Source organism: Massilia sp. X63 (assembly GCF_041023745.1).
Classification (GTDB): Bacteria; Pseudomonadota; Gammaproteobacteria; order Burkholderiales; family Burkholderiaceae_D; genus Telluria.
On the sequence record NZ_JBFTEF010000003.1, the window covers coordinates 1 to 57,272 of the forward strand.

Below are 57,272 nucleotides of genomic sequence, written 5' to 3' on the forward strand. Positions count from 1 at the left end.
GGCAGGTTCAGGGCCGGCAGTCTGGCAAACCACTTCTTGAACTGAGGCGCACGCATGCTCGTTTCCCGGTGGTGGAGACCGGTGTTCGACCATGAAACAGCTCAGCAGTTCAAACCTCATCCATAGCAAAGGATGACAGCGCCAAAAAGAACGCGCGGCAAGCCGCGCGTTCCCGGATGAAGGCGGCGCAGGGGAGCGCGCCGCCTTTCCTGAGCTTACCCTTGCATTACCAGCTCATCTTCACGTTGTAGGTGCCGGCGGTGCCGGTGCCGCCGCTGTAGTACACGACGCGCACGTAACGCGAGGAGGTGGTGGTGCCGGTGTTGGCCGAGCTTGCGCTGTCGACCGAGCCGGCGCCGTTCTCGCTGCGGCTGAGCAGGGTACCCGAGCTGTTGTAGATGTACAGGTCGTAGTCCGACGTGCTGTTCGGCGTCATCGTGGCGCTCAGGGTCTTGCCTGCCGGCAGATCGACGCGGAAGTAATCCGTATCGCTCGCGCTCGACATGATGGCGTTCACCGTGGTGCCGCTGGTCGAGATCAGGTTGGCGGACGCCAGGGTGTTGTTCGACTCGGTCTCGTTGATGGTCGGCGCGGTCGGGGTGGTGCCGCCGATCGCTGCGTTCACCGCCGCGGTCGCGTCCACGATGCCGGTACCGCAACCCGAGCAGGTCGCCGGGAAGGCGCGCGCGGTCGACTTCAGCATGCTTTCCACCTGGTCCGGGGTCAGGGTCGACTTGGCTGCGAACATCAGCGCAGCGGTGCCGGCCACGTGCGGGGTCGCCATCGAGGTGCCCTGGTAGCCGGCGTAGTTGTCCGAACCCGGCGAGCTGGTGCCCGAGTTCAGGGTCGAGATCACGCTGTAGCTGCCGTCGCCGCCCGGAGCGGCGACGTCGACCAGGGTGCCGTAGTTCGAGTACGAGGCACGGCCGCCGGTCTTGCCGGTTGCCGCCACGGCGATCACGCCCGAGCAGTTCGCCGGGCTGGCGTTGCTGACGTTCATGTTGTCGTTGCCGGCCGCCACGACCACGACGGCGCCGCGCGAACGGGCGCCGTTGATGGCGGTCTGGGTGGTGGCGTCGCAGGCGCCGGTGCCGCCCAGCGACAGGTTCAGCACCTTGGCCTTGTTGGCGTTGGCCGGGACGTTGGTCACGCTGCCGCCCGAGGTCCAGGTGATGGCGTCGGCGATGTCCGAGGTGTAGCCGCCGCACTTGCCCAGCACGCGGGCCGGGACGATCTTGGCGTTGTATGCCACGCCGGCCACGCCCAGGCTGTTGTTGGTCTTGGCGGCGATGGTGCCGGCCACGTGGGTGCCGTGCCAGCTCGAGCCCGAGGCCGGCGAACCGGTGCCGCACTCGCCCGCGGCGACCCAGTCGCCCGGATCGCTGGCATCGGTGTCGCGGCCGTTGCCGTCGTTGCCGATGGCGGCGGTGCTGATGAAATCATAGCCCTGCAGGATCTGGCCGCTCAGGTCGGCGTGCGGACGGTAGCCGGTGTCGATCACGGCCACGACCACCCCTAGGCCGGTCGACTTGTCCCAGGCGGTCGGCAGGCGCAGGCCGCCGGTGGCGTCGGTGTAGTGCCACTGCTGGGCATAGTACGGATCGTTCGCAGTCGCCATGTGGGTCATGATGCGGTCCGGCTCGGCGTATTCGATGTTGGGGTCGCGCGCCATCATTTCGGCTGCCAGCTTCTGCACCTCGTCGAGGTGCTTGCGGCCGTTCAGCTTGAACACGTGGGCGCCGGTCGAGATCGAATGGCTTTCGCTGACGGTCATGCCGAATTCCTGGCCTGCGCGGTCCAGCTTGGCCTTGCGGTCGGCGGTGACGGCGGCGGCGCGGGCCAGGCCCTTGGCTGCTGGCGCCGAGTCCTTGTACTTCACGATGATGCGGTCGGTTTCAACAACGAATTTCTGCCCGGCTGCGCCGGCCGTCGCCGCCACGAAGGCGAGCGAGAGTGCGGCACACATCTTCAACATTGCAGGATGAATCGAATGCGATTGCTTCATGTTTCTTCCTTGTTAGTGTTTTCCGTCAAGCGAGGACCCTCGCCTGTGTCATTGATTTCCGGTCATTGCCGGTGCCGTCTGAACGCGGCGAAAAGCAGCGTAATACGAAAGGAAGAGCGCGTGAGCGACAATTCGATACAATTTCGGCGTATTAACAACACTGCAGAAACGAACGGCTGCAGAAACATGTTTTCTTCGGCGAAACGTTAAAAGTGACAAATAAAGTATGACACAATTGTGTTGACATATCTCAAAAAGCTTTCCCTTTAGATAAGGTAAAGAAGCACATATTGCTGAGGCTTAAAGCAAAGAAAAAGGCCGCGCAATGCGCGGCCTTTTCATGGCTGGCAGGGCAGTTTAGAAGTTGCCCTTGAACTGCACACCCCACTGGCGCGGCTCGTTGGTGAAGCCGGTCAGGTTGTTGAAATCGATGGCGCCGGTGATGCGACGCTGGTCGAGCACGTTGCGGCCGAAGGCGGCCACTTCATACTTGCCGCCACCGAAGACGTAGCCCAGGCGCACGCCGCCTTCCGTCAGCGGGGCGCCGACGAATTCGGTCGCCTCGTACAGGAAGAAGTTGATCTTGCTGCGGTAGGACCAGTCGGTGAAGAAGTACAGTTCGCCGTCCGCGAACGGCACGCCGTAGCGGGCCGTCGCATTGACGCTCCAGCGCGGCGCCTGCGGCAGCGGATTGCCGTTGATGACGACGCGGCCGGCGGCGTTCAGCGGATCGGTCACGGTGCACTGTGCGCACTTGTTTACCGACAGGCTGGCGTCGCGGATCTGGGTGTAGTTGTAGCTCGCGCCGGCGCTCACGCGCAGGGCGGTCGTCACAGCCGCTTCGAAGTCGAACTCGGCGCCCTTGCCCTTGGTGCGGTCGGCATTGATCAGGCGGTTGACGTTCGAGTTACCGCCCACCACGGTCAGCTGCTGGTCCTTGACGGTGTAGTCGTACACCGAGAACGAGGTACGGGCGCGACGCTCGAACAGATCGGCCTTCAGGCCCAGCTCATAGGAGGTGATGGTTTCCGAATTGGCGACCGTGATCGGCACCGCGGCCGATGCTGCCGCGATACTCGGGGCGCGGAAGCCGGTGGCGACGCGGCCGTACAGGTTCACGTTCGGGCTCAGCTTGTAGGTTGCCGACAGGTCCCAGTTGAACTTGTCCTGGTCGGTGGACACCGAGCGCGGGCCGATCTGCGCCACGTTCTCGTTCACCAGGGTACGGAAGTTCTTCTCGTCGTAGGTGTAGCGCACGCCGCCGCGGACGGTCCAGTCCGGGCTCAGGGTGTAGTTCACCGAGGCGAACGCGGCCCAGGCTTCGTTCTTCTGGTTGCTCACCAGGCGCGAGGTGCGCGCGCCGGTAGCGCTGTTGAAGTTGTCGCTGCCGCCGATCGCGTCTTCGTCGAAGAAGTACAGGCCGGTCTGCCAGTTCAGCGGGCCGGCGTTCTGCGACTCCAGGCGGAATTCCTGGGTGTACTGGTCCAGGTTGCTGATGTAGCCGCCGGTCTCGACCTGGAACGGGATGAAGCCCGGGCCGGTCGGGGTGCCGCCGTCGATGTCGCCGCGGCTGTAGTAGTCGCTGACGTGCTCGTAGCCGGTCACAGAGAACAGGCGCATGCTGCCCAGGTCCCAGCTCAGGCGCAGGTTGGCGCCGTTGGTCTTGAGGCGCTGCCAGTTGTCGGCATTGGTGACGATCTTGTCCAGGTCGTAGCCCGGCACGATCTTGTTCGTGCCCTTCTGGATCAGGTTCGCGCGGAACAGGCGGGCGCTGCCGTTGGTATTGCGCTGGTGCAGGTTCAGCAGGGCATTGAAGCTGCTGTCCGGCTGGTACAGGAACTGGACGCGCTCGGCGTGTTCGTTGTAGCCGTCGAGTTCATTGCGCTTCTGGCTCATGGCCACGTCGGCGAAGTTGTCGACGTAGTCGTCGCGGTGCTGGCCGACGGCCGACACGCGCATCGCCCACTTGTCCGCCAGCGGCACGTTGACCGCGGCTTCGCCGTTCATCGTGTAGTGGGTGGCGGCCGAGACGTTGTAGTAGCCCTCGAACTTGCCCAGCTTCGGCTTCTCGGACTCGAACTTGACCACGCCGGCCGGGGTGTTGCGGCCGAACAGGGTACCCTGCGGGCCGCGCAGCACTTCGACGCTGGCCAGGTCGAAGATCGGGAAGCCCTTCAGGATCGGGTTTTCCTGCACCACGTCGTCGTACACCAGCGACACCGGCTGCGAAGCGAAGGTGTTGAAATCGGTGTTGCCGTAACCGCGGATGTAGAAGCGCGGGAAGGTACGGCCGTTGGAGGATTCGACGTTCAGGCTCGGCACCTTGCCGGCCAGCAGGCGGATGTCGTCGCCGCCGGACACCAGCACGTCGAGCTTGTCGCCCTTGAGCGCGGTGACGGACACCGGTACTTCGCGAATGTTTTCGGTGCGGCGCTGCGCAGTCACGGTCACGGTCTGCAGTTCCGGTGCTTCGTTGGCGGCGGCAGTCTGCGCCTGGACAGGCATGGCGGCCGACAGCGCCAGCGCGCCGCTCAGCGAACCGAGTACGTGCGTGTAGACGACGCGCTTGTGCATCTTGGACATCTTCATCATGGAGTATTTCCTGTGGATTGATAAAAGAACCGATGTCCCCGTTCTCTCTCTGCGTCGCCGTCCCATCTCGTGAATGCCGCGGCGCGGGCGGTATCTTCCGCCTCCGGCAAGCGCATCTTGTCGATGTCTTAAAGTTGCCGGTTTTATACGGCGCGTATTGTCGAGTATGAATACGTGAGCGTGCAAGAAGAAAAGAAAAAGCGGATTCTTCCTGCAACGTCTTTACAACACATCGGTTTCGATGACGATGGCGCGCAGGTCGTTGACATTGGTGCGGGTCGGGCCGGTGACGACCAGCTGGCCGAGGGCGCCGAAGAAGCCGTAGCCGTCGTTGTCGGCCAGGCGCGCGCGCGCATCCAGGCCCTGGGTGCGCGCGCGCCAGCGTGCCGGGCGCCAGCCAGGCGCCGGCATTGTCCTCGGTGCCGTCGATACCGTCGGTGTCGACCGCGATCGCATGCACGCCCGGCAGGCCATCGAGCGCGACGGCCAGGGCCAGCAGGAACTCGGCATTGCGTCCGCCCCTGCCCTGCCCGCGCACAGTGACGGTGGTCTCGCCGCCCGACAGGATGACGCAGGGCGCGGGCAGCGGCTGGCCATGCTGGACGACCTGGCGCGCGATGCCGGCGTGCACCAGCGCGACTTCCCGCGCTTCGCCTTCCATGCTCGAGGACAGGATCAGCGGCGCATAGCCTGCCGCGCGGGCGGCGGCGGCGGCGGCATCGAGCGCCTGCTGGGCGGTGACGATGACGCGGGTGTCGTTGCGCGCCAGGCGCTGGTCGCCCGGCAGCGGCGCCGCCAGTGCCGGATCGGCCAGCACCGCGCGCACCGCTTCGGACACGGGAATCCCGTATTTCTCGAGGATGGCGAGTGCGTCGGCGCCGCTGCTGCCGTCGGGCACGGTCGGCCCGGAAGCCACCACGGCCGGGTCGTCTCCCGGCACGTCCGACACCACCAGCGTCAGCACCCGCGCCGGATAGCAGGCCAGCGCCAGGCGCCCGCCCTTGATCGCGGACAGGTGGCGCCGTACCCGGTTGATCTCGCCGATCGGCGCCCCGCAGCGCAGCAGTTCCCGGTTCAGGGCGCGCTTTTCCTCGGACGTGATGCCGGGCGCGGGCAGCGGCAGCAGTGCCGAGCCGCCGCCGGACATCAGGCACAGCACCAGGTCGTCCGGTCCCAGGCCGGCGGCAAGCGCGAGCATGCGCCGGGCGGCTTCCTCGCCGGCGGCGTCCGGCATCGGATGGCCGGCTTCGACGACCTCGATGTGGCGGGTCGGCGCGCCGTGGCCGTAGCGCGTGACCACCAGCCCTGCGAGCGGGGCGCGCCAGTGGCGTTCGACCGCCTCGGCCATGCGCGCGGCCGCCTTGCCGGCGCCGAGCACCAGGGTGCGCCCCTTGGGCGGCGGCGGCAGGTGCCGCGCGATCAGGCGGTAGGGATCGGCGGCGGCCATGGCGGCGTCGAACAGGTGCTGCAGCAGCGGGTGGGCGGTGGGCATGACGGTTCTCATCGGGAGCGAAGCATGATATTTACACAAAAGCGCCGAGGCCGTGAAAAGCCGCCCTGCTACGCCGGTTTGGTTTTTTTTCAAAAACCCTTGCATACCTTGAATTCCAGCCTCTATAATTCGGGCCTCTTCGGACGCAATGACAAGCGTCAGACAGAAACCTCTGAATAGAGTATCGGGCGCTTAGCTCAGTTGGTAGAGCGGATCCCTTACAAGGATTAGGTCGGGAGTTCGAGCCTCTCAGCGCCCACCAGCTAGATCAGAGGTCGATCGAAGTAATGATCAGAGTAAACGGAGCGGTAGTTCAGTTGGTTAGAATACCGGCCTGTCACGCCGGGGGTCGCGGGTTCGAGCCCCGTCCGCTCCGCCAGCATCACCGAGAAGGGTCTGATTCGTCGGACCCTTTTCTTTTACCGACCAAACCGCCTGGAGCGGTCTGGTCGAAGCAGTTCCAGAATAACGGAGCGGTAGTTCAGTTGGTTAGAATACCGGCCTGTCACGCCGGGGGTCGCGGGTTCGAGCCCCGTCCGCTCCGCCAGCTATAAAGGAAGGGTCCGAGAAGTCGGACCCTTTTTCTTTTCTATCAGAGTGTTCGTCCCTGCGGAGTAATCCTCCCCAGTGGGGAGGATTACGACGGCCCGTGGGCTCGAAGGGATTCGCTTGCAAGCGAATCCGCGGCCCGCGGCACGTGGGCGAGCCCCGTCCGCTTTGCACAGCTCAAAAGAAAAGGGTCCGCCAAAGCGGACCCTTTTCTTTTGCACTCTAGCGTTTGCAGCCTCAAGCCCGCCGCTGCAGCCTCCCCACCTCCACCCGATCCCTCCCACCGCGCTTCGCCTCATACAAGGCATGATCCGCCCGCGCCAGCGCCATCCCCAGCGTCTCGTTCGGATCGAGCACCACCACCCCGACACTCACCGTCATCGTGTACGGCGTGCCGCTGGTGATCACGATCGCCTCGCGCACCGCCCGGCGCAGGCGTTCGGCGGCCGCAAGCGCGCCCGCCAGGTCGGTGCCCGGCAGGACCATCGCGAACTCTTCGCCGCCGAGCCGGCCGACGGCCTCGTGCGCGCGCAGGGTCTCGCGCACGGTGCGCGCGAACACAATCAGCGCCTCGTCGCCGGTGGCATGGCCGAAGCGGTCGTTGATCTGCTTGAAGTGGTCGATGTCCATCATCGCCAGCGCCAGCGGCTGGCGCTGGCGCAGCGCCGCCTGGCGCGCGTACTCGGCACGCTCGAGGAAGGCGTGGCGGTTCGGCAGGCCGGTCAGGCTGTCGACGGTGGCCAGGCGCGCCATCTCGGCATCGTCCTTTTCCTTGCACAGCAAGAGGAAGCCGAAGCCGTTGACGATCATCAGGAGGTAACCGGCTATATATGCGTATTCGTGGGCGGCGCGCTGGCCCAGCACGGTCTCGCTGCCCAGGAAGCTGGCGCCCCACAAGGCCACCGATACCGCGAACACGGCATCGTTCACGCCGATGATCCGCTGCAGCAGCGAGGCACGGCGCTTCGGGCGCAGCAGGATCCAGGCCATCGCCGCCGCGAACAGGGCAACCACCATCGCCACCAGCGCGTTCAGGTAGGCGACCTTGGTGCCGGCGCTGCCGGCCGCCAGCACGATGGCCAGCGCCAGCGCCGAGACCGGCAGCAGCACGCGTTGCCAGCGCGCGAAGCCGAAGAAGATGCAATACGCCGCCACCTCCAGCGACACTGCCAGGATCCAGCCCGCGCCCTCGATGCCGTTCAGGGAGGGCACCCCCAGGTAGGGACGGGACCAGCCCAGCAGCTGGCACAGGCCGATGCCGAAGCGCGCCCACATCCACAGGCGCAGCCCGGGGCTGGGCGCGGCGCCATGCGTGTAGCCGGCCATCAGCACGGCAAACGCAATGTTGCCGATGCCGAGCGCCAGCAGGAAGGAATGGATGTCGATCACGGCCTGTTCCCATCGGTGCCAAACGTGGCCACCTGCATCATCATGTGAAAAAGTTAACGACTATTGCCGCAAAGAATTATCTTACACGGTTTTCCCCACTCAGGATGCACAATTGAACAGCCGCGCGGGCAACATCGGCAAAGCGCAACATTCGTGCTATGACACTTCCGCGACACAGTTTTTAATGCATGAGGGCAGCTGATAGAGGATAATCATCCGACAACATACCAACGCACCATGTCGGAGCAATCGTGATTTTCGGTTTCCTCAAGCCGCCCAAGATGTCGCCGCGCCTGCACCGCCTGAAGAATTCATCGCTGTTCTCGGCACTGACACCCCTGGAACTGAAAATCGTCGACGGCCTCCTGCACGAACGGCGCTACCTTACCGATGAAATCGTCTTCGACGAAGGCGAGGAAGGCCAGGCGCTGTACCTGATCATGAGCGGCCGGGTAGTGATCAACAAGCTGCACCAGGGCAGCAACCAGGTAGTGGCCGAGCTCGAGCCGGGCAGCTTCTTCGGCGACCTGGCCCTGCTCGACAACTCCCCGCGCAATGCGCAGGCGCGCGCCGTCGAACCCTGCGAGATGGCGGTGTTCTTTCGCGCAGACTTCCTCGGGCTGCTCGAGACCGATGCCGTGATCGGCTACAAGATCTCGCTGGCGCTGGCGCGCCACATCGGCCTGCGCCTGCGCGAATGGATGGGTACCGGACGTCCCCAGCTCGAAGCGCTATGAACCGCAACGAGCGCGCCGGACCGGTCGTCTGGACCGGGATCATCGCGGCCACCTGCGTGCTGCTGCTGGTGGTGCAGCAGATGCTGTGGCTGGCCCTGCCCTTCATCTTCGGCGGGGTGCTGCACTACATCCTGGTGGGGCCGATGCAGCGCCTGGTGCGCGCCGGCTATACCCGCAATGCGGCCACGATGCTGGTCTGCCTGCTGTTCTTCGCCTTCCTCACGCTGGCCCTGACCGCCGCCTTCTCATGGAGCCGTGGGCCGGAAGAAGACTCGTGGGAAAAGACGATCGGCCTCTACCTCGACGGCGGGATCGCCTTCGTGCACAACACGACCGCCCTGCTCGAGAAGAAATTCCCGCTGCTGGCCGAAATGCGCCTGACCTCGACCGTCAACGCGATCTTCCGCGCCCACACCGACAACTTCGCCGAAAAGCACCTGGGCGAGATCCTGATGGCGCTCGCCACCTGGGTGCCCTCGCTGCTGCTGGCGCCCTTCCTCACCTTCTTCTTCCTGCGCGACGGCCTGCGCTTCAAGCGCTTCCTGGCGCGCGCGGTGCCCAACGCCTACTTCGAGCGCGCGCTCTACCTGCTGCACGAGGTGGACCAGACCGCGCGCCGCTACTTCGAAGGCCTGCTCAAGCTCACCGTGCTCGACACCGCGGTGCTGGCGCTCGGCCTGTGGACGATCGGCGTGTCCTCGCCGCTGCTGCTCGGGCTGATGTCGGCGGTGCTGGCCTGGGTGCCTTTCGTGGGCTCGGTCGTCGGCTGCGTGCTGGTGGTGATCGTCGCCTCGACCGACGCGCCCAGCAATCCCTTCATCGCCTACGGCGCGATCGGCGTGTTCGTGCTGGTGCGCCTGCTGGACGACTTCGTGTTCATGCCGCTGACGCTGGGGCGCAGCATCCGCGTGCATCCGCTGGTGACGGTCCTGATGATTTTCATTGGCGGCGCGCTGGCCGGGGTGGTGGGGCTGATGCTGGTGCTGCCGCTGCTGGGCGTGGTGATGGTGGTGGGCGAGACCCTGGGCCGGCTGGTGACCAATCCGCGCCTGCGCGCGCGGCACCGCTATGCGCGGGCGCTGCGCACGCGCCAGGCCAGCGTCGATCTCGATATCGCACGCGAGCGGCGCGGGGCGCCGACGCCGAACGCGGGCCTGTGACGAAAAAAAACCGGCGCTGGCGCGCCGGTTCGTTTAACGTTTATTGCTGCCGCCCGCCTTGGGCTTGGTCTTGATGGTCGCCAGGATCGACGGCTTGACCTTCGACGGCGGCGCCATGAACGGCGTGCTTGCCGGCTTGCGCTCGCCACCGCGGGCCGCGCGCTTCGGCGCCACCTCGATCGTGCGTCCCTTCGGCACGCCGCCCGGCACCCGCCGGTCTTCGCGCACCATCGAGGCGCCCTCGTCGGTCGCCGGAATCAAGTGGCGCTCGCCGTTGCCGATCAGGTCGCCCCGGCCCATGCGGCGCAGGCCTTCGCGGATCACCGGCCAGTTCTCCGGATCGTAGTAGCGCAGGAAGGCCTTGTGCAGCTTGCGGGTCTTGCCGCTCTTCGCGGTCTCGACGACTTCGGAATCCTCGGTCACCTTCGCCAGCGGGTTCTTGCCGGAGTGGTACATGGTAGTGGCCATCGCCATCGGCGTCGGCGTGAAGGTCTGCACCTGGTCGAGTTTAAAATTGTTCTTCTTCAGCCACAGGGCCAGGTTCAGCATGTCCTCGTCGGTCGAACCCGGATGCGCTGCGATGAAGTACGGGATCAGGTACTGCTTCTTGCCGGCTTCGATCGAGTACTTGTCGAACAGGCGCTTGAACTCGTCGTAGGCGCCGATGCCCGGCTTCATCATCTTCGACAGCGTGCCCTGCTCGGTGTGCTCCGGCGCGATCTTCAGCAGGCCGCCCACGTGGTGGGTGACCAGTTCCTTCACATACTCGGGCGAACGCACGGCCAGGTCGTAGCGCAGGCCGGAACCGATCAGGATCTTCTTGATGCCGGGGATGGCGCGCGCCTTGCGGTACAAAGAGATTAATTTGCTGTGGTCGGTGCCCAGGTTGCTGCAGATGGTCGGGTACACGCAGGACAGGCGGCGGCAGGACTCTTCGATCTTCTTGTCCTTGCAGGCCAGGCGGTACATGTTGGCGGTAGGCCCACCCAGGTCGGTGATGGTGCCGGCAAAATTCTTGGTCGTGTCGCGGATCAGTTCGATCTCGCGCAGGATCGAGGGTTCCGAGCGGCTCTGGATGATGCGGCCTTCGTGCTCGGTGATCGAGCAGAAGGTGCAGCCGCCAAAGCAGCCGCGCATGATATTCACCGAATAGCGGATCATTTCCCAGGCCGGGATGTGGGCCTTGCCGTAGCTCGGGTGCGGTGCGCGCGCGTACGGCAGGTCGTAGACGTTGTCCATCTCGTCCATGGCCAGCGGCAGCGGCGGCGGGTTCAGCCAGACGTCGCGGTCGCCGTGCGCCTGCACCAAGGCGCGCGCATTGCCCGGGTTCGACTCGAGGTGGAACACGCGCGAGGCGTGCGCGTACATCACCGGGTCGGTTCTGACCGTTTCAAAAGACGGCAGGCGCACCACGGTTTTTCGCGCTTTTTCGCGCGCGGCGGCCTGGCGTTCTTCGCGGGTCATGATGATGACCGGCTTCGCCACGGGTTCCGGCGCGGCGTTGTCGAGCGCGCACTGCTTCGGATCTTCCAGCGCCATCGCATACGGGTTCGGCTGCTTGTCGATGCGGCCGGGCACGTCCACGCGGGTGGAGTTGTGCACGGTCCACTCGTCGTCCGGCAGCCAGCCCTGCGGCACCAGGAAGGCGGTGCCGCGCAGGTCGCGGATGTTCTTGATGTTCTCGCCGGCGGCGATGCGGCGGGTGACGTCGACCAGCGCACGTTCGGCGTTGCCGAAGATGAGCAGGTCGGCCTTCGACTCGAACAGCACCGAGCGGCGCACCTTGTCCGACCAGTAGTCGTAGTGGGCGATGCGGCGCAGCGAGGCCTCGATGCTGCCGGCGATCACCGGCACGCCCGGGAAGGCTTCGCGGGCGCGCTGGCAGTACACGGTGACGGCACGGTCCGGGCGCTTGTTCGGCTCGGCGTTCGGGGTGTAGGCGTCGTCGGAACGGATCTTGCGGTCGGCCGTGTAGCGGTTGACCATCGAGTCCATGTTGCCGGCGGTAATGCCCCAGTACAAATTCGGCTTGCCGAGCGCGCGGAAGGGCTCGACCGAGGTCCAGTCCGGCTGGCTGATGATGCCGACGCGGTAGCCCTGCGCTTCCAGCAGGCGGCCGACCAGCGCCATCCCGAAGCTCGGGTGGTCGATGTAGGCGTCGCCGGTGATCAGGATGATGTCGCACGAATCCCACCCGAGCTTGTCCATTTCGGCACGGGACATCGGGAGGAAAGGCGCGGCGGGGGCGCGGCTGGAGCGCTTCGGGACGCTCGAGAAAAGGTTCTGGGGGGCGTTCATTGGGCGGTATTGTACCGGAAAACCGTTTTCCAGTCGCCCTACCGCCCCAAAAATGGCTTACTTATCAATGACTTGCTGATCAGTTGTGGCTTAGACGCCCATGTTGGCGAGGATGTTGCCGAGCTGGCGCAGGCCGGCCGACATGGTCGGGTGATTCGCATCGAAGCGCGCCGCCAGTTCCTGGGTGCGCGAGGACAGCCCGTAGGTGTTCAGGTCGAGCTCGCTCTCGGCCTGGCGCGCCAGGGCCCGGTCGATGTCGCCATCGAGCTGGCGCAGCAGGGTTTCCAGTTCCGGATCGACGTTGTCGGTTTCCTGCAGCTGGCGGTGCAGGGCTTTCAGCTGCGCCTTCAGGTTCGCTTCGCGCTCGTTCAGGTGTTCGTTTTCGTTCGGCATGTCGCTCTCGTTAATTGGTGAAGCGGGTCTCGAGGTACAGCGCCTCGACCTGCTCGCGCGCCCAGGGGGTGCGGCGCAAAAACTTCAGGCTCGACTTGATGCTCGGATCTTTCTGAAAACAATTAATGTCGATCCGGCGGCCGAGCCCCTCCCAGCCGTAATGCTCGACGAGGCGGGTTAACAGGGATTCTAAGGTAATACCGTGGAGGGATTGAACACTCATCGCTTGGGCTTGTAAAAGGGATGAGGGGCAGTTTAGCAAACTTGGCGTCGACGGCGACAATGCCGGCCGCATTGCACGGCCGGCATACATGCAGCGATTACTCGCCGGTCAGTCCACGACGCTCCAGCAACGGACGCACCTGCGCGTCACGCCCGCTGAAGTTGCGGTACATCTGCATCGCGTCGATGGTGCCGCCGCGCGACAGCAGGGTCTTGCGGAAGTGGTCGCCGTTCTTGCGGGTCAGGCCGCCGTGTTCCTTGAACCAGTTCACGGTGTCCGCGTCCAGCTTCTCGGCCCACAGGTAGCCGTAGTAGCCGGCCGAGTAGCCGCCGGCGAAGGTGTGCGAGAAGTAGGTGCTGCGGTAGCGCGGCGGCACCAGGGCGAAGTCCACGCCCGCCTTCTTCAGCGCGTCGGCTTCGAACGCCAGCACGTCGGTCGGGATCTGGCCCGGCGACAGCTGGTGCCAGGCCTGGTCCAGCAGCGAGGCGGCCAGGTACTCGGTGGTGCGGAAGCCTTCGTTGAACTGCTGCGAGGCCTGCACCTTCTCCAGAAGTTCCTTCGGCATCGGTGCGCCGGTCTGGTAGTGCTTGGCGTAGTTGGCCAGCACTTCCGGCCAGGCCATCCACATCTCGTTCACCTGCGATGGGAACTCGACGTAGTCGCGCGGCACGCGCGAACCCGAGAAGCGCGGATACTTCACGTCCGAGAACATGCCGTGCAGCGCGTGGCCGAACTCGTGGAAGGTGGTGCGCACTTCGTCGTAGGTCAGCAGGGTCGGTTCGCCGGCGGCCGGCTTGGCGATGTTCAGGTTGTTGGCGATGACCGGCTTGGTGCCCATCAGCTTGGACTGCGGGACCCAGGCATTGGCCCAGGCGCCGCCGCGCTTGTTCGCGCGCGCGTACGGGTCGAAGGTGAAGATCGCCAGCTGCTTGCCGTCATGATCGAACACGTCGAACACGCGCACGTCCTCGTTATAGGTCGGCAGGTCCTTGCGCTCCTTGAAGCTGATGCCGAATTCCTTGTTGGCGGCGAAGAACACGCCGTCCTGCAGCACGCGGTTCAGTTCGAAGTAGGGACGCAGCTGGCCGGCATCGAAGGCATACTTGGCGGCGCGCACCTTGTCGCTGTAGAAGGCCCAGTCGTGGGCGGCGGCCTGGAAGCCGCCCTTCTCTGCGTCGATGACCTTCTGGATCTCGGCCGCTTCCTTGCGTGCGTTGCTCACCGCCGGCTTGGCGAATTCGGCCAGCAGCTGGTTCACGGCGGCCGGGGTCTTGGCGGTCTGGTCTTCCAGGTGGTAGGCCGCGTGGTTCGGGTAACCCAGCAGGGTCGCGCGCTCGGCACGCAGCTTGGCGATCTTCAGCACCACGTCGCGGTTGTCGTAGTCGCCGCCGCGCGAGCCGCGCGCCAGCGAGGCTGCCAGCAGCTTCTCGCGGGTGGCGCGGTTGGTCAGCACCGACAGGGCCGCCTGCTGGGTGGTGTTCACCACCGGGATCACGAACTTGCCGTCCAGGCCGCGCTTCTTCGCTTCGGCAGCGGCGGCATCGATCTGCTTGTCCGACATGCCGGCCAGCTCGGCGCGGCTGTCCACGACCAGGGCCGAGGCGTTGGCTTCCTTCAGCACGTTCTGGGCGAACTCGGTCGACAGCGCGGCCAGCTGGCCGTTCATCGCCTTCATCTTGGCCTTGTCGGCGTCGGACAGCTTGGCGCCGGCGCGCACGAAGTCGGTGTGGTAGCGGTCGATCAGGTATTGCGACTCGGCGTCCAGGCCCAGCTTGCTGCGCTTGTCGTACAGCGCCTTGATGCGGGCGTACAGCTTCGGGTTCAGGCGGATCGCGTCGTTATGGGCCGACAGCTTCGGCGCCAGTTCCTTGTCCAGGGCCTGCAGGGCATCGTTGGTGTAGGAGCCCTTCAGGGTGCCGAAGGCGGCGCTGACGCGGTTCATCAGCTGGCCCGAACGCTCCATCGCGACGATGGTGTTTTCGAACGTCGGGGCGGCCTTGTTGTTGGCGATCGCCTCGATCTCGGCGGCTTCCTGGCGCATCGCCTCGGCAAACGCGGGGGCGAAGTGCTCGTTGCGGATCTTGTCCCAGGCCGGGTACTGGAACGGCAGGGTGCTCGCCTTGGCGAAGGGGTTCGAAGCCTCGAGCATCGATGCGGAAGCCAGCGGGGCGGCAACGGCGGCCATGCTGGCGGCGGCGCCGGCGGCGGCGGCGACCAGCAGGATGTGTGGACGGATCATGGTGTCCTCCTTGTTGTGGTTGTGGTGGGTTGTAACAGCGGGTGGGCGGCAATCAAAAAGCCGGCGCGAACGCCGGCTTCGTCGACATCAGTTCAGGCCACGGCGTTCCAGCAGCGGCTCGATGACCGGGTCGCGGCCGCGGAAGGAGCGGTACATCTGCACCGCATCCATGGTGCCGCCCTTGGACAGCACCATGTTGCGGAAGCGGTCGCCGTTCTTGCGCAGCAGGCCGCCGTTTTCCTTGAACCATTCGCCGGCGTCGGCGTCCAGGCGCTCGGCCCACAGGTAGCTGTAGTAGCCGGCCGAGTAGCCGCCCGAGAAGGCGTGCGAGAAGTAGGTCGAGCTGTAGCGCGGCGGGACCGGTGCGAAATCGAGGCCCGCCTCGCGCAGCGCCTGTTCTTCGAACGACTTCACGTCCGCCGGGATCGCCTTCGAACCCAGCTGGTGCCAGCGCTGGTCGAGCACGGCCGCGGCCAGGTACTCGGTGGTGCGGTAGCCTTCGTTGAACTTCTGCGAGGCGCGCAGCTTGTCCAGCAGTTCTTTCGGCATCGGTTCGCCGGTCTGGTAGTGCTTGGCGTAGTTGCTCAGCACTTCCGGCCAGGCCATCCACATTTCGTAGACCTGCGACGGCAGCTCGACGTAGTCGCGCGGCACACTGGTGCCCGAGAAGCGCGGGTACTTCACCTTCGAGAACCAGCCGTGGGTGCCGTGGCCGAATTCGTGGAAGGTGGTGCGCACTTCGTCCCAGGTGAGCAGGGTCGGCTCGCCAGCCGCCGGCTTGGTCAGGTTCAGGTTGTTGGTGATGACCGGCTTGTTGCCCAGCAGGGTGCTCTGGCTGACCAGGGCGCTCATCCAGGCGCCGCCGCGCTTGTTCGGGCGCGCATACGGGTCGAGCACGAAGATCGCCAGGTGCTCGCCGTTCTCTTCGAACACGTCGTACACGCGCACGTCGGCGTCGTAGGTCGGCAGGTCCTTGCGCTGCTTGAAGGTGATGCCCCACAGCTTGTTGGCGGCGAAGAAGGCGCCGTCATTCAGGACGCGGTCGAGTTCGAAGTAGGGCTTGAGCTGGTTGGCGTCGAAGGCGTACTTGGCGGTGCGCACCTTGTCGCTGTAGTAGTTCCAGTCGTAGGCGGCGACCTTGAAGTTGCCCTTCTCGGCGTCGATCACTTCCTGGATCTCGGCCGCTTCCTTCTTGGCGTTGCGCACGGCCGGCACGGCCAGGTCGGACAGCAGCTTGTTAACGGCGGTGGTGTCCTTGGCGGTCTGGTCTTCCAGCGAGTAGGCGGCATGGCTGGCGTAGCCCAGCAGCTCGGCGCGCTCGGCGCGCAGCCTGGCCAACTGCAGCACGGCTTCGCGGTTGTCGAATTCGCCGCCGCGCGAACCGCGCACCAGCGACACCGACAGCAGCTTTTCGCGGGTCGCGCGGTTGGTCAGCTGCGACAGCGGGCCCTGCTGGGTGGTGTTCACGACCGGGATCACGAACTTGCCGTCCAGTCCGCGCTTCTTCGCCTCGAGCGCGGCGGCGTCGATGACGCGCGCCGGCAAGCCGGCCAGTTCCTCGCGGGTGTCGACCACGAAGGCCGAGGCATTCACTTCCTTCAGCACGTTCTGGCTGAACTGGGTCTGCAGGGCGGCCAGCTTGCTGTTGTAGTCGCGCAGCTTCTGCTTGTCCGCATCGGAGAGCTTGGCGCCGGCGCGCACGAAGTCCTTGTGATAGCGCTCGATCAGGTAGGTCGACTCGGCGTCCAGGCCCAGCTTGTCGCGCTTGGCGTACAGGGTCTGGATGCGCTGGAACAGCTTCGGGTTCAGGCGGATCGCGTCGCCGTGCGCGGCCAGCTTGGGCGCCAGGTCCTTGTCCAGCGCCTGCAGGGTGTCGTTGGTGTAGGAACCGACCAGGGCGGAGAACACCGAGGACACACGGTTCAGGAGACGGCCCGAACGCTCCATCGCGACGATGGTGTTCTCGAAGGTCGGCGCCGCCTTGTTGTTGGCGATGGCTTCCACTTCGAGCGCCTGCTCGCGCATGCCTGCGGCGAAGGCCGGGGCGAAGTGCTCGTTCCTGATCTTGTCGAAGGCCGGGTAGCCGTACTGGAGGGTGCTCGGCTTGGCGAACGGATTGGACGCATCGAGCTGCGCGGCGGGGGCGGCATAAGCCAGGTTGGCCATCGCAACGCTTGCTGCGATCAGGAGCATACGGGGACGATTCATGGTGTCTCGGATGTTGATTGAACTACGTTGATGCACGCCCGCCCTGGCGCCGCCGGGCTTGTGGCCCGGCAGCGCAGGAATGACGCAGGAAAAAAAGAACGACCGGCTCAGTTGCCGACCAGGCCGCGGCGTTCCAGCAGCGGCTCGATGACCGGGTCGCGGCCGCGGAAGCTGCGGAACAGGTCCATCGCCTCGGCGCTGCCGCCGCGCGACAGCAAGGTCTTGCGGAAGTGGTCGCCGTTCTTGCGCGACAGGCCGCCGCTCTGGGTGAACCACTGGACCGTATCGGCGTCGAGCTTCTCGCTCCACAGGTAGGCGTAGTAGCCGGCCGAATAGCCGCCATTCATCGAGTGCGAGAAGTAGGTCGTACGGTAGCGCGGCGGCACCGGGGCGAAATCGACGCCGGCATCCTTCAGCGCCTTGGCCTCGAAGGCCAGCACGTCGGTCGGGATCTCGCCCGGCTTGAGCTGGTGCCAGCGCTGGTCGAGCAGCGAGGCGGCCAGGTACTCGGTGGTGAGGTAGCCCTGGTTGAACTTCTTGGAGGCGACCACCTTGTCCAGCAGTTCCTTCGGCATCGGCGCGCCGGTCTGGTGGTGTTTCGCGTAATTGGATAACACCTCGGGCCAGATCGCCCACATCTCGTTGACCTGCGACGGGTATTCGACGAAGTCACGCGGCACGTTGGTGCCCGAGAAGTGCGGATATTTCACGTTCGAGAACATGCCATGCAGGGCGTGGCCGAACTCGTGGAAGGCGGTGCGCACTTCGTCGTAGGTCAGCAGCGTCGGCTGGCCTTTCGGCGGCTTCGGGATGTTCAGGTGGTTGCCGACCACCGGCTTCTTGCCCAGCAGGGCGGATTGCGACACGTATTCGTTCATCCAGGCGCCGCCCTGCTTGTTGCCACGGGCGTAAGGGTCGAAGATGAAGATCGCCAGCTGCTTGCCGTCGTGGTCGAACACGTCGAAGGTGCGCACGTCCGGGTCGTACACCGGCAGGTCCTTGCGCTCCTTGAAGGTGATGCCGTATTCCTTGGTGGCGGCGAAGAACACGCCGTCCACCAGCACGCGGTTCAGCTCGAAGTAGGGGCGCAGCTGGTTCTCGTCGAAGTTGTACTTGGCGGCGCGCACCTTGTCCTGGTACATCGGCCAGTCGTAGCTGGCGAGCTGGAAGCCGCCCTTCTCCTGGTCAATCACCTTCTGGATCTCGGCCGCTTCCTTGCGTGCGTTGTTCACGGCCGGCTTGGCCAGTTCGGCCAGCAGCTTGTTGACGGCGGCCGGGTTCTTGGCGGTTTCCAGCTCCTGCGAGTAGGCCGCGTAGTTCGGGTAGCCCAGCAGCGCGGCGCGTTCGGCGCGCAGCTTGACCAGCTTGAGCACCAGGTCGCGCGAATCGAACTGGCCGCCGCGGCTGCCGCGATTGAGCGACGCGGCCATCAGGCGTTCGCGGGTCTTGCGGCTCTTGAGCACGGCCAGCGCCGGCTGGCTGCTGGTGTTGACGATGGCGATCGCGTACTTGCCCTTCAGGCCGCGCTTCTCCGCTTCGGCGGCTGCGGCATTGATCTCGGCATCCGAGAAACCTGCCAGCTCGTCGCGGGAGTCGACGATCAGCGCCGAGGCGTTGGCTTCCTTCAGCACGCGCTGCGAGAAGTCCGACTGCAACGAGGCGATCTCGGCGTTGTATTTCTTGAGCTTGTCCTTGTCGGCGGCGGACAGGTTGGCGCCGGCGCGCACGAATTCCTTGTACACGCGCTCGAGCAGGTGCTTCGACTCGGCGTCCAGCCCCAGCGTGGCGCGCTTGGCGTGCAGGGTCTTGATGCGCTGGAACAGCGCCGGGTTCAGGTAGATCGCATCGTTGTGGGCCGCCAGTTTCGGCGACATCTCGCGATCGACTGCGTCCAGCACGTCGTTGGTGTTGGCGGTCTGCAGGTTCGAGAAAGTCGCGGCCACGCGCGCCAGCATCTGGCCGGCGCGCTCCATGGCGACGATGGTGTTGTCGAAGGTCGGTGCGGCCTTGTTGGCGGCGATGGCCTCGATCTCGCGCAGGTGCTCGGCCATGCCGGCGGCGTAGGCGGGCAGGAAGTGCTCGTTCTTGATCTTGTCGAAGGCCGGGTAGTTCAGCGGCAGGCTGCTGGGCTGGGCGAACGGATTGGATGCGTCCAGCGCCGGTGTGGCGGGCGCGGCAACTGCGGCGGCTTGCGACAAGGCGAGGCTGGCGGCAACGATGAACAGGTGTGGTCGGTTCATGGGATCTTTCTGGCACTTGGGAAGGAGCTGCCGGGCGTGCTCGACAGCCGTTGCGCGAAGATCATAGCAGGCTTATACGCACGACGTCACAATTAAAAAAGTATGTATCCGGCATGTATCCGCATGTATCAGCCATGTATCAATTTCGCGTGTTAGCATCGTTTTCCTGACCATGGAAAACCTCTTGTCCCGCTCCTTTGACGCCATCGTCGTCGGCACCGGCCCCGGCGGCGCCAGCACCGCGCGCGAGCTGGCGCGTGCCGGCGCCCGCGTGCTCATCCTCGAACAGGGCAGCGCCGCGCCCCTGAAGGGCACGCTGGGCCAGATGGCCACGATGGCCCTGCCCGGCCGCGGCGCCTGGCTGCACCGCGACGCCTCGCTGCTGGTGGCCGGCACGGGGCTCGGCGGCAGCTCGGCGCTGAATTTCGCCACCGCCGCCGCCCCGCCTGCCGCCATGTTCGCGGCCCACGGCATCGACCTGGGCCCAAGCCTGGCCGAACTGCGCCAGGAACTGCCGCTCGCGCCCCTGCCCGACAGCCTGGTCGGCCCGATGGCCGCACGCATCATGGGCGCGGCGCGCGCGGCCGGTTTTACCTGGGAAAAGCTCGACAAGATGATCCGCCCGCAGGCCTGCCGCAGCGGCTGCTGGCGCTGCGTATACGGCTGCCCGTACGGCGCGAAGTGGAGCGCGCGCGACTTCGTCGAAGAAGCCTGCCGGCATGGCGCCGTGCTGTTCGAGCGCAGCCGGGTGCGGCGCGTGCTGATGGAAGACGGCCGCGCCACCGGCGTGGAATTCAGGCGGGCGGGCGCCATCGGCACCGCGCATGCGCCGCTGGTGGTGCTGGCGGGTGGCGGCATCGGCAGCCCGCGCCTGCTGCACGCATCCGGCCTGGGGCCGCGCCTTGCCCCCTTCTTCAGCGATCCGGTGGTGGCGGTGATGGGCAGCGTCGACGACATGGACGAGTCCATCGGCGGCGCCGAGGTGCCGATGGTGGCCGGGGCCGGCCTTCCCGAAGAAGGCATCGCACTGGCCGACCTCACGCTGCCGGGCCCGATGTACGCGGCCTTCGCGCTGCAGGCCGGCCGCGTCGACCGAATGGGCGCGCACCGGCGCACGCTGAGCCTGATGGTGAAGATCCGCGACGACATCGGCGGGGCCGTCGGCCCGCGCTGGGTGGACAAGCGCCTCACGCCGGGCGACCGGGCGCGCTTCGACAAGGGCATCGGCATGGCCCGCGCGATCCTGGCCCAGGCCGGCGCCAGGCAGGTGTTCGCGACCCGCCATTTCGCTGCGCATCCGGGCGGCAGCATCCCGATCGGAGGAAAAGCGGGCGCGGGTGTGGACAGCGAGCTGCGCGCCGCCCCGGGACTCTACGTATGCGACGCTTCGGTGATCCCGCAGCCGTGGGGACTGCCGCCCACGCTCACCCTGCTATGCCTGGGCAAGCGGCTGGGCGCCATGCTGGCCGGGGCCGCCCTGGCCCCGCTCAGTAGTGAGGCGGTTTCTCGTTGACCGGTCCCTGGCGGGTGGACTGCAGGGTGCGGATGTGGTCCGCCAGCGCGGCGACCATGGCTTCGAGCTGGTCGATGCGGCGCCCCTGACGGTAGATGGTCTGATTCAGCGTCTCGACCAGGTCTTCCTGGTGCGAGAGCTTGATCTCGATATCGACAAGGCGATCCGAGAAGCGGTCTTCCTGGCTCATGCTCATACTCCGCGCGCAAAGCCGGCATTATGACAGGAGTCACCATGCCGCCCGGCGCGCGCAGCAGTCTCAAGCCAGCGGGTAATCGATGCCGTTGTTGATCAGGCCAATCACCTGCGCCTGGTTTTCCGGGCTCTCCGAGAAGAAGGCCAGCACTTCGGCACGGCTGGCATGCTTCAGGCCGTCGACCCAGAAATCGAAGCCGGCGCCTTCGGCCGGACGGTGCAGCACGTGCGCGTACAGCTTGGTCACGAAGTAGGCGTCCGACGGATCGGCCGAATACAGGGTCTGGGCTTCCCTGTCGGCCAGGAACATCTGCGAGATCTGGGTCAGCGAATAATTACCGGTGTCGAGCGCCTTGATCCAGTAGGCCAGGCCGCCCTTGTCCGGCTCACGGTCGAAGGCGGCGCGGTACAGGCGGTAGACCTCGCCGGCGGCGCCGTCGATATCGAGCGCCACCATGGTATCGCCGAACTGGATGCGCTCGACGTTGATCAGGTTGTCGATGCCCAGGTCGCCGTTCTTGTCGGTCACGCTCACGCCATACACGCCGCGCTCGATGGTGAAACCGGCGCGTGCACCGGCATACACCACGGTGTCGAGGCCGGCCCCGCCGTCGATCGCGTTATTGCCCGCACCCGGGGTAAAGCGGTTGTCCAGGCTGTTGCCGCTGAGGTTCAGTGCACTGTTGATGGTGAACTGCATGCGCGTCCCCGCGCTGGTGGCATTGTCGGCGATGTCGACAGACACGGCTGCCACTTCGTAGCTGCCGTTCGGCAGCGCCGCCGAATCGAGCTTCCAGGTGCCGTCCGCCTTGGCCACGGTACGGCCGATTTCGGTGGCATCGCTGATGCGCACCAACTGGATGGTGGTGCCGGCCTCGGCGGTGCCGGTAAACACCGGCTGGTTGCCGCCCTCGGCCAGGGTCATTGCCGAGGTCGGCATGACCGGCGGCGTGGCGTCGACATGGAAGCTGACCGTGGCGCTGGGCTCGGATATGTTGCCGGCGCCGTCGGTCGCGGTCGCGAACAGCACATGGTCCCGGCCATCGGTGATGACACTGGTCACGGCGCTGAACAGGCCGCTGGCGTCGGCACGGGTCTCGGCCACCAGCTTGTTACCTTCATACACGCGCACCACGGCATTTGCTTCGGCCGAACCGGTAACGAGCGGCTTGTTCCCGGAAGTGTAGCCGGCGGCGTTCTTCGACACCGACAGGACCGGCGCAACGGGCGCCGTCACATCGCTCGTCAACTGGGAACGCTGGTACTGCCCGTCGGTAAAGGAAAACTGTTCGACATTGATCATGGTGACCGTGCCCAGGATGGCATGGCTGGCTACCACGGTGCCGGCGTTTTCGGTAAAGGTAAATTCACTGCGCATCCGGTTGAAGATCACCGTATCGGTACCGGCGCCGCCGTCGATCATGTCATTTCCTCCCATGCCGGCAAAGCTGTCGTCGGATGTGGTGCCCACCAGGCGATCGTTGCCGGTCGTGCCGGTGATGTAGCGTCCGCCCCCGACCGAGTTAATGCCGAGCGCGCCGCCGAGGCCGTCGCCGCCGTACAGCCAGTTCAAGGCGGCAATGTCGTAGGGACTGAAGGCGCTGTAGGGACCACCGATGTCGGTGTAGGACATCAGCGTGTTCGCGGTGTTGTCGCCACCGGAGAGGTGGATGTCGTCATCGAACGGATGCTTCAGGCCCAATGCATGGCCGAGTTCGTGCAGCAGGGTCTGGAAGCCCGAACCGCCCGGTTCCAGGTCGCGGTTCTGCGCGCGCCATTCGACGTTATCGAGATAGACGTAAGCATTGGCCGAGTAAGACGTCAGCATATTGTTCGAAGTGTACGAAAAGCTGCTTTGCCAGCTGCACAGACCCGTGGTATTGCTGTCTGCGATATTCAGGTTCGCCAGGTGGATCTGGGCGCCGGTGCCGTTCGTGGTCTCCACGAACTGGATGCCGGTGATGCGTTGCAGGTAATCGAACGCGTAGCGGGTCGCGACCTGCTGCGCCTGCGTAAATGCTTCCTGTCCGGTGACTGCTTTTCCGATATCCGGATCGACTTCGTTACCCGATGAAATCGAGAACGTGTAGTAGAGCGTGTTGGCCGTGCTTCCGGTCAGGTAATTCCAGTCGGGACCGGTGTCGAGCAGCGCATCGATATGGTTCAAGCCGGACAAGGGCGTAGTCTTGATGTCGGAAACAGTTGCCATGCGTGGATGTAGTTGGAATGGGTTGCCGTGCTCAGAAGATGAGCTCGCTTTGCGGAAAGTATTTCCCGGCAGACAAACGAAGTCAAATAAGAATTTCAATCGTGCGTAGGCCTTGCCAAGTGCTCAAGGCTTATGCGCAACGCATGCTCCGCCAAAGCGGGCAAACTTATGCTTTCGGCATCGCCAGCAGGGCTTTCAAACTGGCCAGCCTTTCCTTCGGGCTCAGCACCTCGGTTTCCTTGGGCGGGGCGTCGCCGACGTCCAGCGCCATCTCCTTGATGAAGCGCGAGGGCTCGCAGTGCACCAGCTCACCGGCGCGCTTGCGCTTCTTGCACCAGGTCAGGCGCAGGGTGCGCTGGGCGCGCGTGATCCCGACGTACATCAGGCGCCGCTCTTCCTGGATGCGGGCCGCGATCACTTCCACCGGCGCGTCCGGGTCGCCCTTGTGCGGCAGAATGCCCTCCTCCACCCCGACCAGGAACACGTGCGGGTATTCCAGGCCCTTGGAGGCGTGCAGGGTCGACATGCGCACCGCATCCTGTTCCTCGTCCTGGCCTTCGAGCATCGACATCAGGGCCACCATCTGAGTCAGCTCGAGCAGATTCTTTTCCTCGCCGTCGCGCTCGCGCCCGCCCCGGCCGCGCTCCTTCAGCCAGTTGGTGAATTCGAGTACGTTCTGCCACTTGGCCTGGGCCGCGCGGTCGTCGAAGTTCTCGTACAGGTAGTGCTCGTAGTTCATCTCTTTCATCATGTCGTCGAGCACCTCGGCGGCATTGTCGCCGCTGCCGGACGGGCCGGGGCGGGTGGCGCGGTCTTCCAGATCCAGCATGAAGCGGCAGAAGTCGCGCAGCGGCGCCAGCTGGCGTTCGGCCAGCTTGGCCTCCAGGCCGCCCTTGCGCGCGGCCTCGAACAGCGAGCAGTTCCACTGCTTCGAGAATTCGCCCAGCGTCTCGAGCGTGGCCATGCCGACCCCGCGCTTCGGCGTCGTCACGGCGCGGATGAAGGCCGGGTCGTCGTCCTGGTTCGCGATCAGGCGCAGGTAAGCGATGATGTCCTTGATCTCGGCCTTGTCGAAAAAGCTCTGGCCGCCCGACATGGTGTAGGGGATGCGCTCCTTGCGCAGCGCCTGCTCGATCACGCGCGCCTGGTGGTTGCCGCGGTACAGGATCGCGTAGTCGGTCCACTTGTTCTTGCGCTGGAAATGGTCGGCCGAGATCATGATCGCGACCTGCTCGGCTTCCTGCTCGTCGCTCTGCATGCCCAGCACCTCGATCGGCTCGCCCAGGCCGTGCTCGGACCACAGCGACTTCTCGAACAGCTTGGGGTTGTTGCCGATGACGGCATTGGCCGCCTGCAGGATGCGGGTGGTCGAGCGGTAGTTCTGTTCCAGCTTGATGACGCGCAGGTCGGGGAAGTCGGTCTGCAGGGTTTTCAGGTTTTCCACCGAGGCGCCGCGCCAGGCATAGATCGCCTGGTCGTCGTCGCCCACGGCGGTGAACATCGGTTTTTTACCGAGACCGGTCACCAGCAGCTTCACCAGCTCGTACTGGCAGGTGTTGGTGTCCTGGTATTCGTCCATGAGCAAGTAGCGCAGGCGGCGCTGCCAACGGTCGCGGATCGATTCGTTGTTGCGGAACAGCTCCACCGGCAGGCGGATCAGGTCGTCGAAGTCGACCGCCTGGTAGGCCTGCAGGGTGGCCAGGTAGCTGCGGTAGACGCGCGCGGACATGGCCTCGTCTTCGTCTTTGGCATCGCGGATCGCGTCTTCCGGGTCGACCAGGCCGTTCTTCCACAGCGAGATCGCATTCTGGATGCGGCGGATCTCCTGTTTATCGGTGGTCAGCGCCAGGTCGGACACGACGGTATAGCAATCGTCGCTGTCCATGATCGAGAACTTGTCCTTCAGGCCGACGCCGGCCGCTTCCTGGCGCAGGATTTTCACACCCAGCGAGTGGAAGGTGGAGACGGTGAGCTGCTTGGCCTGCTTGGGCTGCTTGAGCAGCTTGGCGATGCGCTCCTGCATCTCGAGGGCGGCTTTGTTGGTGAAGGTCAGGGCGGCAATCGTGCGCGGGTCGTAGCCGCGGTCTTCGATCATGTACGCGATCTTCTGCGTAATGACGCGCGTCTTGCCCGAGCCGGCACCGGCCAGCACCAGGCATGGGCCGTCGAGATAGAGCACGGCTTCGCTCTGCGGCCCGTTGAGGCCGAATTTTGGTGCGTTGGACATGGGAAAGATTTCTGCAGAATGGCCGGGTATTGTAAGGCTGAGTCGGCCGGCACGTTAAAATGAATCCATGAAAAAATTGCTTATCGGCTTGTTTGCAACACTGCTGCTCCAGGCGCTGCCGGCCGCTGCGGCGCCGCTGCTGGTCGCCGCGGCCAGCGACCTGGCGTATTGCATCGATGAGCTGGCGGCCGCCTTCCGCAAGGAAGCGCCGGAAGCCGAGCTCAAGGTTTCGACCGGCGCTTCCGGCAACTTCTTCGCCCAGATCCGCAACGGCGCGCCCTTCCACGTCTTCCTGTCGGCCGACATGATGTATCCGGCCCAGCTGGCGAAACTGGGCGCGGCCGATGGCGCCACCCTGCGCCCGTATGCGCTCGGCCGTATCGTGCTGTGGACCACTGACGCCCGCTTTGACGTCAGCCAGGGCCTGGCGTTGTTGCGAGACCCACGCGCCATGCAGGACATCAAGCGTATCGCCATCGGCAATCCCGACACCGCGCCCTACGGCCGCGCGGCCAAGGCGGTGCTCGAGCGCGACAGGCTGTGGGACGCCGTACAGCCGCGCCTGGTCATCGGCGAGAACATCGCCCAGGCCGCCCAGTTCGTCCAGACCGGCAATGCCCAGCTGGGCATCGTGTCGCTGGCCACCGTGCGGGCGCCCAGGATGGCCGGCGTGGGCCGCTACCAATTGATCAGCGACGCCGGGGTGGCGCCGATCGAGCAGGGAGCGATCGTCACCCGCGCAGGCAGCGGCCAGCCGCTGGCGGCGCGCTTCGTGCGCTTCCTGGGCTCGCCGGCGGCGCGCGCCATTCTGGAACGCAACGGTTTCGGTCTGCCGGCGGCCACTCGGGAATGAGCGGGTTCTCGCTCGCCGGCTTCGCCTTTCCGCCCGAGCTCTGGGCGGCGCTCGGCCTCACCCTGCGGCTGTCGCTGGTGACCGCGCTGGTGCTGCTGGCCATCGCCATCCCGCTGGCCAACTGGCTCAACACCAGCCGCATGCGCGGCATCCTGTTCGTCGAAACCCTGGTCAGCCTGCCGATCGTGCTGCCGCCGACGGTGATCGGTTTCTACCTGCTGGTGCTGATGGCGCCGCAGCAGCCGCTGGGCGCGGCCTGGGTCTCGGTGTTCGGCCATCCGCTGCCCTTTTCGTTTGCCGGGCTGGTGGCGGGTTCGGTGGTGTACAGCCTGCCGTTCGCGGTGCAGCCGATCCAGTCGGCCTTCCGCAACGTCAGCCGCGACCTGGTGCAGTCGGCCCTGGCCCTGGGCCTGACCCGGCGCCAGGCCTTCTTCTCGATCGTGCTGCCGCTGTCGCGCAACGGCATCCTCACCGGCCTGTCGCTCAGCTTCGCCCACACGATGGGCGAGTTCGGCGTGGTGCTGATGTTGGGCGGGAACATCCCGGGCCAGACCCGGGTGGCCTCGATCGCGCTCTACGACGAGGCCCAGAAACTCAACTATGCGGCGGCCCACGCCTATGCGCTGGTGCTGCTGGCGATCTCGTTTGCGATCCTGATGGCGATTGCTTTCTTCCAGCGCAAGCAGCACGCTATCTTTTTAGGCAACAACTAGGCGACGCCGCGCTGCCCGATCGGGTAACATCGCACCCTTGTATCATGACCTGGTCGCGCTGCACGCCGACGCTCTTGGACTGCACCATGAAATTTGAACACCTCATCCAGATCAACGATCCGCTCAACCCGCTGATCGACACCATGTCGATCGAACAGCTGTGGCGCGGGCTGGTCCTGCGCGCCGAGTCGCCGACCCTGTTCGTGCCGCACCTGGACGAATGCACGATCGGCGAACGCAGCAGCGGCAGCGGCACCGGCAGCTTCAAGCGTCGCCTGCGCTACGGCGACCTGATCATCGACGACGTCGTGCACCTGACTCCGCTGAAGGAAGTGCGCTACGAAGTGCCGGCCCAGGGCGAGATCGCCCCTTCGAGCCTGAAGATGATCATCGAAGCGCCGACCGAGGGCGTGCTGCTGGTGCGCTTCTGCTACGACGACGGCCAGGGCGAGCACACCGATCCGGCCAACGCCATGTACGACGACTTCAAGCGTTCGGCCTACCAGGAAGCCGACGTCGATACCGTGCGCATCCTGCGCCAGCTCGCCGGCGAGGGCAAGCTGGACGCCAGCTACCTGAACTAGCAGGGTGGCCGGCTCCGCCGGCCATCCAACAAGACCAGTCAGGTTCCCGGCTCGGTATCGGCGGCGTCGACGTCGCTTTCGCCCTTCGCCAGGCTGTGGGCCAGGTCGCGCAGCGCGGTGCGCACGCCCTCCTCGATCACCGGATGATAGAAGGGCATCTCCAGCATCTGGTCGACCGTCATGCGCATCTGGCAAGCCCAGGACAAGGTGTGCGCCAGGTGCTCGCCGCGCGGCGCGATCATCTCGGCGCCCAGGAAGCGGCGCGAGCCGTATTCCGCGTACACACGCAGCATGCCCTTGTTCTGCAACATCACCCGGCTGCGGCCCTGGTTGGCGAACGAGACCGACCCGACCGCGAACTTGCGCTTGCCGCCGGCGCACAGCGCGCGGTAGCTGGCGCCCACGGTGGCGATGTTCGGCTCGGTGAAGGCGACCGCGATCGCCGTGCGGCGCAGGCCGGGACGCACGTCCGGGTAGCGGCCGGCGTTGTCGCCGGCGATCTTGCCGTGGTCGGCCGCGTCGTGCAGCAGCGGACGCTCGTTGTTGGCGTCGCCGGCAATGAAGATGTGGCTGTTCCCGCACTGCATGGTGCGGGCGTCGAAATGGGGAATGCCGTCCTCGCCGCGTTCCAGCCCCGTGTGTTCCAGCCCGATGTCGTGGACGTTGGGCGTGCGGCCGGCCGCCATCAGCACGTACTGGAAGCGCTCGGTCTTTTCGTCCCCCAGGGCGTCGCTGACGGTGAGCGCGACGTCGTCGCCGTCCTGCACCGCGCCCACCACCTTCGACTGGAACTGGATATCAAGCTCCTCGGCCAGCACGCGGGTGGCGCTGCGCAGCACTTCCGGGTCGCTCAGCTGGGCGATGCTGCCGCCGCGCGCGAAGAATTTGACGCGCACGCCGAGGCGGTGCAGGGCCTGGCCCAGCTCCAGGCCGATCACCCCGGTGCCGATCACGGCCACCGATTTCGGCAGCGCATCCCAGTAGAACACATCGTCGCTGGTGACGATGCCGGGGCCGACGTTCTCCAGTACCGGCAGGCGCAGCGGCGTGGAACCGGTGGCGATCACGATGCGCGCGGCAGTGATCTCGGTATGGTCGTCGACCAGCAGGGTGTGCGGGCCGGTGAAGCGCGCATGGCCGCGCAGCTTGTCTTCCTCGGGATAGGCGTCCACGCCTTCCAGCACGAAACCGACGAAGCGGTCGCGTTCGCGCCGCACGCGCTCCATCACGGCGCGGCCGTCGATGCGCACCTCGCCCGCATGCACGCCGAAAGGCGCGCTGTGCTGCATCGCATGCGCCGCTTCGGCGGCTGCGATCAGGAGCTTGCTCGGCATGCAGCCGACCCGCGCGCAGGTGGTGCCGTACTGGCTGCTTTCGATGACCACGACCCGCGCGCCCTGCGCCTTTGCCGCCCGATAGGCGGTCATGCCGGCAGTGCCGGTACCGATGACGGCAACATCTACGTCCAGTTTGTTCATGGTCTTCTCCGTGCTTGTTCTACCCATATGATGCCGGAACGATACGCGATTTTCAGCCGCGCCGCCGGAAGCGCGCCAATGTGCCACCATGCTTGCGCAAGACAGGGAGCGACGATGCTGGACACGATCAGGGAATTGATGCGGCCGCCGCCGGGCATGGCCTTCGACTTCAGCCAACCGGCGGGAGAGCCGGCGCTGGCCCCGCGCGACGGCGTGGCATGGCGCGTGTTCGCCAACCCGGTCGTCCTGTTCGTGGGCGGGGTGGCGGCGGTGCTGCTCGAACTCAGCGAACCCTCGGTCCGCTCCGGCGTGTGGGACCACAGCGGCTTCCGGCGCGATCCGCGCATGCGCCTGCGGCGCACCGGCTTCGCGGCCATGATGACCGTGTACGGCCCGCGTTCGGCGGCCGAGCAGATGATCGCGCGCGTGGTACGCATGCACGCGCGGATCGAGGGCTGCACGCCCGACGGCCGGCCCTATCGCGCCAACGACCCGCGCCTGCTCGACTGGGTGCAGGCGACCGCCGCCTTCGCCTTTACCCAGGCCTACCACCATTACGTGCGCCCCTTGTCCGCGGCCGAGAAGGATGCGGCCTTCGGCGAAGGCGAGCATGCTGCCAGGCTGTACGGTGCGACCGGCGCGCCGCGCTCGTGGGCCGCGTGGGAAGCCCTGCTGGCCGCGACCACACCCGGGCTGGAGGGCTCGCCCATCCTGGCCGATTTCCTGCGCATCGTCGCCGAGGCGCCACTGGCGCCGGCGCCGCTGCGTCCCCTGCAGCGCCTGCTGGTGCGCGCCGCCGTCGAAATCGTGCCGGAACCGGTGCGCTCGCTGCCGCAGTTGCGCGGACGCGGCCTGCGCCCCGGCGAGGCGGCCCTGGTGCGGGCGCTGGCGCGCGCCGTCAGGCTGCTGCCGCTGGGCGATACGCCATCGCTGCAGGCGGCGCGCCGGCTCAGCGCATCTGGTGCTCGATCCCGAAACTGAATTTCACCTGGATCAGCGTGTCGGCAGGAATGCCGCCGGGATGCGGATAGCGCTGCAGGGCGCGGTTGGCGACGGCGCTCAGCGCCGCCTCGAAGCCGTCGCCCATCCTGCGCGTCTTGCGGTCGCGCAGCGTGTCGGCACTGACCCAGCCGAGCAGCTCGTATTCGTGCGACGCGCCGCGCTGCAGCTCGATACGCGGCACGCCCGCCAGGAAGCGCAGCGTCACATCGCCGCCAATGCCGTGCGCCGCCGCCAGTTCGGGATACTTCACCTCGGCCGCGATGGTGGACAGCACGCCGGCGATGTAGTTGCAGCTTGCCAGCCGCGCCGCCGGCCAGGCCGCCAGCGCCGCGACGAAGCGGTCGGGGTCGGCCGCGGCCTCCTGCGGCACGGCGCAATGGGACAGCTGGAAGCCGGGCGTCTTCCAGGCCCACCAGAGGGCGGCCGCGACGTCCGGTCCGTTGGCCGGGTCGGCGTAGCCGGCCGCGATCCGGGCCGCCCCCTCCTTTTCGCCGCCCCCGTGCGCCTGCGCGTAGAAGCTGACCGCGCGCGCCCAGTCGCGCTTGACGCAAAGGCCGTTCTCGAACATCGACCCGGCCAGCAGGAAGACTTCCGGATATTCGTTATTGAGGCCGCTTTTCAGCCGGTCCACGGCCTGGCCGCAGTCGCGCGCGGCGATGCTGCTGCGGATGGCGTCGACGGCCAGGGCGCCGGAGCGGGTGCCGGCCTGGGCATGCGTTGCCGCACCGAGCAGGGCAAGCAGCAGGATGATGGATGCGCGCATGGAGGACCTTTTTTCCTGTCGTGGTAGCGGAACAGCTACTGTAGCAGTGCAGGCGGCCCCGGATTCTCTCCGATCGCCACGGGCGCTCAAATATCCAGCGGATCGACCTCGAGCGACCAGCGCACGCGCGACTTCATGCCGCGCAGGATCTCGATCCACTCGCGCAGGAAGGCCTGCAGCGCCGGACGCGAGCTGGACTCCACCAGCAGCTGGGCGCGGTCGACGTTGTGCACGCGCGTCATCGTCATCGGGATCGGGTCGTTGATCATCACCGCCTCCCACACCAGGCTGTCGCGCGCCGCCTCCAGGAAGGCGATCGCATCGACCAGCGCGGGGGCCTCGGCGCGCAGCAAGGCCTGGTACATGAAGGGCGGCAGGCCGGCCTGGCGGCGCTCTTCCAGCAGGCTGCCGGCAAAACGGTCGTAGTCGTGGCGCATGACCGCGCCGTACAGCGGGTGGCTGGCGTAGCGGGTCTGCACCAGCACCTCGGAGGCTGCGCCGGCGCGGCCGGCGCGCCCCGCCACCTGCATCAGCTGGGCGAACAGGCGCTCGCTGGCGCGGTAGTCCTGCGAGAACAGCGCGGTATCCGGATTCAGGATGCCCACCAGGGTCAGCTTCTTGAAGTCGTGGCCCTTGGCGACCATCTGCGTACCGACCAGGATGTCGACCTCGCCCCGGTGCACGCTGTCGAAGGCCGCCTGGGCACTGCCCTTCAGGCGGGTGGAGTCGGCGTCGATGCGCAGGATGCGCGCTTCCGGGAACATCGCCTGCAATCCTTCCTCGACGCGCTGGGTGCCGCGCCCGAGCGGCTGCAGGTCGACGTTGCCGCAGGTCGGGCAATGGCGCGGGATGCGCAGCTCCAGGCTGCAATGGTGGCAGCGCAGGCGGTGCTCGGGCCGGTGCAGCACCATGAAGGCGGTGCAGCGGGTGCAGTTGCTGATCCAGCCGCAGGCGTCGCAGCAGATCACCGGGGCATAGCCGCGCCGGTTCAGGAACAGCAGCGACTGTTCGCCGCGGTCGAGGCGCTGGCGCAGCGCGGCGATCAGGCTGCCGGTGAGGCCGTCCTTGGGCCGGTCGCGCTCCATGTCGACCAGCTTCACGGTCGGCAGCACGGCGTCGCGCACGGCGCGCTCGCGCAGCTCGAGCTTGCGGTAGCGGCCGGTCTGGGCATGGTGCCAGCTCTCGAGCGAGGGCGTGGCCGAACCGAGCACGATCGGAATGCCCAGCTGGTGCGCACGCCACACGGCCAGGTCGCGCGCCGAGTAGCGCAGGCCTTCCTGCTGCTTGTACGAGGGGTCGTGCTCTTCGTCGATGACGATCAGCTTCAGGCCCGGCAGCGAGGACAGGATCGCCAGCCGCGTGCCCAGCACGATGCGCGCCCGCCCCTGGTGCGCGGCCAGCCAGTGCAGCATGCGCTCGCCCTCGGACAGGCTGCTGTGCAGGGTGGCCAGCGCCACCCCGGGGAAGCGCGCGCGGATGTTCCCTTCCAGCTGCGGTGTCAGGTTGATCTCGGGGACCAGGATCAGGATCTGGGCGCCCTCGTCGCGCGCCAGCACCTGGGCGCAGGCCTGCAGGTAGACTTCGGTCTTGCCGCTGCCGGTCACGCCATACAACAGCATCGGAGTAAAACCCTGGGCCCCGCCGATGGCGTTCGCCGCCTCCTGCTGCGCCGGGTTCAGCACCGGCATGCCGGAGGGCGTGGGATCGTGCGGGATCGCTTCCTTTGCCAGTTTTTTCAGCGCCCGGTCGAGCGCCACGGTCTTCGGCACCCGCAGGTTCTTCGGCAGGCCGGGCAGCGCCACCTCGCCCAGTGGGCGCTGGTAGTAATCGGCGGCGAAGCGCGCCAGCGCCAGCCAGCGCTCGGGCAGCGGCGACAGCTGGCTGCGCACGGCGATCGCATCCTTGAGCTTCCCGGGCGGGACCTCGGTGTCCTGCTTGACCGCGACGATCAGGCCCACCACTTCGCGCCGCGCGAAGGGCACCAGCACCAGCTGGCCCACCGCGGGCGCGTCGTCCGGCTGGCATTCCCAGCGGTAATCGAAGCAGCTGTTGAGCGGTGTATCGAGCGCAACCTGGAGGAAGCAGTGTGCCAAGTTCAACCTTCTTTGTTAGCAGTAAAGCTGTGGAAAACTTTGTGAATAGCGCGGTACTTGACCCCGTTCGAGGTTTACGTTAGATCAACTCAAAACCCGCGATTCACTGGAACAACAATAATTTTCCCAATAAATTCAATTACTTGCAAACCATGAGTTATCCCTGTTAACAACCCGGTCTGGAATCGGCTTGCTGTGCATAACTGCACATGGGTGTTGGGAAAACTCGCTGCGCTGCACCAGAATCTTCAGACCTTACTTGAAGAGTTGAGCTAAGTCCGCGTAAACCAAGCACTTTTCCCAGCTCATCCATCATCCTGTGCATAACTTTGTGAACAATGGACCGAAGCTTGGGACAATTTACTTGTAAAACACCCGGCTTACTGTGTATACCTACAGTTCACCATGAAAAAAACGCTTAAGTATCATTGACTTACGTATTTTCATGCCAAGCAAAGATGTCCACAGGAATAAGTTTCGCGTTTGACGAACTTGTGAACAAGTGTGATTTTGCTGCGGCAATCTCGCCGCAGCTGCGGATGAATTCAGGCAAGACGCTGCTTGCGGCTGAAGCTGTGCACAGCCTCGACCATGGCAGTCACCGATTCCGGCGGGGTGAACTGGGAAATGCCGTGGCCCAGGTTGAATACGTGGCCGTGGCCGACCGTCGGCGTGCCGTAGGCGCTCAGGGAGCGCTCCACTTCGGCGCGGATCTGTTCCGGTTCGGCGAACAGGATGGCCGGGTCGAGGTTGCCCTGCAGGGCCACGCGGTCGCCCACCAGCGCACGTGCCTTGCCCAGGTTGACGGTCCAGTCCAGGCCGAGCGCGTCGGCGCCGATGTCCGCCATCTCGTCCAGCCACAGGCCGCCGCCCTTGGTGAACACGATCGCCGGGATACGCACGCCGTCCTTCTCGCGTTGCAGCTGGCCCAGCACCTGGCGCATGTAGTTCAGCGAGAATTCCTGGTAGGCGCCGTCGGCCAGCGCGCCGCCCCAGGAATCGAAGATCATCACGGCCTGGGCGCCGGCGTCGATCTGGGCGTTCAGGTACTGGCTGACTGCGCGCGCGTTGACGTCCAGGATGTGGTGCATCAGGTCGGGACGCGCATACATCATCTTCTTGATGGTGTGGAACTCGCGCGAACCGCCGCCTTCGACCATGTAGCAGGCCAGGGTCCAGGGACTGCCCGAGAACCCGATCAGCGGCACGCGGCCGTTGATGGCGGTGCGGATCTGGGTTACCGCCTTGAAGACGTAGTCGAGCGACGCCATATCCGGTACCTGCAGGGCGCGCACCTCCGCTTCCGTGCGCAGCGGACGCTCGAACTTCGGGCCTTCGCCGTCGGCGAAGTACAGGCCCAGGCCCATCGCGTCCGGCACGGTCAGGATGTCCGAGAACAGGATCGACGCGTCCAGCGCATAGCGGTCGAGCGGCTGCAGCGTGACCTCGGTGGCGAAGTCGGGATTCTTTGCCAGCCCCAGGAAGGAACCGGCCTGCTTGCGCGTTGCACGGTACTCCGGCAGGTAGCGGCCCGCCTGGCGCATCAGCCACACCGGGGTGTAGTCAGTCGGCTGGCGCAGCAGCGCACGCAGGAAGGTGTCGTTCTGGAGCGGGGCAAATTGTGGCATGGCTGACAATGAAAGCGGAGGGAAAACCTCTATTATCGCATCCTTGGTGCCCCACTTATAATGCGTTTTTCGCGCGATGAAAGAAGCAGCCATGACCAAACAGCAAGCCGCCTGCGGCACCTGGACGTCCCCGATCACCGCAGCCGTCGTCGCGGCCGGCGCCACGCCGCTGTCCTCGCTCATGCTCGACGGCGCCAATCCGACCTGGCTGGAAGGCCGGGCCAGCGAGGCGGGACGCTCGACGCTGGTGAGCAGCCGCGGCGAACTGACGCCGGCCCCGTTCAACGTGCGCAGCAAGGTGCATGAATACGGCGGCGGCGCGTATGTGGTCGCCGATGGCGTGGCCTGGTTCTCGAACCACGCCGACAGCCGCTTGTATCGGGTCGAAGCGGGCGCGCAGCCGGTGCCGCTCACCGCCGAAAGTAACCAGCAGCGCTACGCCGACTTCGTGGTCGATGCGCAGCGCCGGCGCCTGGTCGCCGTGCGCGAAGACCACGCGGCCGGCGGCCACTACCCCGAGAACACGATTGCCGCCATCGGCTTCGACGGCAGCGAGACCGCCCTGGTGGACGGCAACGACTTCTATGCCGCTCCGCGCATCTCGCCCGACGGCCGCCATCTGGCCTGGCTGTGCTGGGACCATCCGCGCATGCCCTGGGAAGGCAGCGAGCTGTGGCTGGCCGATATCCTCGAGGACGGCAGCCTGGTGAACGGGCGGCTGGTGGCGGGCGGCCCGCAGGAATCGGTCTGCCAGCCGGAATGGTCTCCAGCCGGCGTGCTGCACTTCGTGTCCGACCGCAGCGGCTGGTGGAACCTGTACTGCTACGAAGGCGGCGTCGTGCAGGCGCTGTGCCCGCGCGCGGCGGAATTCGGCGGCCCGCTGTGGACCTTCGGCGGTTCGCTGTACGGCTTCCGTTCCGACGACGAGATCGTCTGCGCCTACATCGAGGGCGGCGTCAGCAAGCTGGCGCGCCTGCGCGGCGGCCGGCTGACCGAGGTGCCGACGCCCTACGAGGAAATCCGCGAGCTGCGCGTGAACGCGCACACGGTGGCGCTGCTGGGCGGAGCGCCGACCATCGCGCTCGAACTGGCGCGCATCGACGTCGACAGCGGCCGGCACGAGGTGCTGGCGCGCTCGATCGCGCAACTGCCGGCAGTGGGTTACCTGTCGGTTCCGCAGTCGATCAGCTACCCGAGCGCGAACGGCCGCGTCGCCCACGCCTTCCACTACCCGCCCACCAATGCCGACTTCGCACCCCGCGCCGGCGAACTGCCGCCGCTGATCGTCATCGGCCACGGCGGCCCGACCGGCATGGCGGCCAGCACGCTGAAACTGGCGACCCAGTTCTGGACCAGCCGCGGCTTCGCCGTGCTGGACGTGAACTACGGCGGCAGCACCGGCTTCGGCCGCGCCTACCGCGACCTGCTCAAGGGGCAATGGGGCGTGGTCGACGTGGAGGACTGCGTGGCCGGCGCCAGATACCTGGCCGCGCAGGGCCTGGTCGACCGCGACCGTCTCCTGGTACGCGGCAGCAGCGCCGGCGGCCTGACGACCCTGTCCGCCCTCGCCTTCCACGAGGTGTTCAAGGCCGGCGCCTGCTACTACGGCGTGTCCGACCTGGCCGGGCTGGATGCGGATTCGCACAAGTTCGAGTCGCACTACAACCAATACCTGATCGCGCCGCCCGAGCAGGCCGAGCAGGTCTACCGCGCGCGTTCGCCGATCCACCACACGGACAAGCTCACGCGCCCGATGATCTTCTTCCAGGGCCTGGACGACATGGTGGTGCCGCCGCAGCAGTCCGAGACCATGGTCGAGGCCTTGCGCGCACGCCGCGTGCCGGTGGCCTACCTCACCCTCGAAGGGGAAGGCCACGGCTTCCGCAAGGCCGAGAGCGTGGTGCGCACGCTGGAGGCGGAACTGGTGTTCTACCTGCGCGTGTTCGGCATCCCCGTGCCCGCCGGGCTGCCGGCGGTGGAGATCGAGAACCTGCCTGCATGAGTTTTTCCGAACTGGACACCGGCGAACAGGCGATCCTGTCGCTGCTGGCGCTGGCGGGCGAACCGATGGGCCGCCAGCGCATCCTGGAACACCTGATGGCCGCCGGCCTGCCCTTGCCGCCCGAGCAGTGGGCGGCCGAGCTGGCGCGGCTGCGCGAGCTCGGCCTGGTCAACGATGTGGTGGGACGCGGCTTCACGATCGCGCCCGCCGCCGCCTGGCCGGCGCTCGAACTGGCGCTGGAAAACGGCTCCTTCGCCGTTTTACGCAGCGCCTACGAACGGGTGACTCCACTGCGCCGCGACTGGCAGGACACACCGATCCTGCGCAGCTACCGCCAGGGCCTGGCCCTGCTGCGCATGGCGCTGCTGGCGGGCGAGAACGGCAGCACGGTCACGCCGCTGCTGGCCGCCTGCCTGCGCTGCCACGAAGCGTCTTACCTGCACCCGCTGGTCGAGGTCTGCGCCCGCCCTTTCGCGCCCAGCCTGCTCGAGCGCATCGATGCTTCGCTGCGCGACGGCGTGCTTGCCGTGCTGGTCCAGCATGCGCAGCGCGAACCCGGGCTGGCGCCCGCGATCCGCGCCGCCGCCGAGGCCGATACGGCCCGGGGCGACCCGTCGATCGCGCTGCGCGTCGCCTTGGGCGAGCACTTCATCCTGTGCGGCCGGCTCGACGACGCCGCGGCGCTGCTGCGCGACGTCGATGACGCCGCCGGCCTGTTCTTGCGCAGCGTGGTCGCCCTGCTGCGCGACGATGCCGAGGTCGCCCTGCCCGGCGTCGAGGGCGCCCTCAAGCAGCTGCGCCGCGAGACCGGCAAGCGCAAAGCCATCTTCGACGGCATCGGCGCCCACCTGTACCTGGCCGCCCTGCTGCGCAGCAACCAGCCGGCCCACCTGAAGCTGGCCGACGCCTGGCTCGACATCGCCACGCGCGCGGTGCAGCGCCCCGAGACGGCCGTGGTCTTCCAGCTCAGCATGCTGCAGGAGATCCGGCGCGGCACGGTGGACGCCGACGTGCTGGCCTCGCGCAGCTGGGAGATGGCGCTCGAGCCCTTCACCTTCCGCGCGCTGATGCATCACTGGCTCGGCTTGCCGCAACTGCAGGGCAAGCGCAAGGACATCGAGGACATGCTGGGCCAGTCCGAACAGGCGGGTTTCGACCTGCTGTCGGCCCAGCTGGCCGCCCTGCTGGGGCAGATCGGCGGGCCGGGCGCGCTCGTCCACGAGCAGCGCGCCGGCGAACTGCGGCGCCGGCATCGAATCACCGACCTGACCCACTGGTTCGAACGCGAGGAGCCCTGGGAGCGCCAGCTCAACGCCCTGATCAACCTGCAGCCTGCGCTGAACGCCGAGGTGGTGCGCGAATCGCGCCTGGTGTGGATGATCCGCTACGACGAGCACATGGGCGTACGCGAACTCGAGCCGCGCGAGCAGAAACGCGACGCCCAGGGCGGCTGGAGCCGCGGCCGCGCCATCGGCCTGAAGCGCCTGGGGGAAGAAGCCTCGAGCCTCGAGTTCCTCACCGCCCAGGACGTGCAGGCCGTCTCCAGCATCGCCGGGCGCCGCTACTACGGCAGCACCGGCATTCGTTTCGAGTTCGAGCTGGACAAGGCCGTGGGCGCACTGGTCGGCCACCCGCTGCTGTTCTGGATGGATGCGCCGGGCACCCGGGTCGAACTGCTGCCGGGCGAGCCCGAGCTGCACGTGAAAGCACGCGGCGGCAAGGTCACGATCTCGCTGCACCCCGCCCCTGGCGACCAGGACGGCGAGGTCATCGTCACGCGCGAGACCCCGACCCGCCTGCGCCTGGTGCGGGTCAACGAGGAACACCGCCGCATCGCCGCCATCGTCGGCGCTGGGCTGGAGGTGCCGGTCGAGGCCGAGCGCCAGGTGCTGCGCGCCATCAGTGCGATCTCCTCGCTCGTCACGGTGCAGTCGGACATCGGCGCCAGTCCCGGCGACATCGAGCAAGTCGCGGCCGATCCGCGCCTGCACCTGCACCTGCGCCCCTACCAGCAGGGCCTGAGCATGCAGGTATTGGTGCGCCCGCTGGACGGCGGCGCCTATTATTCGCCGGGCAGCGGCGCGGAAAGCGTGATCGCCGACGTGAACGGCGTGCGCCTTGAAGCCAGGCGCGACCTGAACGCCGAGCGCGAGGCCGAGCGCCAGCTGGTCGGCGCCTGCCTTGCGCTCGAACACGGCGAACTCGAGCACGGCGAGTGGCTGCTGGGCCAGCCCCTGCAATGCCTGGAACTGGTGGACGAGCTGCGCAGCCTGGACCCGGCGAAGGTTGTGGTGGCCTGGCCGGAAGGCGAAAAATTCCGCGTCGCCAAGCGCGCCAATGCGAAGTCGGTGCGCATCCAGATCCGGCGCGAGCGCGACTGGTTCGCGGCCAGCGGCGACATCGTGGTCGACGAACAGCGCGTGCTCGACCTGCGGTCGCTGCTCGAGCGCGTGCGCGAAGGCAAAAGCCGCTTCGTGGCGCTGGGCGACAACGAATACCTCGCCCTGAGCGACGAATTGCACCGCCGCCTGATGGAACTGGCGGATTACGGCAGCCTGCACGGCGACGCGCTGCGCATGCATCCGCTGGCCAGCTTCTCGCTGGCCGAACTGGCGCGCGAGGCCGGCAGCGTGGACAGCGACGCGGCCTGGCGCAAGCACCTGCAGCGCATCGCCGACAGCGAAGCTTATACGCCGGCGCTGCCCTCCACCCTGCAGGCCGAACTGCGCGACTACCAGCGCGAGGGCTTCGAATGGCTGGGACGCCTGGCCCACTGGGGCGTGGGCGCCTGCCTGGCCGATGACATGGGCCTCGGCAAGACGCTGCAGGCGCTGGCCCTGCTGCTTACCCGCGCGCCCGACGGGCCGGCCCTGGTGGTGGCGCCGACCTCGGTCTGCCTGAACTGGATCGCCGAAGCCCAGCGCTTCGCGCCGACCCTGAAGCTGAAGCTGTTCGGCCCCGGCGACCGCGCGGCGGCGATCGAACAGGCCGGCCCGTTCGACGTGGTGGTGGCGAGCTACGGCCTGCTGCAGCAGGAAGCGCCGCTGTTTGCGAAGAAGCCCTGGCACAGCATCGTGCTGGACGAAGCCCAGGCCATCAAGAACATGCACACCAAGCGCTCGCAGGCCGTGATGGCGCTGCAGGGGAATTTCCGGATGGTGGCCACCGGCACGCCGCTGGAAAACCACCTGGGCGAGCTGTGGAACCTGTTCAGGTTCATCAATCCGGGCCTGCTGGGCAGCGCCGACCAGTTCCAGCTGCGTTTCGCCGGCCCGATCGAAAAGGCCCAGGACAAACGCGCCGAGCTAGGGGCCAGGAACCGGCTGCGCCGGCTGACGCAGCCCTTCATCCTGCGCCGCACCAAGGCGCAGGTGCTCACCGAACTGCCGCCGCGCACCGAGATCGTGATGCCGGTCGAGCTGACCCCGGAAGAAAGCGCGCTGTACGAATCGCTGCGCCGCGACGCGCTCGACAAGCTGGCCGCGCTGGAAGCGCCCGAGAGCCAGAAGTCGATCGAGATCCTGGCCGAGATGATGCGGCTGCGCCGCGCGGTCTGCAATCCCGAACTGGTGGCGCCGGGCGCCGGCATCGCCAGCAGCAAACTGATCGCCTTCGCGCGCCTGCTCGACGGCCTGCTGGAGAACCGCCACAAGGTGCTGGTGTTCAGCCAGTTCGTCGACCACCTGCGCCTGATCCGCAACTACCTCGATGGCAAGCAGATCCCCTACCAGTACCTGGATGGGGCCACTCCGATGCAGGAACGCAAGCGCCGCGTGGACGCCTTCCAGGCCGGCGAGGGCGAATTGTTCCTGATCAGCCTGAAGGCGGGCGGGGTCGGCATCAACCTGACGGCGGCCGACTACGTGATCCACATGGACCCGTGGTGGAACCCGGCGGTGGAAGACCAGGCCTCGGACCGCGCCCACCGCATGGGCCAGCAACGGCCGGTGACGATCTACCGGCTGGTGGCGCGCGGCACCATCGAGGAAGGCATCGTCGAGCTGCACCACCGCAAGCGCGACCTGGCCGACAGCCTGCTCGAAGGGACCGAGATCGCGGCGCGCATGTCGCCGGGCGAGATGCTGGCGATGCTGAAACAGGGCCTGTCCTAGGGCGCACGGCGCACGTTGTCTGATTGGCCACCCCGGACGGACCCGCGTCACGGAATGTTTCAGCCGCACGCAAGCGGCCTGAATGGTGCTACTCTTCCGTGCTTCCGGATTGCGCCTGCCGCGCGCCGGGGCTCCGACCTTTACATTTGCAGGGTTCGAACAGGATGATGAAAACGAAGATTGCGCTGGCAGTCCTGCTGGCGGGTTTCGCGCTGGCGCCGGCCAGCGCCAAAACCACCAAGCCCGCCAAGGGCAAGGCGAAAGCCACCAAAGTGGTCAAAGCGAAAACCGGTAAAACGAAAGCGCCGGTCAAGAAATCCGGCAAGTCCGGCAAGCCGGCCGCCAAGGCGGCCGTCGCCACCGCCGCCGCAGCCACCGCGGTGGCTGCCGTGCCAAGCGCCAGCGCCAGCGAAAAGCGCCTGGACCGCCGCTTCGATGCGATGAGCATGCAGTACCTGACCGCCCTGTGGCGCATCGATCCGGAAGGCGGCATCTACGTCGGCAAGTTCGACCAGGCCGCCAACCTGAGCATCCCGGACGCCGCCACCCGTGCGAAAAAACTGGCCTTTGCCAACGAGTGGCTGGAGAAGTTCAATAAGCTCGATACCCGCCAGCTGTCGGCGCGCCAGCGCACCGACCTGGTCCTGCTCGTGAACAAGCTCGAGAAGGACCGCTGGAACCTGACGACCTGGCGCGAGTATGAATGGAACCCGGCGCTGTACAACGTCGCCCAGCCGCTCGACCTGATCCTGAACACCGAGTACGCCGCCACGCCGCAGCGCCTGCGCACCATCCTCAAGCGCCTGGCCGACGTACCGGCCTTCTACCAGGCGGCGCAGCAGTCGATCGTGAATCCGACCCGCGAGCACACCCAGCTCGCCATCGCGCAGGCGCCGGGCACCATTGCGGTGCTGGCCGACCTGGGCAAGGCGGCGCAGGAATCGACCCTGACCACGCAGGAAAAGGCGATCTTCGCGCTGCGTATCGCCAACGCCGGCACCGCGGTCATCGGCTACGTCGACTTCCTGAGCGCGCTCGAAAAGAAGGCGACGGACGGCCTTGCCAAGGCGCGCCCGTTCCGCGCCGGCAAGGACCTGTACGAGCAGAAGTTCGCGCTCGAGATCCAGTCGTCCAGCAGCGCCGAGCAGACCTTCCGCAAGGCCCTGGCCACGCGCGAAGAACTGCTCACCCGCATGGATACGATCTCGGACGAGCTGTGGCCGCGCTACATGGCGGGCGTGAACAAGCCGCGCGACCGCTTCCAGAAGATCGGCATGATGATCGACAAGCTGTCGAGCCGCCACGTCGCGCGCGCCGACTTCCTGCCCGAGATCCGCCGCCAGATCCCGGCGCTGCACAAGTTCGTCACCGAGAAAAACCTGCTCACGCTGGACGCCGACAAGCCGCTGGAAGTGCGCGAGACCCCGATGTACCAGCGCGGCGTGGCGGGCGCCAGCATCGATGCGCCAGGCCCGTACCGCCCGAAGGACAAGACCTATTACAACGTCACGCCGCTCGACGGCCTGAGCGCGGAACAGGCCGAGAGCAGCCTGCGCGAGTACAACGAATGGATCCTGCAGATCCTGAACATCCACGAAGCCATCCCGGGCCACTACGCGCAGCTGGTGTACGCGAACCGTTCGCCTTCGCTGGTGAAGTCGCTGTTCGGGAACGGCGCGATGGTCGAGGGCTGGGCCGTGTACGGCGAGCGCATGATGCTGGAGAACGGCTACGGCGACAACGCGCCCGAGATGTGGCTGATGTACTCGAAGTGGAACCTGCGCAGCGTGACCAACACCATCCTCGACTACAGCGTCCACGTGCTCGGCATGGGCCAGGCCGAGGCGATCGACCTGCTGGTGCGCCAGGCCTTCCAGACCCGCCAGGAAGCCGACGAGAAATGGCGCCGCGTGCAGCTCACCTCGGTGCAGCTGACCAGCTACTACAGCGGCTACGAGCAGATATTGGCCCTGCGCGAGCGCCGCAAGCAGCAGCTGGGCGAACGCTTCAACCTGAAGGAATTCCACGACCAGTTCCTCAGCTACGGCAATGCGCCGGTGAAGATGATCTCTGAGCTCTTGCAATAACGATGTCTTGATTTTGCGCAGGCAATCGCCTGTGCAAAAGCGCACAAGCGGCTTGCTCGCGCGCTCGCTTGTGCGCAATGTCTCCAAAGCTAGAATGGACGTCACAACAACCATCAGCTGGAGACAGCCCATGACTTCCCTTCCCGCGCCGGCGTCCTAGCATCCCGCAATTCCTGGTCGGTACTGCCCCTGCCCTGCAGCCGCCTGCCGGCCTGGCCATCGGCGCGCGCACGGCCAGCAGCATCGCCCTGACCTGGAACGCGTCCAGCGGCGCCACCGGCTACAACGTCTACCGCGACGGCGCCAAGCTGAACGCCACGCCGCTGGCAAGCACCGGCTACACCGATGGCGGCCTGGCGGCGTCGACCAGCTACACCTACCAAATATCCAGCACCGGCAACGGCGTGGAGAGCGCGAAGTCGGCCGGCGTAACGGGCGCCACCACGTCCGGCTTCGTCTGCAGCACGACCACGGCCAGCAACTATGCCCACGTGACGGCAGGGCGGGCACACGACAGCGGCGGCTATGCGCTGGCCAACGGCTCGAACCAGAACATGGGGCTGAACAATACCTTCTACACGACGACGCTGGCGCAGACGGCGGCGGGGTATTACGTGATCGGGAACTGCCCATGACCTGACAGCCTGCGCAAGGCCGGGGACTGCCTCCGGTCTTGTCATGGCTCGTCCTTATTGAACAGCCTGCTTGACGAGAGATAAATCGCGCCGGGTCGCGCTGCGTAGCATTGGGTGTCCCCTTTTTACCCATAAGGATGCCTGAATGAAATCGCCCCTGCCCTTGCTGGTCTTCGCTTCCCTGTCCGCTTCCCTGTCGCTTGGCGGCTGCGCCACCTCGCCCAGCATCGGCGCCTCCGGCGCCAAGACCGTCGCCACCGGTTCGGCCGGCGGTGCGAATGCGGTCGGCGCCAACGACAAGCTCGAGCGCTGCGACAAAAGCCTCGGCACCCTGGCCATCGTCGAGGAATCGAACCAGCCCTGGCTGCACCAGTTCACCGCCGAATACCGCATGCAGAGCACGGTGCCGCTGCTGCGGATGATCATCCAGCAGTCGAACTGCTTCGTCATCGTCGAGCGCGGCCAGGCCATGCGCAACATGCAGGGCGAACGCGCGCTGATGGAATCGGGCGAGCTGCGCAAGACCAGCAATTTCGGCAAGGGCATGATGGCCGCCGCCGACTACACCATGACGCCCTCGATCACCTTCAGCCAGAAAGGCACCGGCGGCCTGGGCGGCCTGGTGGGCGGCAGGGCCGGCGTGGTCGCCTCGCTGATCGGCGGATCGATGAAATCGAACGAGGCCTCGACCATGCTGCTGCTGACCGATAACCGCTCGGGCGTGCAGCTGGCGGCAGCCGAAGGCAGCGCCCAGAACTGGGACTTCGGCATGCTGGCCGGCTTCTTCCATGGCGGCCTGGCAGGCGCGGGCGGCTTCAGCAACTCGCCCCAGGGCAAGGTACTGGCCGCGTCCTTCATGGATTCGTACAACCAGATGGTCAAGGCGGTGCGCAGCTACAAGGCCCAGTCGGTGGAGGGTGGGCTGGGCAACGGCGGCGTACTCAGGTCCAACTGAGCACAACCGATAGAGCGTTAGGCGCTCTTAGGCGTGCTCTTCGGGAGCACGCGTGACGCGCGCGAAAATCGGCGCCACGACCAGGCCCAGCTCGTAGAGCAGGCACATCGGGATTGCCAGCGCCAGCTGGCTGACCACGTCCGGCGGCGTCACGATGGCGGCGATGACGAAGGCGCCGACGATCACGTAGGAGCGGATCGCGCGCAGCTTCTCGATGCTGACGATGCCCATGCGCACCAGGATCACCACCACCACCGGCACTTCGAAGGTGGCGCCGAAGGCCAGGCACATCGACATCACGAAATCGAGGTAGTTCTCGATGTCCGGCGTCACCGCGATGGAGGTGGGCGCAAACTCGCCGATGAAGTGGAACACCCGGCCGAACACGAAGAAATAGCAGAAGGCCACGCCGCCGATGAACAGCAGCGAGGACGAGATCACCAGCGGCAGCACCAGGCGCTTCTCGTGCGCATACAGGCCGGGGGCGACGAAGGCCCATAGCTGGTAGAACACCCAGGGCAGCGACAGGATGAAGGCCAGCAGCAGGGTCACCTTCATCGGCACCAGGAAGGGCGACACCACGCCGGTTGCGATCATCTTGGCGCCGGGCGGCAGCGAGGCGATCATCGGCGCGGCCAGCAGGTCGTAGACCTGCGAAGGGCCCGGCCAGATGAACAGGGCCGCGCAGGCGATGGCGATCCCGATCGACGCCTTGACCAGGCGGTCACGCAGCTCGACGAGGTGGGAGATGAAGGTTTCTTCGCCTGCGGCTTCTTCGGTCATCTAGAAAAAGGAAGTCTTGGATTTGCTGGAGCCGGGCCGGAACTTGCGCACGCGCGCGGCGCCGGACAGCACATGGGTCTTGCCGCCGTTGCGGTGCTTGTACCAGGCCGGGACGCTTGATGTGCGCACCAGTTTCTTGCGGCGGAAGTCGCGCGCCTTGCGCTCGATGTCGGCGGTGCTGACGTAGGCGTGCGTGGACGACGAGGAGGATGTGGAGCCCGTGTGCTCCCGGTTGTCCCACAGCGCCTCGACCTCGTCGACGTGGCTGGACATCGACTGCTCGACCTCGGACTTGAACGATTGCGCGCTCTCGTGCACTTCCTTGTGCAGGTTGCGCAGCTCGTCGAGCTCGATTTCGCGGCTGACCTCCGACTTGACGTCGTGCAGGTAGCGCTGGGCGCGCCCGTACAGGGTGCCCGCCATGCGCGCCACCTTCGGCAGTTTTTCAGGGCCGATGACGATCAGCGCGACAACGCCGATGATCGCCAGCTTCGACAGTCCGAGATCGATCATGCGCGGCGATTAATGACGCGTCTTTTCGCGGGTTTCCACATCGATGGTGGACTTGTCTGCCACCTGCTGCGGCGGCTGGGTGGTGGACTGGCTCGCGTCGGCCTTGTCTTCCTCGCCCTTCACGCCATCCTTGAAGCCCTTGACGGCCTTACCGAGATCGGAACCGATATTGCCGATCTTCTTGGTGCCAAAAATCAGCATCACGACGACCAGGACAATGACCCAGTGCCAAATACTCATCGAACCCATGTTTATCTCCTAGCAAGGCGACGTGCGCCTGAAAATCGGGAAAGCGTACATTTCAGTATACGCCATGCGGGGGCATTGCCCTACATATTGCCCGCATTAAAATTTTAGTCGAGTCCGGACAGGAATCAGGTGCCGAGGCCGCGCCAGGGGCGCTTGCCGCCGTACATATGCAGGTGCAGGTGATAGACCTCCTGCCCGCCGTCCGGCCCGGTGTTGATCAGGGTCTTGAAGCCGCCGCTGTGTCCGCCATTGCCGTTGCTCCTGGCCGCGACACCGTGCTCTTCCGCAAGCTTCGGCGCCAGCGCCAGCATCTTGCCGAGCACGGCCGCGTGTTCCATGCCGCAATCGGACAGGGTCGCCACGTGCTGCTTTGGAATCACCAGCAGGTGCACCGGTGCGGCCGGGTTGATGTCCTTGAAGGCCAGCACGTCGTCGTCTTCATAGACGATGCTGGCCGGAATCTGCTTGGCAACGATCTTGCAGAAAATGCAATTGTCCATCTTGTCTCCAGATCTTTGTTACAGCGCTCCCGCAGCCGGGAACCCAGGCATCCTACCGGCGCCGCATGACAGCCATGTGACCGCCCATGCCTGATTATGACACTGCCGGTACCGGTGGCAAGCATGAGCAGGCGCTTGCTTTGTTCTTCCTGCCTGCGCGCGCGCTTATTCCTTGCGCGCGGCTTTCTCGTCGATGCCCGACATGCCTTCGCGGCGCGCCAGCTCGTCGATCACCTGTTGCGGGGTCAGGCCGAACTGCGCCAGCAGGACCATGCTGTGGAACCACAGGTCGGCGGTCTCGTACAATACCTTGGAGGCGTCGCCCGAGACGCGCGCGTCCTTGGCGGCCATCACGGTTTCGGTGGCCTCTTCGCCGATCTTTTTCAGGATGGCGTCGTCGCCCTTGCTGAACAGCTTGGCGACATAGGAGGTTGCAGGGTCGCCGCCGGCATCCGGCTTGCGCGACTCGATCACGGCCGCAACGCGGGCCAGGATATCGCTCATGGGTGTTTCTTGTCGGTGTAGATGGTGTCGGGGTCCTGCAGCACGGGTTCCACCGCCTGCCAGTCCTCGCCGTCGGGGTTGAATCGCTGGAAGAAGCACGAATGGCGCCCGGTATGGCAGGCGATGCCGCCGGTCTGCTCGATCTTGAGCAGCACGACGTCTTCGTCGCAGTCGAGGCGCATCTCCAGCACTTTCTGGGTGTGGCCGGACTCTTCGCCCTTGTGCCACAGCTTCTTGCGCGAACGGCTCCAGTACACGGCTTCGCCCAGCTCGGCCGTCTTCGCGAGCGCTTCGCGGTTCATCCAGGCGAACATCAGGATGTCGCCGGTGGCGGCCTCCTGGGCGATCACCGGCACCAGGCCGTGTTCGTCCCAGCGGACCTTGTTGAGCCATTTGGCATTGGTCGGCATCGCTGTCTTCCTTATTCCAGGCGCATCGGAATGCCACGCTCGGCCATGAAGCGCTTGGCTTCGCCGACCGTGTGCTGCCCGTAGTGGAAGATGCTGGCGGCCAGCACCGCGTCGGCGTGGCCTTCCAGGATGCCGTCGGCCAGGTCTTGCAGGCCGCCGACGCCGCCCGAGGCGATGACGGAGATGCCCACGGCGTCGGACACGGCGCGCGTCAGGCCCAGGTCGAAGCCGGACTTGGTGCCGTCGCGGTCCATCGAGGTGAGCAGCAGTTCGCCGGCGCCCAGGCTTTCCATTTTCTTCGCCCATTCGACGGCGTCGAGCCCGGTCGGGTTGCGGCCGCCATGGGTGAAGACTTCCCACTTTCCGGGCGCAACCTGCTTGGCGTCGATCGCCACCACGATGCATTGCGAGCCGTGCTTCTGCGAGGCGTCGAACACCAGCTGCGGGTTGGTCACGGCCGAGGTGTTCATGCTGACCTTGTCGGCGCCGGCATTGAGCAGGCGCCGCACGTCCTCGACCTTGCGCACGCCGCCACCGACCGTGAGCGGGATGAACACGGTCGAGGCCACGGCTTCGATGATCGGCAGGATCAGGTCGCGGCCGTCGCTCGAGGCGGTGATGTCGAGGAAGGTGATCTCGTCGGCGCCCTGTCCGTCATAGCGGCGCGCGATCTCGACCGGGTCGCCGGCATCGCGCAGCTCGGTGAAATTGACGCCCTTGACCACACGGCCGCCGGTGACGTCGAGGCAGGGGATGATGCGTTTTGCGAGCATACGGCTTAGGCCTGGGCGCCCTCGGTGAGTTCGTCGGCGCGTACCTGCGCCGAGCTCAGGTCGAGCGTGCCTTCGTAGATCGAGCGGCCGCAGATCACGCCCTCGATGCCTTCGTCCTGCACCGCGCACAGCGCTTCGACGTCGGCCAGGTTGTGCACGCCGCCCGAGGCGATGATCGGGATCTTCACGGCCTGGGCCAGCTTGACGGTCGCCTCGATGTTCACGCCGCCCATCATGCCGTCGCGGCCGATGTCGGTGTAGACGATCGACTCGACGCCGTAGCCTTCGAACTTCTTGGCCAGGTCGATGACTTCGTGGCCGGACATCTTGCTCCAGCCGTCGGTGGCGACCTTGCCATCCTTGGCGTCCAGGCCGACGATGATCGAGCCCGGGAAGGCGCCGCAGGCGTCGTGCAGGAAGCCCGGGTTCTTCACCGCGGCGGTGCCGACGATGATGTAGGTGATGCCGTCGTCGAGGTAGCGCTCGATGGTGTCGAGGTCGCGGATACCGCCGCCCAGCTGGACCGGGATCTCGTCGATGCCCATCTCTTCGGCGTAGTCCTGCACGGTTTTCAGGATCGACTTGATCGCTTCCTCGTTCTTCGGCTTGCCCGCGAACGCGCCGTTCAGGTCGACCAGGTGCAGCCGGCGCGCGCCCTTCTTCAGCCAGTGCAGCGCCATTTCGGCAGGGTCTTCGGAAAACACGGTGGCGAGGTCCATGTCGCCTTGTTTCAGGCGAACGCAGTGACCGTCTTTGAGGTCGATGGCAGGGATCAGCAGCATGGTCGTTGTCGGTTGGTTGACGGCGGATTGATGTTAAAACTCACGGATTCCAGTGAATGAAATTGCGGTACAGGCGCAGCCCGGCGGCGGCGCTCTTTTCGGGGTGGAACTGGGTGGCGACCAGGTTGTCGCGCGCGACGGCACAGGCATACATGCCGCCGTAGTCGGTTTCGCCGATCGTGTCGGCTGCCTGCCCGGGCACGGCATAGTAGCTGTGCACGAAGTAGAAATAACTGTTGTCCTCGACGCCTTCCCACAGCGGGTGGGCGCGCGACTGGCGCACGCGGTTCCAGCCCATCTGCGGGACCTTGAAGCGCGAGCCGTCTTCCTGCAGCTTGCCGTCGAGCCGGAAGCGCACGACGCGGCCCGGCAGCAGGCCCAGGCCCGGCGTGCCGTCGTTCTCTTCGCTCTCGTCGAACAGCATCTGCTCGCCGACGCACACGCCCATCACCGGGCGCGTCTTCACGGCGCGCAGCAGGGCTTCCTCGGCGCCGGATTCGCGCAGGCTGCGCATGCAGTCGCGCATCGCGCCCTGGCCCGGCAGCACGATGCGGTCGGCGGCATCGATATCGGCGGGATTGTTCGACACCAGGATGTCGGCCTCGGGCGCGGCGGCGCGCAGCGCCTGCGCGACCGAGCGCAGGTTACCCAGGCCATCGACCACCACAATCTTGTTCGTCATGATGCTCAGTTACCCCAGCCTACAGGCTGCCTTTGGTCGAGGGAATGATGCCGGCGGCGCGCTCGTCCAGCGCAGTGGCCATGCGCAACGCGCGGCCGAAGGCCTTGAACACGGTCTCGCACTGGTGGTGTGCGTTCACGCCGCGCAGGTTGTCGATGTGCAGGGTCACGCCGGCGTGGTTCACGAAGCCGCGAAAGAATTCGCCCGTCAGGTCGACGTCGTAGGTGCCGATCATGGCGCGCGTCCAGGGGATGTGCATTTCCAGGCCCGGACGGCCCGAGAAGTCGATGACCACGCGCGACAGCGCTTCGTCCAGCGGCACGTAGGAGTGGCCGTAACGCACCATGCCCTTCTTGTCGCCCACGGCCTTGGCCACCGCCATGCCGAGCGTGATGCCGGTGTCCTCGACCGTGTGGTGGGCGTCGATGTGCAGGTCGCCGACGGCTTCGACTTCGAGGTCGATCATGCCGTGGCGCGCGATCTGGTCGAGCATGTGGTCGAGGAAGGGGACGCCGGTATTGAGCTTCTGGCGGCCGGTGCCGTCGAGGTTGATCGCGACGCGGATTTGCGTCTCGTTGGTATTGCGCGTGATTTCGGCAGTGCGGGTCATTGCTGGGCTCGTCGTGGCGGTCCTCCGGATGGAGGAACTGCGCTCGTGGGGACTATAAAGACGCTTTCAGGGCATTCAGGAATGCGGTGTTTTCTTCGGGGGTGCTGACCGTGACGCGGATGCAGTTGGCCAATACCTTGTCCATTTTACTCAAATTTTTAATCAGCACCTTTTCGGCGCGAAGTTCTGCACAAACCTTGTCGGCGTCCGGTACGCGCATCGAGATGAAATTCGCGGCCGATGGAAACACTTCGACTGCCGGCAGCGCCGCCAGTTCGGCGGCCAGGCGGGTGCGCTCGGCGTTCAGCATCTCGGCCTGGCGGTCGAGCACGTCGAGGTGGTCGAGCGCGAACTCGGCGGCCACCTGGGTCAGCACGTTCACGTTGTAGGGCGGGCGCACCTTCTCGAACTGTTCCAGCAGTTTCGGATCGCCCGACAGGTAGCCGAGGCGGATGCCCGCCAGGCCCAGCTTGGACAGGGTGCGCATCACGACCAGGTTCGGAAATTCCGGCAGGCGGCCCATGAAGCTCTGCTTGGCGAAGGGCTGGTAGGCCTCGTCCACCACCACGATGCCGGTCTCGCCCAGCGCGCGGATGATGGTGGCCATGTCGCCGGCATCGAACAGGTTGCCGGTCGGGTTGTTCGGATAGGCCAGGAACACCAACGACGGCTTGTGCTGCGCGATTGCCGCCAGCATCGCGGGCAGGTCGAGCGAGAAGTCGGCCTTGACCGGCACGCCGACGAAATCGGCGCCGGCGAACTGGGCCGAACGCGAGAACATCACGAAGGCCGGGGTCGGGGCCATCACGACCGCCCGTTTGTCCTGGCGTGCGATGGCGGTCGCCATGATCGAAATCAGCTCGTCCGAGCCGTTGCCGAGCAGGACATCGTAGCCGGCGGGGACGCCCAGGCCGGCGCAGATCTTCTGCTTGAGAGTGGCGTAGGAAGCGACCGGGTAGCGGTTCAGCGCGGCGTCGGCCAGGCGCTGGCCCAGTTCCGCACGCAGTTCCGACGGCAGCTCGTAGGGGTTCTCCATCGCGTCGAGCTTGATGTAGCCGCTCGCGTCCGGCACGAAGTAGGTGGCGGTGTTGCGGACGTCCGCGCGGATGGTATTGTCGATCAGCTTGTCAATCGGGGAGAGGCTCGATGTCATGCGGTTTCCTCGTTCAGGGGCGCGTTCTTGGCCGCGCTTTTACGTTTCTTGGCGCCCGCGACCGGCACCTCGGGCGCCGCCAGGCGCGCGCGGATGATGTCGCAGTAGGCGGGGTTCAGTTCGAAGCCGGTGAAATGACGGCCGGTGCGGCGCGCGGCGATGGCCGTGGTGCCGCTGCCCATGAAGGGGTCGAGCACGATGCCGCCCGCCGGGCAGGAAGCCTTCACCATGCGCTCGATGATCTCGAGAGGTTTCTGGGTCGGATGGTCGGCGCGTTCCGGGTGCTCGCGGTGCAGGCGCGAGACGCTCCACACGTCCTTCGGGTTGTAACCGACTTCCAGCCACTTGGCCCCGATGAAGATCGAGCGCGAGCGCGCCTTTTTCGTCTCGGCGTCGTAGGGAATGCGCACGGCGTCGAGGTCGAAATAATAATCCTTGCGCTTCACGAAGAAGCCGATGGTGTCGTGCACCGACGAGAAGCTGCGCACGCTGCCGCCCATCGAGGGCACGCGGCGGTCCCAGATGATCTCGTTCATCATCGTCATGCGCTTCTTGAGCATGACGAAGATCTCGGGCGCGAAACGCCAGGTCAGAAAGATGTACAGGCTGCCGTTGGCTTTCAGCTTGGGCAGCGCGGCGTCGATCCAGCGTTCGGTCCAGGCCAGGTATTCCTCGACGCTCTGCTGGTCCGAGGCATTGCCGTAGTCCTTGCCGAGGTTGTAGGGCGGGTCGGTCAGGATCAGGTCGATGGAAGCGTCCGGGATGCGCGCCATGCCGGCCAGCGCATCCTCGCAGAAGACCTGGTCGACCCAGCTGCTCATGATTGAAGACGCAACTCGGCGCTGCGGGCGTGCGCCTGCAGTCCTTCGCCGTAGGCCAGTTCGGCCGCCACCTTGCCGAGCGTCTGGGCGCCCTGCTCGCTTACCTGGATGAGCGACGAGCGCTTCTGGAAGTCGTACACGCCCAGCGGCGACGAGAAGCGCGCCGTGCGCGAGGTCGGCAGCACGTGGTTCGGGCCGCAGCAATAGTCGCCCAGCGACTCGGACGAGAAGCGGCCCAGGAACATCGCGCCGGCATGGCGGATCCGGTCGGCCCACTGCAGCGGCTCTTCGGCCGAGATCTCGAGGTGTTCGGCGGCGATGGCGTTGGCGATCTCGCAGGCTTCCGCCATGTCGCGCACTTTTACCAGCGCGCCGCGGTCGCTCAAGGACGTGGTGATGGTCGCAGCGCGCGGCATCGTCGGCAGCAGCTTGTGGATGCTGGCTTCCACGCGCGCGATGTAGTCGGCGTCCGGGCACAGCAGGATGGCCTGGGCCAGCTCGTCGTGCTCGGCCTGCGAGAACAGGTCCATCGCCACCCAGTCGGGGTCGGTGGTGCCGTCGCACAGCACCAGGATCTCGGATGGGCCGGCGATCATGTCGATGCCGACCACGCCGAACACGCGGCGCTTGGCGGCCGCCACATAGGCATTGCCGGGGCCGACGATCTTGTCGACGGCGGGAATGGTTTCGGTGCCGTAGGCCAGCGCGCCCACGGCTTGCGCCCCGCCGATGGTGATCACGCGGGTGACGCCGGCGATCGCGGCGGCGGCCAGCACCATCTGGTTCTTCACGCCGTCGGGGGTCGGCACCACCATGACGATTTCCTGCACGCCCGCCACCTGGGCCGGAATCGCGTTCATCAGCACCGACGAGGGATAGGCGGCCTTGCCGCCCGGGACATAGATGCCGACACGGTCCAGCGGCGTCACGCGCTGGCCCAGCACGGTGCCGTCAGGTTCCGTGAACGTAAAACCGTTCAGTTCCTGCTTCTGGCGTTCGTGGAACACGCGGATGCGCTCGGCGGCCGTGCGCAGCGCGGCGCGCTGGGCTTCGGGCAGCGCGGCCAGGGCCGCGTCCAGTTCGGCCTGTCCAATGTCGAAAGCGGCCATCGAGGATGCGCCGCCGTTCGGGATGCGGTCGAACTTGTTCGTGTACTCGAGCACGGCAGCGTCACCGCGATGCTTCACGTCCGCCAGGATCTTCGCAACGCTCGCTTCGATGGCGTCGTCGGTCTCGGCCTCGAAGGCCAGCAGGGCGGAAAGCGTCTGCTTGAAGTCGGGTGCGGTGGAGTCGAGCTTGCGGATCTGTACTGCCATGATGCTGTTAGCCTTTTGCTTGGGATGCCTGTTGGAAGGCATCGAGGATGGGTTGCAGGCGCTCGCGCTTGAGCTTGAGCGCCGCCTGGTTGACCACCAGGCGCGAGGAGATGTCCATGATCTTTTCGACTTCGACCAGGTTGTTCGCGCGCAGGGTGCCGCCGGTGGAGACCACGTCGACGATGGCGTCGGACAGGCCGACCAGCGGCGCCAGCTCCATCGAGCCGTACAGCTTGATCAGGTCGACGTGCACGCCCTTGCTGGCGAAGTGCTCGCGCGCGGTGTTGACGAACTTGGTCGCCACGCGCAGGCGCGCGCCCTGGCGCACCGCGTTCTCGTAGTCGAAGCCGGCGTTCACCGCCACCGACATGCGGCAGGAGGCGATGCGCAGGTCGATCGGTTGATACAGGCCTTCGCCGCCATGCTCGAGCAGCACGTCCTTGCCGGCCACGCCGAAGTCGGCGGCGCCGTGCTGGACGTAGGTCGGCACGTCGCTGGCGCGCACGATCAGGACGCGCACGCCCGGGTCGTTGGTCGGCAGGATCAGCTTGCGCGATGTTTCCGGGTTCTCGGTGACGGTGATGCCGGCCGCTTCCAGCAGCGGCAGGGTGTCCTCGAAGATGCGGCCCTTGGAGAGCGCCAGGATCAGGCCCGGCTCTCCGGATTTGCTCATTGATGTCATTGCTTGATACGCACGATGTCGGCGCCGACGGCCGAGAGTTTCACTTCCATGCGGTCGTAGCCGCGGTCCAGGTGGTAGATGCGGTCCACGATCGTGGTGCCTTCGGCCGCCATGCCGGCGATCACCAGCGAGGCCGAGGCGCGCAGGTCGGTCGCCATCACCGGCGCGCCGACCAGGCGGTCGACGCCCTTGATGAAGGCGGTATTGCCCTCGGTGGAGATCTGCGCGCCGAGGCGATTCATCTCCTGCACGTGCATGAAGCGGTTTTCGAAAATGGTCTCGGTGACGCGGCTCGGCCCCGAAGCCAGGATGTCCACTGCCATGAACTGGGCCTGCATGTCGGTCGGGAAGCCCGGGTATTCGGTGGTGCGGAAGGACACCGGGCGCGGGCGGCCGTCCATGCGCGCGCGGATGGTATCGAGGCCGACGTCGAGCGCCACGCCGATCTCGCGCAGCTTGTCGAGCGCCACGTCGAAGATGTCGGTGCGGGTGTTGCGCAGCATGATGTCGCCGCCGGTGGCCGCCACCGCGCACAGGAAAGTGGCCGCTTCGATGCGGTCCGAGATCACGGCGTGCTGGGCGCCGTGCAGCGACTCGACGCCCTGGATCACCAGGCGGTCGGTGCCGATGCCCTCGATCCTGGCGCCCATGGCCACCAAGAGGTTGGCCAGGTCGGTGACTTCCGGCTCGCGCGCGGCGTTTTCCAGCACGGTCTCGCCTTCGGCCAGGGTGGCGGCCATCAGGAGGTTCTCGGTGCCGGTCACGGTGATCATGTCGGTGTGGATGCGCGCGCCCTTCAGCTTGCCGTTGGTGCGGGCGTGGATGTAGCCGCCTTCGATGCTGATCTCGGCGCCCATCTGGCGCAGGCCCTTGATGTGCTGGTCCACGGGGCGCGAGCCGATCGCGCAGCCGCCCGGCAGCGAGACCTTGGCTTCGCCGAAGCGCGCCAGCAGCGGGCCGAGCACGAGGATCGAGGCGCGCATGGTCTTCACCAGCTCGTACGGCGCTTCGAGCGAGGTGATATTGGCGCCATTGAGGGTCACGCGCTCGTCGTCCTGGGTCACCTTCAGGCCGGTCTGCGCGAGCAGCTTGAGGATGGTGCGCACGTCGTGCAGGCGCGGCACGTTCGACAGTTCGAGGTCGCCGCCGGTCAACAGGCCCGCGCACAGGATGGGCAAGGCCGCGTTCTTGGCGCCCGAAATGGAGATGTCACCGTTGAGGCGCTTGCCGCCGACGATCTGGAGCTTGTCCATGGTTAGCCTTGGTACTCTTCAGGGGTGAGGGTTTTCATCGACAGCGCGTGGATTTCTTCGCGCATGCGGTCGCCGAGCGCGGCGTACACCAGCTGGTGGCGCTGGATCGGGCGCTTGCCGGCAAAGCTTGGGGAGACGATGACGGCGGTGAAATGCTGGCCGTCGCCTTCCACCGCTAGGTGTGTGCATTCGAGGCCGGCGCTGATGTAGCTGTGGATCAGTTCAGGGGTGGTCGACACGGGTAACTCCAGTGAATTCTGTGGTGGCGCTGTAGAGGCGTACTTAGTGGCGCAGTTTATAGCCACGCTTGAGCATATTCACCGCCATGGCTGCCAGCACCACGAAGAACACCGACACGATGGCCAGGCTGGTCCAGGGCGAGACGTCGGACTTGCCGAAGAATCCATAGCGGAACCCGTCAATCATATAAAAGAACGGGTTGAAATGCGAGACCGCCAGCCAGAACGGCGGCAGTTTTTGGATGGAATAGAACACCCCGGCCAGGAAGGTGGCCGGCATGATCAGGAAGTTCTGGAAAGCGGCCAGCTGATCGAACTTCTCGGCCCAGATGCCGGCGATGACGCCCATGGTGCCGAGGATGGCCGCGCCCAGGAAGGCGAACACCAGGATCCACAGCGGCGCCACGAAACTCAGGTGCGCGAACCAGGCGGTGATGACGAACACGCCGAAGCCCACCGTCACGCCGCGCAGCACGGCCGCGCCGACGTAGGCCGACAGGATCTCGGCATGCGACAGCGGCGGCAGCAGGATGAACACCAGGTTGCCGGTGATCTTGGACTGGATCAGCGAGGATGAGGAGTTGGCGAAGGCGTTCTGCAGCACGCTCATCATCACCAGGCCGGGGATCAGGAAGGCGGTGTAGCTGACGCCGTCCAGCATCTGGACTTTGCCGTCGAGCACGTGGCCGAAGATCAGCAGGTACAGCATGGCCGTCACCACCGGGGCGGCGATGGTCTGGGTCGCCACCTTCCAGAAGCGCAGCGACTCTTTATAGAACAGGGTGCGGAACCCCACGGAGAACAGCGTCATTGCGGACCTCCCGGCTGCGTATCTTGCCCACTGCTGCCGACCACCTGCAGGAAGATGTCTTCCAGGTCGGCCTGTTCCAGCTGCATTTCGTCGATCACGGCGCCGCCCGCGCGCAGGCTGGCCAGGATCGGTTCGACTTCGTTGACGTCGTTGATGCGCAAGGTGTAGCGGTTGCCGTTATTGTGCTCGTCGTGCGAGACCAGGTGGCGCAAGCCATCCGGCAGGTCGCCGCTTTTCAGGTGCACCACCAGCTGCGAGCCGGACACGCGGCGCAGCAGCGCCGACATGGTGTCGAGCGCCACCACTTCGCCGAGTTTCAGCATCGCCACGCGCTGGCACATGGCCTGCGCTTCTTCGAGGTAGTGGGTGGTCAGCACCACGGTGTGGCCTTCGCGGTTCAGGCGCGAGATGAACTTCCACAGGGTCTGGCGCAGTTCGACGTCGACGCCGGCGGTGGGCTCGTCCAGCACGATGACCGGCGGCTTGTGCACCAGCGCCTGGGCGACCAGCACGCGGCGCTTCATGCCGCCCGACAGGGCGCGCATGTTGACGTCGGCCTTGTTGGTGAGATCGAGGTTGTGCATGATCTCGTCGATCCAGGCGTCGTTGTTCTTGAT

Annotated in this window: 46 protein-coding genes, 3 tRNA genes and 1 pseudogene (1 of these 50 running past the window's edge); 15 read left to right on the top strand and 35 right to left on the bottom strand. The window is 66.1% G+C overall.

Features of this window, described 5'->3' with window-relative positions; all coding sequences use genetic code 11:
- Positions 1-226: 226 nt before the first annotated feature.
- The 3 genes and pseudogenes from AB3347_RS07070 to AB3347_RS07080 form a co-directional block, all read right to left on the bottom strand.
- The gene (locus AB3347_RS07070; RefSeq protein ID WP_369091088.1) at positions 227-2,005 is read right to left on the bottom strand and encodes a S8 family peptidase; all 1,779 of its coding nucleotides are present in this window, start codon (positions 2,003-2,005) and stop codon (positions 227-229) included.
- 357 nt (positions 2,006-2,362) lie between these two features.
- A complete protein-coding gene (locus AB3347_RS07075) occupies positions 2,363-4,597 on the bottom strand; it encodes a TonB-dependent receptor (RefSeq protein WP_369091089.1) in 2,235 nt (744 codons plus the stop codon).
- 222 nt (positions 4,598-4,819) lie between these two features.
- Positions 4,820-6,089 (bottom strand): annotated as a pseudogene (locus AB3347_RS07080) (glycerate kinase).
- A 186-nt stretch (positions 6,090-6,275) separates the two neighbouring features.
- Here AB3347_RS07080 and AB3347_RS07085 point away from each other — a divergent pair.
- The 3 genes from AB3347_RS07085 to AB3347_RS07095 all read left to right on the top strand — a co-directional run bounded on the left by AB3347_RS07085 (position 6,276) and on the right by AB3347_RS07095 (position 6,636).
- Positions 6,276-6,351 (top strand) — tRNA-Val (locus tag AB3347_RS07085).
- Between the two features lie 40 nt (positions 6,352-6,391).
- Positions 6,392-6,468 (top strand) — tRNA-Asp (locus tag AB3347_RS07090).
- Between the two features lie 91 nt (positions 6,469-6,559).
- Positions 6,560-6,636, top strand: a tRNA-Asp gene (locus AB3347_RS07095).
- A gap of 239 nt (positions 6,637-6,875) precedes the next feature.
- Here the strand turns inward: AB3347_RS07095 and AB3347_RS07100 are convergent.
- On the bottom strand, positions 6,876-8,027 hold the full coding sequence (locus tag AB3347_RS07100) for a GGDEF domain-containing protein (RefSeq protein ID WP_369091090.1): 1,152 nt from the start codon (positions 8,025-8,027) through the stop codon (positions 6,876-6,878).
- 251 nt (positions 8,028-8,278) lie between these two features.
- Between AB3347_RS07100 and AB3347_RS07105 the strand changes: the two genes are divergently transcribed.
- The gene (locus tag AB3347_RS07105; protein ID WP_369091091.1) at positions 8,279-8,764 is read left to right on the top strand and encodes a cyclic nucleotide-binding domain-containing protein; all 486 of its coding nucleotides are present in this window, start codon (positions 8,279-8,281) and stop codon (positions 8,762-8,764) included.
- A complete protein-coding gene (locus tag AB3347_RS07110) occupies positions 8,761-9,924 on the top strand; it encodes an AI-2E family transporter (RefSeq protein WP_369091092.1) in 1,164 nt (387 codons plus the stop codon). Before AB3347_RS07105 ends, AB3347_RS07110 begins: the two co-directional genes overlap by 4 nt.
- A 33-nt stretch (positions 9,925-9,957) precedes the next feature.
- On the opposite strand, the gene AB3347_RS07115 is transcribed toward AB3347_RS07110, so the two are convergent.
- From AB3347_RS07115 to AB3347_RS07140, 6 genes are all read right to left on the bottom strand, one after another.
- Positions 9,958-12,222: a YgiQ family radical SAM protein gene (locus AB3347_RS07115; RefSeq protein ID WP_369091093.1), complete on the bottom strand. Its 2,265-nt coding sequence runs from the start codon at positions 12,220-12,222 to the stop codon at positions 9,958-9,960.
- Positions 12,223-12,312: 90 nt separating this feature from the next.
- Positions 12,313-12,615 carry a DUF4404 family protein gene (locus tag AB3347_RS07120; RefSeq protein WP_369091094.1) on the bottom strand — a complete coding sequence of 101 codons (303 nt, stop codon included), beginning with the start codon at positions 12,613-12,615 and terminating at the stop codon, positions 12,313-12,315.
- Between the two features lie 10 nt (positions 12,616-12,625).
- Complete coding sequence (locus AB3347_RS07125; protein ID WP_027866485.1) at positions 12,626-12,838, bottom strand: VF530 family DNA-binding protein; 213 nt, start codon at positions 12,836-12,838, stop codon at positions 12,626-12,628.
- A gap of 97 nt (positions 12,839-12,935) precedes the next feature.
- Positions 12,936-15,077, bottom strand: a complete 2,142-nt coding sequence (locus AB3347_RS07130; RefSeq protein WP_369091095.1) for a M3 family metallopeptidase — start codon at positions 15,075-15,077, stop codon at positions 12,936-12,938.
- An 87-nt stretch (positions 15,078-15,164) separates the two neighbouring features.
- Entirely contained in the window at positions 15,165-17,285 is a 2,121-nt protein-coding gene (locus tag AB3347_RS07135) for a M3 family metallopeptidase (protein WP_369091096.1), read from the bottom strand.
- Positions 17,286-17,392: 107 nt separating this feature from the next.
- On the bottom strand, positions 17,393-19,525 hold the full coding sequence (locus AB3347_RS07140) for a M3 family metallopeptidase (protein ID WP_369091097.1): 2,133 nt from the start codon (positions 19,523-19,525) through the stop codon (positions 17,393-17,395).
- A gap of 184 nt (positions 19,526-19,709) precedes the next feature.
- Between AB3347_RS07140 and AB3347_RS07145 the strand changes: the two genes are divergently transcribed.
- Positions 19,710-21,038: an FAD-dependent oxidoreductase gene (locus AB3347_RS07145; RefSeq protein WP_369091098.1), complete on the top strand. Its 1,329-nt coding sequence runs from the start codon at positions 19,710-19,712 to the stop codon at positions 21,036-21,038.
- Here AB3347_RS07145 and AB3347_RS07150 read toward each other — a convergent pair.
- The 3 genes from AB3347_RS07150 to AB3347_RS07160 all read right to left on the bottom strand — a co-directional run bounded on the left by AB3347_RS07150 (position 21,013) and on the right by AB3347_RS07160 (position 25,669).
- Positions 21,013-21,228: a SlyX family protein gene (locus AB3347_RS07150; protein WP_369091099.1), complete on the bottom strand. Its 216-nt coding sequence runs from the start codon at positions 21,226-21,228 to the stop codon at positions 21,013-21,015. The two genes, AB3347_RS07145 and AB3347_RS07150, sit on opposite strands and share 26 nt — an antisense overlap.
- Before the next feature lie 69 nt (positions 21,229-21,297).
- Positions 21,298-23,442 (bottom strand): DUF4214 domain-containing protein, encoded by a 2,145-nt coding sequence (locus tag AB3347_RS07155; RefSeq protein WP_369091100.1) that lies wholly within the window; start codon positions 23,440-23,442, stop codon positions 21,298-21,300.
- A 166-nt stretch (positions 23,443-23,608) separates the two neighbouring features.
- On the bottom strand, positions 23,609-25,669 hold the full coding sequence (locus AB3347_RS07160; RefSeq protein ID WP_369091101.1) for a UvrD-helicase domain-containing protein: 2,061 nt from the start codon (positions 25,667-25,669) through the stop codon (positions 23,609-23,611).
- A 67-nt stretch (positions 25,670-25,736) separates the two neighbouring features.
- Between AB3347_RS07160 and modA the strand changes: the two genes are divergently transcribed.
- The 3 genes from modA (at position 25,737) to AB3347_RS07175 (ending at position 27,819) form a co-directional block, all read left to right on the top strand.
- A complete protein-coding gene (gene modA / locus AB3347_RS07165; protein WP_369091102.1) occupies positions 25,737-26,522 on the top strand; it encodes a molybdate ABC transporter substrate-binding protein in 786 nt (261 codons plus the stop codon).
- Positions 26,519-27,235 carry a molybdate ABC transporter permease subunit gene (gene modB / locus AB3347_RS07170; protein WP_369091103.1) on the top strand — a complete coding sequence of 239 codons (717 nt, stop codon included), beginning with the start codon at positions 26,519-26,521 and terminating at the stop codon, positions 27,233-27,235. Before modA ends, modB begins: the two co-directional genes overlap by 4 nt.
- An 86-nt stretch (positions 27,236-27,321) precedes the next feature.
- Positions 27,322-27,819, top strand: coding sequence for an SRPBCC family protein (locus AB3347_RS07175; RefSeq protein ID WP_369091104.1), 498 nt, complete (start codon positions 27,322-27,324; stop codon positions 27,817-27,819).
- 38 nt (positions 27,820-27,857) lie between these two features.
- On the opposite strand, the gene AB3347_RS07180 is transcribed toward AB3347_RS07175, so the two are convergent.
- Positions 27,858-29,297: a dihydrolipoyl dehydrogenase gene (locus AB3347_RS07180; protein WP_369091105.1), complete on the bottom strand. Its 1,440-nt coding sequence runs from the start codon at positions 29,295-29,297 to the stop codon at positions 27,858-27,860.
- Between the two features lie 114 nt (positions 29,298-29,411).
- Here AB3347_RS07180 and AB3347_RS07185 point away from each other — a divergent pair, with 114 nt between their 5' ends.
- Complete coding sequence (locus AB3347_RS07185; RefSeq protein WP_369091106.1) at positions 29,412-30,278, top strand: oxygenase MpaB family protein; 867 nt, start codon at positions 29,412-29,414, stop codon at positions 30,276-30,278.
- Here AB3347_RS07185 and AB3347_RS07190 read toward each other — a convergent pair.
- From AB3347_RS07190 to hemE, 3 genes are all read right to left on the bottom strand, one after another.
- Positions 30,247-31,062, bottom strand: coding sequence for a hypothetical protein (locus AB3347_RS07190; protein WP_369091107.1), 816 nt, complete (start codon positions 31,060-31,062; stop codon positions 30,247-30,249). The two genes, AB3347_RS07185 and AB3347_RS07190, sit on opposite strands and share 32 nt — an antisense overlap.
- 86 nt (positions 31,063-31,148) lie before the next feature.
- Positions 31,149-33,155, bottom strand: coding sequence for a primosomal protein N' (locus AB3347_RS07195; RefSeq protein ID WP_369091108.1), 2,007 nt, complete (start codon positions 33,153-33,155; stop codon positions 31,149-31,151).
- A gap of 545 nt (positions 33,156-33,700) precedes the next feature.
- Complete coding sequence (gene hemE, locus AB3347_RS07200; protein ID WP_369091109.1) at positions 33,701-34,783, bottom strand: uroporphyrinogen decarboxylase; 1,083 nt, start codon at positions 34,781-34,783, stop codon at positions 33,701-33,703.
- A 91-nt stretch (positions 34,784-34,874) separates the two neighbouring features.
- On the opposite strand from hemE, the gene AB3347_RS07205 reads away from it, so the two are divergent.
- From AB3347_RS07205 to AB3347_RS07225, 5 genes are all read left to right on the top strand, one after another.
- Positions 34,875-36,785, top strand: a complete 1,911-nt coding sequence (locus AB3347_RS07205; RefSeq protein WP_369091110.1) for a prolyl oligopeptidase family serine peptidase — start codon at positions 34,875-34,877, stop codon at positions 36,783-36,785.
- Positions 36,782-40,897 (top strand): SNF2-related protein, encoded by a 4,116-nt coding sequence (locus tag AB3347_RS07210; RefSeq protein ID WP_369091111.1) that lies wholly within the window; start codon positions 36,782-36,784, stop codon positions 40,895-40,897. The genes AB3347_RS07205 and AB3347_RS07210 overlap by 4 nt, the downstream gene beginning before the upstream one ends.
- Positions 40,898-41,061: 164 nt before the next feature.
- Complete coding sequence (locus AB3347_RS07215) at positions 41,062-42,984, top strand: DUF885 domain-containing protein (RefSeq protein WP_369091112.1); 1,923 nt, start codon at positions 41,062-41,064, stop codon at positions 42,982-42,984.
- A gap of 248 nt (positions 42,985-43,232) precedes the next feature.
- The gene (locus tag AB3347_RS07220) at positions 43,233-43,619 is read left to right on the top strand and encodes a hypothetical protein (RefSeq protein ID WP_369091502.1); all 387 of its coding nucleotides are present in this window, start codon (positions 43,233-43,235) and stop codon (positions 43,617-43,619) included.
- A gap of 145 nt (positions 43,620-43,764) precedes the next feature.
- Positions 43,765-44,574, top strand: coding sequence for a CsgG/HfaB family protein (locus AB3347_RS07225; RefSeq protein ID WP_369091113.1), 810 nt, complete (start codon positions 43,765-43,767; stop codon positions 44,572-44,574).
- A gap of 27 nt (positions 44,575-44,601) precedes the next feature.
- Here AB3347_RS07225 and tatC read toward each other — a convergent pair whose 3' ends face one another.
- The 18 genes from tatC to AB3347_RS07315 all read right to left on the bottom strand — a co-directional run.
- The gene (tatC, locus tag AB3347_RS07230) at positions 44,602-45,357 is read right to left on the bottom strand and encodes a twin-arginine translocase subunit TatC (protein ID WP_369091114.1); all 756 of its coding nucleotides are present in this window, start codon (positions 45,355-45,357) and stop codon (positions 44,602-44,604) included.
- Positions 45,358-45,870 (bottom strand): Sec-independent protein translocase protein TatB, encoded by a 513-nt coding sequence (tatB, locus tag AB3347_RS07235; RefSeq protein WP_369091115.1) that lies wholly within the window; start codon positions 45,868-45,870, stop codon positions 45,358-45,360.
- A gap of 9 nt (positions 45,871-45,879) precedes the next feature.
- A complete protein-coding gene (gene tatA, locus AB3347_RS07240; RefSeq protein WP_369091116.1) occupies positions 45,880-46,119 on the bottom strand; it encodes a Sec-independent protein translocase subunit TatA in 240 nt (79 codons plus the stop codon).
- A gap of 125 nt (positions 46,120-46,244) precedes the next feature.
- On the bottom strand, positions 46,245-46,619 hold the full coding sequence (locus AB3347_RS07245; protein ID WP_369091117.1) for a histidine triad nucleotide-binding protein: 375 nt from the start codon (positions 46,617-46,619) through the stop codon (positions 46,245-46,247).
- A 165-nt stretch (positions 46,620-46,784) separates the two neighbouring features.
- The gene (locus AB3347_RS07250; RefSeq protein ID WP_369091118.1) at positions 46,785-47,123 is read right to left on the bottom strand and encodes a phosphoribosyl-ATP diphosphatase; all 339 of its coding nucleotides are present in this window, start codon (positions 47,121-47,123) and stop codon (positions 46,785-46,787) included.
- The gene (hisI, locus tag AB3347_RS07255) at positions 47,120-47,533 is read right to left on the bottom strand and encodes a phosphoribosyl-AMP cyclohydrolase (protein ID WP_369091119.1); all 414 of its coding nucleotides are present in this window, start codon (positions 47,531-47,533) and stop codon (positions 47,120-47,122) included. The genes AB3347_RS07250 and hisI overlap by 4 nt, the downstream gene beginning before the upstream one ends.
- A gap of 11 nt (positions 47,534-47,544) precedes the next feature.
- On the bottom strand, positions 47,545-48,306 hold the full coding sequence (gene hisF / locus AB3347_RS07260) for an imidazole glycerol phosphate synthase subunit HisF (RefSeq protein ID WP_369091120.1): 762 nt from the start codon (positions 48,304-48,306) through the stop codon (positions 47,545-47,547).
- A gap of 5 nt (positions 48,307-48,311) precedes the next feature.
- Positions 48,312-49,088, bottom strand: coding sequence for a 1-(5-phosphoribosyl)-5-[(5-phosphoribosylamino)methylideneamino]imidazole-4-carboxamide isomerase (hisA, locus tag AB3347_RS07265; RefSeq protein ID WP_369091121.1), 777 nt, complete (start codon positions 49,086-49,088; stop codon positions 48,312-48,314).
- A gap of 40 nt (positions 49,089-49,128) precedes the next feature.
- A complete protein-coding gene (hisH, locus tag AB3347_RS07270; protein ID WP_369091122.1) occupies positions 49,129-49,770 on the bottom strand; it encodes an imidazole glycerol phosphate synthase subunit HisH in 642 nt (213 codons plus the stop codon).
- Between the two features lie 19 nt (positions 49,771-49,789).
- Positions 49,790-50,380: an imidazoleglycerol-phosphate dehydratase HisB gene (gene hisB / locus AB3347_RS07275; protein ID WP_036253395.1), complete on the bottom strand. Its 591-nt coding sequence runs from the start codon at positions 50,378-50,380 to the stop codon at positions 49,790-49,792.
- A gap of 52 nt (positions 50,381-50,432) precedes the next feature.
- Entirely contained in the window at positions 50,433-51,533 is a 1,101-nt protein-coding gene (gene hisC / locus AB3347_RS07280; protein WP_369091123.1) for a histidinol-phosphate transaminase, read from the bottom strand.
- Positions 51,530-52,354, bottom strand: a complete 825-nt coding sequence (locus AB3347_RS07285) for a site-specific DNA-methyltransferase (RefSeq protein WP_369091124.1) — start codon at positions 52,352-52,354, stop codon at positions 51,530-51,532. The genes hisC and AB3347_RS07285 overlap by 4 nt, the downstream gene beginning before the upstream one ends.
- The gene (gene hisD, locus AB3347_RS07290) at positions 52,351-53,670 is read right to left on the bottom strand and encodes a histidinol dehydrogenase (RefSeq protein ID WP_369091125.1); all 1,320 of its coding nucleotides are present in this window, start codon (positions 53,668-53,670) and stop codon (positions 52,351-52,353) included. Before hisD ends, AB3347_RS07285 begins: the two co-directional genes overlap by 4 nt.
- 7 nt (positions 53,671-53,677) lie before the next feature.
- Complete coding sequence (hisG, locus tag AB3347_RS07295; RefSeq protein ID WP_369091126.1) at positions 53,678-54,343, bottom strand: ATP phosphoribosyltransferase; 666 nt, start codon at positions 54,341-54,343, stop codon at positions 53,678-53,680.
- Between the two features lie 5 nt (positions 54,344-54,348).
- Complete coding sequence (gene murA, locus AB3347_RS07300) at positions 54,349-55,605, bottom strand: UDP-N-acetylglucosamine 1-carboxyvinyltransferase (RefSeq protein ID WP_369091127.1); 1,257 nt, start codon at positions 55,603-55,605, stop codon at positions 54,349-54,351.
- 2 nt (positions 55,606-55,607) lie between these two features.
- Positions 55,608-55,844: a BolA family protein gene (locus tag AB3347_RS07305; RefSeq protein WP_369091128.1), complete on the bottom strand. Its 237-nt coding sequence runs from the start codon at positions 55,842-55,844 to the stop codon at positions 55,608-55,610.
- 43 nt (positions 55,845-55,887) lie between these two features.
- Entirely contained in the window at positions 55,888-56,655 is a 768-nt protein-coding gene (locus tag AB3347_RS07310) for an ABC transporter permease (protein ID WP_369091129.1), read from the bottom strand.
- Positions 56,652-57,272, bottom strand: the 3' portion of a protein-coding gene (locus AB3347_RS07315; RefSeq protein WP_369091130.1) for an ABC transporter ATP-binding protein. 315 nt of this gene lie beyond the right edge of the window; the window shows 621 of its 936 coding nt (coding positions 316-936); the start codon falls outside the window, past its right edge — the gene reads right to left on this strand; the stop codon is at positions 56,652-56,654. Before AB3347_RS07315 ends, AB3347_RS07310 begins: the two co-directional genes overlap by 4 nt.

What these genes read in the sequence shown, in the direction of transcription:
- AB3347_RS07285 (WP_369091124.1), bottom strand. Translation starts at nt 52,354, where the DNA reads ATGAGCAGCTGGGTCGACCAGGTCTTCTGCGAGGATGCGCTGGCCGGC.
- AB3347_RS07075 (WP_369091089.1), bottom strand. Translation starts at nt 4,597, where the DNA reads ATGATGAAGATGTCCAAGATGCACAAGCGCGTCGTCTACACGCACGTA.
- AB3347_RS07190 (WP_369091107.1), bottom strand. Translation starts at nt 31,062, where the DNA reads ATGCGCGCATCCATCATCCTGCTGCTTGCCCTGCTCGGTGCGGCAACG.
- hisB (WP_036253395.1), bottom strand. Translation starts at nt 50,380, where the DNA reads ATGACCCGCACTGCCGAAATCACGCGCAATACCAACGAGACGCAAATC.
- AB3347_RS07175 (WP_369091104.1), top strand. Translation starts at nt 27,322, where the DNA reads ATGAAATTTGAACACCTCATCCAGATCAACGATCCGCTCAACCCGCTG.
- AB3347_RS07130 (WP_369091095.1), bottom strand. Translation starts at nt 15,077, where the DNA reads ATGATCCGTCCACACATCCTGCTGGTCGCCGCCGCCGCCGGCGCCGCC.
- AB3347_RS07150 (WP_369091099.1), bottom strand. Translation starts at nt 21,228, where the DNA reads ATGAGCCAGGAAGACCGCTTCTCGGATCGCCTTGTCGATATCGAGATC.
- AB3347_RS07070 (WP_369091088.1), bottom strand. Translation starts at nt 2,005, where the DNA reads ATGAAGCAATCGCATTCGATTCATCCTGCAATGTTGAAGATGTGTGCC.
- hisC (WP_369091123.1), bottom strand. Translation starts at nt 51,533, where the DNA reads ATGACATCGAGCCTCTCCCCGATTGACAAGCTGATCGACAATACCATC.
- AB3347_RS07310 (WP_369091129.1), bottom strand. Translation starts at nt 56,655, where the DNA reads ATGACGCTGTTCTCCGTGGGGTTCCGCACCCTGTTCTATAAAGAGTCG.
- hisD (WP_369091125.1), bottom strand. Translation starts at nt 53,670, where the DNA reads ATGGCAGTACAGATCCGCAAGCTCGACTCCACCGCACCCGACTTCAAG.
- AB3347_RS07210 (WP_369091111.1), top strand. Translation starts at nt 36,782, where the DNA reads ATGAGTTTTTCCGAACTGGACACCGGCGAACAGGCGATCCTGTCGCTG.
- AB3347_RS07125 (WP_027866485.1), bottom strand. Translation starts at nt 12,838, where the DNA reads ATGAGTGTTCAATCCCTCCACGGTATTACCTTAGAATCCCTGTTAACC.
- murA (WP_369091127.1), bottom strand. Translation starts at nt 55,605, where the DNA reads ATGGACAAGCTCCAGATCGTCGGCGGCAAGCGCCTCAACGGTGACATC.
- hisF (WP_369091120.1), bottom strand. Translation starts at nt 48,306, where the DNA reads ATGCTCGCAAAACGCATCATCCCCTGCCTCGACGTCACCGGCGGCCGT.
- AB3347_RS07135 (WP_369091096.1), bottom strand. Translation starts at nt 17,285, where the DNA reads ATGAATCGTCCCCGTATGCTCCTGATCGCAGCAAGCGTTGCGATGGCC.
- AB3347_RS07245 (WP_369091117.1), bottom strand. Translation starts at nt 46,619, where the DNA reads ATGGACAATTGCATTTTCTGCAAGATCGTTGCCAAGCAGATTCCGGCC.
- tatB (WP_369091115.1), bottom strand. Translation starts at nt 45,870, where the DNA reads ATGATCGATCTCGGACTGTCGAAGCTGGCGATCATCGGCGTTGTCGCG.
- AB3347_RS07120 (WP_369091094.1), bottom strand. Translation starts at nt 12,615, where the DNA reads ATGCCGAACGAAAACGAACACCTGAACGAGCGCGAAGCGAACCTGAAG.
- tatC (WP_369091114.1), bottom strand. Translation starts at nt 45,357, where the DNA reads ATGACCGAAGAAGCCGCAGGCGAAGAAACCTTCATCTCCCACCTCGTC.
- AB3347_RS07180 (WP_369091105.1), bottom strand. Translation starts at nt 29,297, where the DNA reads ATGAACAAACTGGACGTAGATGTTGCCGTCATCGGTACCGGCACTGCC.
- AB3347_RS07155 (WP_369091100.1), bottom strand. Translation starts at nt 23,442, where the DNA reads ATGGCAACTGTTTCCGACATCAAGACTACGCCCTTGTCCGGCTTGAAC.
- AB3347_RS07250 (WP_369091118.1), bottom strand. Translation starts at nt 47,123, where the DNA reads ATGAGCGATATCCTGGCCCGCGTTGCGGCCGTGATCGAGTCGCGCAAG.
- AB3347_RS07185 (WP_369091106.1), top strand. Translation starts at nt 29,412, where the DNA reads ATGCTGGACACGATCAGGGAATTGATGCGGCCGCCGCCGGGCATGGCC.
- hisA (WP_369091121.1), bottom strand. Translation starts at nt 49,088, where the DNA reads ATGCTGCTGATCCCTGCCATCGACCTCAAAGACGGTCACTGCGTTCGC.
- hemE (WP_369091109.1), bottom strand. Translation starts at nt 34,783, where the DNA reads ATGCCACAATTTGCCCCGCTCCAGAACGACACCTTCCTGCGTGCGCTG.
- AB3347_RS07140 (WP_369091097.1), bottom strand. Translation starts at nt 19,525, where the DNA reads ATGAACCGACCACACCTGTTCATCGTTGCCGCCAGCCTCGCCTTGTCG.
- AB3347_RS07160 (WP_369091101.1), bottom strand. Translation starts at nt 25,669, where the DNA reads ATGTCCAACGCACCAAAATTCGGCCTCAACGGGCCGCAGAGCGAAGCC.
- AB3347_RS07215 (WP_369091112.1), top strand. Translation starts at nt 41,062, where the DNA reads ATGATGAAAACGAAGATTGCGCTGGCAGTCCTGCTGGCGGGTTTCGCG.
- hisH (WP_369091122.1), bottom strand. Translation starts at nt 49,770, where the DNA reads ATGACGAACAAGATTGTGGTGGTCGATGGCCTGGGTAACCTGCGCTCG.
- AB3347_RS07225 (WP_369091113.1), top strand. Translation starts at nt 43,765, where the DNA reads ATGAAATCGCCCCTGCCCTTGCTGGTCTTCGCTTCCCTGTCCGCTTCC.
- AB3347_RS07205 (WP_369091110.1), top strand. Translation starts at nt 34,875, where the DNA reads ATGACCAAACAGCAAGCCGCCTGCGGCACCTGGACGTCCCCGATCACC.
- hisI (WP_369091119.1), bottom strand. Translation starts at nt 47,533, where the DNA reads ATGCCGACCAATGCCAAATGGCTCAACAAGGTCCGCTGGGACGAACAC.
- modA (WP_369091102.1), top strand. Translation starts at nt 25,737, where the DNA reads ATGAAAAAATTGCTTATCGGCTTGTTTGCAACACTGCTGCTCCAGGCG.
- hisG (WP_369091126.1), bottom strand. Translation starts at nt 54,343, where the DNA reads ATGAGCAAATCCGGAGAGCCGGGCCTGATCCTGGCGCTCTCCAAGGGC.
- tatA (WP_369091116.1), bottom strand. Translation starts at nt 46,119, where the DNA reads ATGGGTTCGATGAGTATTTGGCACTGGGTCATTGTCCTGGTCGTCGTG.
- AB3347_RS07110 (WP_369091092.1), top strand. Translation starts at nt 8,761, where the DNA reads ATGAACCGCAACGAGCGCGCCGGACCGGTCGTCTGGACCGGGATCATC.
- modB (WP_369091103.1), top strand. Translation starts at nt 26,519, where the DNA reads ATGAGCGGGTTCTCGCTCGCCGGCTTCGCCTTTCCGCCCGAGCTCTGG.
- AB3347_RS07115 (WP_369091093.1), bottom strand. Translation starts at nt 12,222, where the DNA reads ATGAACGCCCCCCAGAACCTTTTCTCGAGCGTCCCGAAGCGCTCCAGC.